Source organism: Mesorhizobium sp. WSM4871, assembly GCF_055811295.1.
The window spans coordinates 339,097-392,167 of sequence record NZ_JBVVPU010000006.1; the positions used below are offsets into that span (position 1 = coordinate 339,097).

The 53,071-nt window shown below is 62.4% G+C and carries 54 protein-coding genes and 1 tRNA gene (1 of these 55 cut by a window edge); 29 read left to right on the forward strand and 26 right to left on the reverse strand.

What is annotated here, in order from left to right:
• Both groL and AC0L2H_RS15335 read right to left on the reverse strand, forming a co-directional pair.
• Positions 1 to 18 carry the 5' portion of a chaperonin GroEL gene (groL, locus tag AC0L2H_RS15330; RefSeq protein ID WP_473591002.1) on the reverse strand. The gene continues 1,608 nt to the left of window position 1, outside the view, so the window shows 18 of its 1,626 coding nt (coding positions 1–18); its start codon is at positions 16 to 18; the stop codon falls past the left edge of the window.
• Between the two features lie 95 nt (positions 19 to 113).
• Positions 114 to 428, reverse strand: a complete 315-nt coding sequence (locus tag AC0L2H_RS15335) for a co-chaperone GroES (RefSeq protein ID WP_107649902.1) — start codon at positions 426 to 428, stop codon at positions 114 to 116.
• Positions 429 to 673: 245 nt separating this feature from the next.
• Between AC0L2H_RS15335 and AC0L2H_RS15340 the strand changes: the two genes are divergently transcribed.
• Both AC0L2H_RS15340 and AC0L2H_RS15345 read left to right on the forward strand, forming a co-directional pair.
• Positions 674 to 928, forward strand: coding sequence for a hypothetical protein (locus AC0L2H_RS15340; RefSeq protein WP_107649901.1), 255 nt, complete (start codon positions 674 to 676; stop codon positions 926 to 928).
• Positions 925 to 1,191 carry a DUF1488 family protein gene (locus tag AC0L2H_RS15345; protein ID WP_473591003.1) on the forward strand — a complete coding sequence of 89 codons (267 nt, stop codon included), beginning with the start codon at positions 925 to 927 and terminating at the stop codon, positions 1,189 to 1,191. The genes AC0L2H_RS15340 and AC0L2H_RS15345 overlap by 4 nt, the downstream gene beginning before the upstream one ends.
• 81 nt (positions 1,192 to 1,272) lie before the next feature.
• On the opposite strand, the gene AC0L2H_RS15350 is transcribed toward AC0L2H_RS15345, so the two are convergent.
• A complete protein-coding gene (locus tag AC0L2H_RS15350) occupies positions 1,273 to 1,464 on the reverse strand; it encodes a hypothetical protein (RefSeq protein ID WP_473591004.1) in 192 nt (63 codons plus the stop codon).
• A gap of 47 nt (positions 1,465 to 1,511) precedes the next feature.
• Positions 1,512 to 1,853, reverse strand: coding sequence for a hypothetical protein (locus tag AC0L2H_RS15355; RefSeq protein ID WP_473591005.1), 342 nt, complete (start codon positions 1,851 to 1,853; stop codon positions 1,512 to 1,514).
• 107 nt (positions 1,854 to 1,960) lie between these two features.
• Here AC0L2H_RS15355 and AC0L2H_RS15360 point away from each other — a divergent pair, with 107 nt between their 5' ends.
• The 14 genes from AC0L2H_RS15360 to AC0L2H_RS15425 all read left to right on the forward strand — a co-directional run bounded on the left by AC0L2H_RS15360 (position 1,961) and on the right by AC0L2H_RS15425 (position 17,595).
• The gene (locus tag AC0L2H_RS15360) at positions 1,961 to 2,368 is read left to right on the forward strand and encodes a DUF3168 domain-containing protein (RefSeq protein WP_473591006.1); all 408 of its coding nucleotides are present in this window, start codon (positions 1,961 to 1,963) and stop codon (positions 2,366 to 2,368) included.
• Between the two features lie 173 nt (positions 2,369 to 2,541).
• A complete protein-coding gene (locus tag AC0L2H_RS15365; RefSeq protein ID WP_473591007.1) occupies positions 2,542 to 2,841 on the forward strand; it encodes a hypothetical protein in 300 nt (99 codons plus the stop codon).
• A 101-nt stretch (positions 2,842 to 2,942) separates the two neighbouring features.
• Entirely contained in the window at positions 2,943 to 3,608 is a 666-nt protein-coding gene (locus AC0L2H_RS15370) for a response regulator transcription factor (protein WP_097574085.1), read from the forward strand.
• Positions 3,592 to 5,046, forward strand: a complete 1,455-nt coding sequence (locus tag AC0L2H_RS15375; RefSeq protein WP_473591008.1) for an ATP-binding protein — start codon at positions 3,592 to 3,594, stop codon at positions 5,044 to 5,046. The genes AC0L2H_RS15370 and AC0L2H_RS15375 overlap by 17 nt, the downstream gene beginning before the upstream one ends.
• A 156-nt stretch (positions 5,047 to 5,202) precedes the next feature.
• Entirely contained in the window at positions 5,203 to 5,643 is a 441-nt protein-coding gene (locus AC0L2H_RS15380; RefSeq protein WP_473591009.1) for a hypothetical protein, read from the forward strand.
• A 123-nt stretch (positions 5,644 to 5,766) separates the two neighbouring features.
• Positions 5,767 to 6,900 carry a c-type cytochrome biogenesis protein CcmI gene (gene ccmI, locus AC0L2H_RS15385; protein WP_473591010.1) on the forward strand — a complete coding sequence of 378 codons (1,134 nt, stop codon included), beginning with the start codon at positions 5,767 to 5,769 and terminating at the stop codon, positions 6,898 to 6,900.
• Positions 6,901 to 6,903: 3 nt separating this feature from the next.
• Positions 6,904 to 7,347 (forward strand): cytochrome c maturation protein CcmE, encoded by a 444-nt coding sequence (gene ccmE / locus AC0L2H_RS15390; RefSeq protein ID WP_473591011.1) that lies wholly within the window; start codon positions 6,904 to 6,906, stop codon positions 7,345 to 7,347.
• Positions 7,348 to 7,415: 68 nt separating this feature from the next.
• Positions 7,416 to 9,407, forward strand: coding sequence for a heme lyase CcmF/NrfE family subunit (locus tag AC0L2H_RS15395; protein ID WP_473591012.1), 1,992 nt, complete (start codon positions 7,416 to 7,418; stop codon positions 9,405 to 9,407).
• Entirely contained in the window at positions 9,404 to 9,868 is a 465-nt protein-coding gene (locus tag AC0L2H_RS15400) for a cytochrome c-type biogenesis protein (RefSeq protein ID WP_107649892.1), read from the forward strand. The genes AC0L2H_RS15395 and AC0L2H_RS15400 overlap by 4 nt, the downstream gene beginning before the upstream one ends.
• 135 nt (positions 9,869 to 10,003) lie before the next feature.
• The gene (locus AC0L2H_RS15405; protein ID WP_473591013.1) at positions 10,004 to 11,548 is read left to right on the forward strand and encodes a Do family serine endopeptidase; all 1,545 of its coding nucleotides are present in this window, start codon (positions 10,004 to 10,006) and stop codon (positions 11,546 to 11,548) included.
• A 318-nt stretch (positions 11,549 to 11,866) separates the two neighbouring features.
• On the forward strand, positions 11,867 to 12,541 hold the full coding sequence (locus AC0L2H_RS15410; RefSeq protein WP_165779684.1) for a response regulator transcription factor: 675 nt from the start codon (positions 11,867 to 11,869) through the stop codon (positions 12,539 to 12,541).
• 6 nt (positions 12,542 to 12,547) lie between these two features.
• Positions 12,548 to 14,014: a sensor histidine kinase gene (locus AC0L2H_RS15415; protein WP_473591014.1), complete on the forward strand. Its 1,467-nt coding sequence runs from the start codon at positions 12,548 to 12,550 to the stop codon at positions 14,012 to 14,014.
• On the forward strand, positions 14,014 to 16,980 hold the full coding sequence (locus AC0L2H_RS15420) for a bifunctional [glutamine synthetase] adenylyltransferase/[glutamine synthetase]-adenylyl-L-tyrosine phosphorylase (protein ID WP_473591015.1): 2,967 nt from the start codon (positions 14,014 to 14,016) through the stop codon (positions 16,978 to 16,980). The genes AC0L2H_RS15415 and AC0L2H_RS15420 overlap by 1 nt, the downstream gene beginning before the upstream one ends.
• 153 nt (positions 16,981 to 17,133) lie before the next feature.
• Positions 17,134 to 17,595, forward strand: coding sequence for an EF-hand domain-containing protein (locus tag AC0L2H_RS15425; protein ID WP_473591016.1), 462 nt, complete (start codon positions 17,134 to 17,136; stop codon positions 17,593 to 17,595).
• A gap of 53 nt (positions 17,596 to 17,648) precedes the next feature.
• Here AC0L2H_RS15425 and AC0L2H_RS15430 read toward each other — a convergent pair whose 3' ends face one another.
• Entirely contained in the window at positions 17,649 to 19,970 is a 2,322-nt protein-coding gene (locus tag AC0L2H_RS15430; protein ID WP_473591017.1) for a PAS domain-containing sensor histidine kinase, read from the reverse strand.
• 379 nt (positions 19,971 to 20,349) lie between these two features.
• Complete coding sequence (pepN, locus tag AC0L2H_RS15435; protein WP_473591018.1) at positions 20,350 to 22,995, reverse strand: aminopeptidase N; 2,646 nt, start codon at positions 22,993 to 22,995, stop codon at positions 20,350 to 20,352.
• Positions 22,996 to 23,239: 244 nt separating this feature from the next.
• Between pepN and AC0L2H_RS15440 the strand changes: the two genes are divergently transcribed.
• Complete coding sequence (locus AC0L2H_RS15440) at positions 23,240 to 24,217, forward strand: DMT family transporter (protein WP_473591019.1); 978 nt, start codon at positions 23,240 to 23,242, stop codon at positions 24,215 to 24,217.
• Here AC0L2H_RS15440 and AC0L2H_RS15445 read toward each other — a convergent pair whose 3' ends face one another.
• From AC0L2H_RS15445 to AC0L2H_RS15455, 3 genes are all read right to left on the reverse strand, one after another.
• Entirely contained in the window at positions 24,218 to 25,030 is an 813-nt protein-coding gene (locus tag AC0L2H_RS15445) for a helix-turn-helix domain-containing protein (protein WP_473591020.1), read from the reverse strand.
• 89 nt (positions 25,031 to 25,119) lie between these two features.
• Positions 25,120 to 25,995 carry a uracil-DNA glycosylase gene (locus AC0L2H_RS15450; protein WP_473591021.1) on the reverse strand — a complete coding sequence of 292 codons (876 nt, stop codon included), beginning with the start codon at positions 25,993 to 25,995 and terminating at the stop codon, positions 25,120 to 25,122.
• Positions 25,996 to 26,067: 72 nt separating this feature from the next.
• Positions 26,068 to 26,709, reverse strand: a complete 642-nt coding sequence (locus AC0L2H_RS15455) for a hypothetical protein (protein WP_473591022.1) — start codon at positions 26,707 to 26,709, stop codon at positions 26,068 to 26,070.
• Here AC0L2H_RS15455 and AC0L2H_RS15460 point away from each other — a divergent pair.
• The 3 genes from AC0L2H_RS15460 (at position 26,708) to AC0L2H_RS15470 (ending at position 29,257) form a co-directional block, all read left to right on the forward strand.
• The gene (locus tag AC0L2H_RS15460; RefSeq protein ID WP_165779912.1) at positions 26,708 to 26,863 is read left to right on the forward strand and encodes a hypothetical protein; all 156 of its coding nucleotides are present in this window, start codon (positions 26,708 to 26,710) and stop codon (positions 26,861 to 26,863) included. The two genes, AC0L2H_RS15455 and AC0L2H_RS15460, sit on opposite strands and share 2 nt — an antisense overlap.
• A 42-nt stretch (positions 26,864 to 26,905) precedes the next feature.
• The gene (locus AC0L2H_RS15465; RefSeq protein WP_473591023.1) at positions 26,906 to 28,585 is read left to right on the forward strand and encodes an electron transfer flavoprotein-ubiquinone oxidoreductase; all 1,680 of its coding nucleotides are present in this window, start codon (positions 26,906 to 26,908) and stop codon (positions 28,583 to 28,585) included.
• A 69-nt stretch (positions 28,586 to 28,654) separates the two neighbouring features.
• A complete protein-coding gene (locus AC0L2H_RS15470) occupies positions 28,655 to 29,257 on the forward strand; it encodes a DUF922 domain-containing protein (RefSeq protein ID WP_473591024.1) in 603 nt (200 codons plus the stop codon).
• On the opposite strand, the gene AC0L2H_RS15475 is transcribed toward AC0L2H_RS15470, so the two are convergent.
• The 5 genes from AC0L2H_RS15475 to AC0L2H_RS15495 all read right to left on the reverse strand — a co-directional run bounded on the left by AC0L2H_RS15475 (position 29,254) and on the right by AC0L2H_RS15495 (position 33,024).
• Positions 29,254 to 30,264, reverse strand: coding sequence for an endonuclease/exonuclease/phosphatase family protein (locus tag AC0L2H_RS15475; RefSeq protein WP_473591025.1), 1,011 nt, complete (start codon positions 30,262 to 30,264; stop codon positions 29,254 to 29,256). The two genes, AC0L2H_RS15470 and AC0L2H_RS15475, sit on opposite strands and share 4 nt — an antisense overlap.
• Before the next feature lie 100 nt (positions 30,265 to 30,364).
• Complete coding sequence (locus AC0L2H_RS15480; RefSeq protein ID WP_473591026.1) at positions 30,365 to 31,825, reverse strand: AMP nucleosidase; 1,461 nt, start codon at positions 31,823 to 31,825, stop codon at positions 30,365 to 30,367.
• Positions 31,826 to 32,092: 267 nt separating this feature from the next.
• Positions 32,093 to 32,287, reverse strand: coding sequence for a hypothetical protein (locus tag AC0L2H_RS15485; protein ID WP_008874855.1), 195 nt, complete (start codon positions 32,285 to 32,287; stop codon positions 32,093 to 32,095).
• Between the two features lie 35 nt (positions 32,288 to 32,322).
• Positions 32,323 to 32,502 (reverse strand): hypothetical protein, encoded by a 180-nt coding sequence (locus tag AC0L2H_RS15490; RefSeq protein ID WP_473591065.1) that lies wholly within the window; start codon positions 32,500 to 32,502, stop codon positions 32,323 to 32,325.
• A 177-nt stretch (positions 32,503 to 32,679) separates the two neighbouring features.
• A complete protein-coding gene (locus tag AC0L2H_RS15495; RefSeq protein WP_473591027.1) occupies positions 32,680 to 33,024 on the reverse strand; it encodes a DUF2147 domain-containing protein in 345 nt (114 codons plus the stop codon).
• A gap of 475 nt (positions 33,025 to 33,499) precedes the next feature.
• Between AC0L2H_RS15495 and AC0L2H_RS15500 the strand changes: the two genes are divergently transcribed.
• The 3 genes from AC0L2H_RS15500 to AC0L2H_RS15510 all read left to right on the forward strand — a co-directional run bounded on the left by AC0L2H_RS15500 (position 33,500) and on the right by AC0L2H_RS15510 (position 35,313).
• Positions 33,500 to 33,766: an SEL1-like repeat protein gene (locus tag AC0L2H_RS15500; protein ID WP_006331108.1), complete on the forward strand. Its 267-nt coding sequence runs from the start codon at positions 33,500 to 33,502 to the stop codon at positions 33,764 to 33,766.
• Positions 33,748 to 34,116: a hypothetical protein gene (locus tag AC0L2H_RS15505; RefSeq protein ID WP_473591028.1), complete on the forward strand. Its 369-nt coding sequence runs from the start codon at positions 33,748 to 33,750 to the stop codon at positions 34,114 to 34,116. The genes AC0L2H_RS15500 and AC0L2H_RS15505 overlap by 19 nt, the downstream gene beginning before the upstream one ends.
• A 75-nt stretch (positions 34,117 to 34,191) precedes the next feature.
• Positions 34,192 to 35,313 (forward strand): ABC transporter substrate-binding protein, encoded by a 1,122-nt coding sequence (locus tag AC0L2H_RS15510; protein WP_473591029.1) that lies wholly within the window; start codon positions 34,192 to 34,194, stop codon positions 35,311 to 35,313.
• Between the two features lie 80 nt (positions 35,314 to 35,393).
• Here the strand turns inward: AC0L2H_RS15510 and AC0L2H_RS15515 are convergent, their stop codons facing one another.
• The 9 genes from AC0L2H_RS15515 to AC0L2H_RS15555 form a co-directional block, all read right to left on the reverse strand.
• The gene (locus tag AC0L2H_RS15515; protein WP_473591030.1) at positions 35,394 to 37,400 is read right to left on the reverse strand and encodes an acetyl/propionyl/methylcrotonyl-CoA carboxylase subunit alpha; all 2,007 of its coding nucleotides are present in this window, start codon (positions 37,398 to 37,400) and stop codon (positions 35,394 to 35,396) included.
• 49 nt (positions 37,401 to 37,449) lie between these two features.
• Positions 37,450 to 37,827 carry a hypothetical protein gene (locus tag AC0L2H_RS15520; RefSeq protein WP_473591031.1) on the reverse strand — a complete coding sequence of 126 codons (378 nt, stop codon included), beginning with the start codon at positions 37,825 to 37,827 and terminating at the stop codon, positions 37,450 to 37,452.
• 45 nt (positions 37,828 to 37,872) lie between these two features.
• Positions 37,873 to 38,259, reverse strand: a complete 387-nt coding sequence (locus AC0L2H_RS15525; RefSeq protein WP_473591032.1) for a hypothetical protein — start codon at positions 38,257 to 38,259, stop codon at positions 37,873 to 37,875.
• 120 nt (positions 38,260 to 38,379) lie between these two features.
• The gene (locus tag AC0L2H_RS15530; RefSeq protein WP_473591033.1) at positions 38,380 to 38,910 is read right to left on the reverse strand and encodes an O-acetyl-ADP-ribose deacetylase; all 531 of its coding nucleotides are present in this window, start codon (positions 38,908 to 38,910) and stop codon (positions 38,380 to 38,382) included.
• Between the two features lie 2 nt (positions 38,911 to 38,912).
• On the reverse strand, positions 38,913 to 40,520 hold the full coding sequence (locus AC0L2H_RS15535; RefSeq protein WP_473591034.1) for a carboxyl transferase domain-containing protein: 1,608 nt from the start codon (positions 40,518 to 40,520) through the stop codon (positions 38,913 to 38,915).
• 8 nt (positions 40,521 to 40,528) lie between these two features.
• On the reverse strand, positions 40,529 to 41,392 hold the full coding sequence (locus tag AC0L2H_RS15540) for a DUF1444 family protein (RefSeq protein WP_473591035.1): 864 nt from the start codon (positions 41,390 to 41,392) through the stop codon (positions 40,529 to 40,531).
• Positions 41,392 to 42,555 carry an isovaleryl-CoA dehydrogenase gene (locus tag AC0L2H_RS15545; RefSeq protein WP_473591036.1) on the reverse strand — a complete coding sequence of 388 codons (1,164 nt, stop codon included), beginning with the start codon at positions 42,553 to 42,555 and terminating at the stop codon, positions 41,392 to 41,394. Before AC0L2H_RS15545 ends, AC0L2H_RS15540 begins: the two co-directional genes overlap by 1 nt.
• Positions 42,524 to 43,168 (reverse strand): TetR/AcrR family transcriptional regulator, encoded by a 645-nt coding sequence (locus AC0L2H_RS15550; protein ID WP_473591037.1) that lies wholly within the window; start codon positions 43,166 to 43,168, stop codon positions 42,524 to 42,526. The genes AC0L2H_RS15545 and AC0L2H_RS15550 overlap by 32 nt, the downstream gene beginning before the upstream one ends.
• 211 nt (positions 43,169 to 43,379) lie before the next feature.
• The gene (locus AC0L2H_RS15555; protein ID WP_473591038.1) at positions 43,380 to 43,508 is read right to left on the reverse strand and encodes a hypothetical protein; all 129 of its coding nucleotides are present in this window, start codon (positions 43,506 to 43,508) and stop codon (positions 43,380 to 43,382) included.
• Between the two features lie 52 nt (positions 43,509 to 43,560).
• Here AC0L2H_RS15555 and AC0L2H_RS15560 point away from each other — a divergent pair, with 52 nt between their 5' ends.
• Positions 43,561 to 43,827: a MarR family winged helix-turn-helix transcriptional regulator gene (locus AC0L2H_RS15560; RefSeq protein ID WP_473591039.1), complete on the forward strand. Its 267-nt coding sequence runs from the start codon at positions 43,561 to 43,563 to the stop codon at positions 43,825 to 43,827.
• 116 nt (positions 43,828 to 43,943) lie between these two features.
• Here AC0L2H_RS15560 and AC0L2H_RS15565 read toward each other — a convergent pair whose 3' ends face one another.
• The gene (locus AC0L2H_RS15565) at positions 43,944 to 45,056 is read right to left on the reverse strand and encodes a pyridoxal phosphate-dependent aminotransferase (RefSeq protein WP_473591040.1); all 1,113 of its coding nucleotides are present in this window, start codon (positions 45,054 to 45,056) and stop codon (positions 43,944 to 43,946) included.
• 135 nt (positions 45,057 to 45,191) lie between these two features.
• Between AC0L2H_RS15565 and AC0L2H_RS15570 the strand changes: the two genes are divergently transcribed.
• Positions 45,192 to 46,865, forward strand: coding sequence for a tetratricopeptide repeat-containing sulfotransferase family protein (locus AC0L2H_RS15570; protein ID WP_473591041.1), 1,674 nt, complete (start codon positions 45,192 to 45,194; stop codon positions 46,863 to 46,865).
• A 330-nt stretch (positions 46,866 to 47,195) separates the two neighbouring features.
• Here the strand turns inward: AC0L2H_RS15570 and AC0L2H_RS15575 are convergent, their stop codons facing one another.
• A complete protein-coding gene (locus tag AC0L2H_RS15575; protein ID WP_473591042.1) occupies positions 47,196 to 48,353 on the reverse strand; it encodes a porin in 1,158 nt (385 codons plus the stop codon).
• 454 nt (positions 48,354 to 48,807) lie between these two features.
• On the opposite strand from AC0L2H_RS15575, the gene AC0L2H_RS15580 reads away from it, so the two are divergent.
• The 4 genes from AC0L2H_RS15580 to AC0L2H_RS15595 all read left to right on the forward strand — a co-directional run bounded on the left by AC0L2H_RS15580 (position 48,808) and on the right by AC0L2H_RS15595 (position 51,792).
• Positions 48,808 to 48,898: transfer RNA gene (locus AC0L2H_RS15580), tRNA-Ser, on the forward strand.
• Positions 48,899 to 48,993: 95 nt separating this feature from the next.
• Positions 48,994 to 49,236: a GIY-YIG nuclease family protein gene (locus tag AC0L2H_RS15585; protein ID WP_473591043.1), complete on the forward strand. Its 243-nt coding sequence runs from the start codon at positions 48,994 to 48,996 to the stop codon at positions 49,234 to 49,236.
• Positions 49,237 to 49,331: 95 nt separating this feature from the next.
• Positions 49,332 to 50,477: a porin gene (locus tag AC0L2H_RS15590; protein ID WP_473591044.1), complete on the forward strand. Its 1,146-nt coding sequence runs from the start codon at positions 49,332 to 49,334 to the stop codon at positions 50,475 to 50,477.
• 241 nt (positions 50,478 to 50,718) lie between these two features.
• Positions 50,719 to 51,792: a tyrosine-type recombinase/integrase gene (locus AC0L2H_RS15595; RefSeq protein WP_473591045.1), complete on the forward strand. Its 1,074-nt coding sequence runs from the start codon at positions 50,719 to 50,721 to the stop codon at positions 51,790 to 51,792.
• 62 nt (positions 51,793 to 51,854) lie between these two features.
• Here AC0L2H_RS15595 and AC0L2H_RS15600 read toward each other — a convergent pair whose 3' ends face one another.
• Entirely contained in the window at positions 51,855 to 52,742 is an 888-nt protein-coding gene (locus AC0L2H_RS15600) for an alpha/beta fold hydrolase (protein WP_473591046.1), read from the reverse strand.
• Positions 52,743 to 53,071: the final 329 nt, after the last annotated feature.

Consider the following 53,071-nt stretch of genomic DNA (forward strand, 5'->3'; position numbering starts at 1 on the left):
GATTTCCTTGGCAGACATGATTTTTCATCCCGTTCGTTGGTGGAATCGGCCGCTTCGTTTGGGCAATCGGCTGGTCGCTTAAGGCATCGAAAGCTGTTGGCGGTTCCGCCCGATCAGGCGGCCTTCTTGGTAGCGATGGTCTTGTCGATGATGCCCATGATGTCGGCCTCCTTCATGATCAGAAGGTCCTCGCCGTCTATTTTGACCTCGGTTCCCGACCATTTGCCGAATAGGATGAGGTCGCCGGCCTTGACGTCGAGCGCGATCAGCGCGCCGCTTTCGTCACGAGCGCCCGGACCGACGGCGATCACTTCGCCTTCCTGCGGCTTTTCCTTGGCATTGTCGGGAATGATGATGCCGCCCTTGGATTTGGTGTCGCTTTCGGCGCGCCGAATGACGACGCGATCGTGGAGTGGTCGGAATTTCATGGGAACTCTTTCTGGGACCGGCTTAGGCGGCCGCCCCCTTCTATAGGCCCGTTGGCACTCGATTGATAGGAGTGCCAAAAAATATTCCCGGGACTTTGGGAAATATTAAGAAGTATTATTCTGCTTTTTCATCTTAACGTCGGCGATAAATCAAAAATAACCCCGAAATTGAATTTTTCATTGCCCGTCCCTATCTTAGATGAGAAACTCACGTTCATGATCTCGACCAAAAGGAGATTTTATCGATGGCGGAATCTGGCCAGAATATCATGGAGAAAGCCGAAGCGCGCTTCATGGAGAAGCAGAAGAAAACTGCGGAGCGAAACCAGGCGACGGCCGAATATGTTTCCGAGGCAAAGGCCAGGGTCATCAAGACGGCAAGGCTGCGGGCGCTGCGGCTGGCCAAGGAAGAGGCCGACCGTGCCGCGGAGGCCCTGAACCCGACGCCGAAGAAAAAGCGGGCAGCAAAGAAGGCTTCCACGCCGGAGGTAAAATCATGAGCCTGACGTTCCCCAATCGCAGCCGCAGTTATGATGAGGCGGGCAAGCGTATCCGCTTCGTCGGCCATGACGGCATGTTCCAGATATCCTTCTCTGTCGCCGCCGAGGCCATGTCGAAGATGCAGCCGGGAACGGCCGCCGACGAAGCCGGCTATCTCGCTGCCTTCGACACGGCGTCCAGTTCGATCCATGATGTAGCTAGGAACGCCTATGCGCGCACCCGTAAGAGCATCTATGTGCTGACCGCAGCCGATTTTCGCTAAATCCCGAATGTCCTCGCGTTCGGGGCCGACGCGCCAGATCCATCCCAAGCGAACATGTACCGGCCGAGATCGGCGACCGCATCAGGGCTTGCGGTCCGCCTTTGCCCGCCGCCTGACGTCCCGGCTGTTCAGCCGATCGACCATCGCGTCCGCATCGCGCGTGTTCATGCCGACCATGACCTGATGTTTGAACTCGACCGGCTGGCCAGTGAAGACGTCAAAGATGGTCCAGCTGTCGGGCTGCTCCATACGTAATGCATAACGGTTTGCCATTCTGACGCCCTTTGACTGCCGCACCCTGCCGACAGATGTCGATGCCGTCAGGTCTGCATGACGAAGAACACTGCCGCCAGAACGGCGACTGTCCAGATTACCACGGACAGTTTCAAGGCCATGCCTCCGTGCAGGGATAGAAACGCCCGCATGCCTGCCAGCATGCCGTTCATGCTCTTCGCCACGGTCGGTCTCGCTGAAATCGGAACCGATGGCTTGATCCCAAGCTTTCCAAAAACAGGCAGCAGCGATGGTTCGCGCACGAAAACGACCTCGAATGTCTGGAGAAACCAGGGACTTCCATAGCACGCTTCTTCAAACTCCTTGCATGCCAAATAAAAACTGGAGGGCCACTGCAAAAGCGTCCCTGGCGGGCTGAAGGCGGCCATATGATGGTCGGACGATCTGGCGCGGGAAGCTCAACGCGGTTAGGTTGGAAGCAGGAAGCGTCGCGGGCGCAAAGCCTGTCAAAGCGCGACGGGCGAGGGGATGACAGATGACGGCGCCCGGCGATTTGCAGCAGGCCCTGTTCCAGAGATTGAAAAGCGACGCATCGCTATCGGCGCTGCTGGGCGGCGCCGGCCTTGTCGAGCAGGCGACCGACAACGTCGCCTTTCCCTACGTGACTTGCGGCCATACCAGCGCTTTTGACTGGGACACTGGCGCCGACAACGACGCCGATCAGCTTGTCACGCTGCACGTCTGGTCGAAAGCCCATGGCGAAGCCGAAACCCGCAACATCATGGACAGGATCGAGGCGCGCCTTGCGAACGCTGCGCTGGCCATTGGCCCGCACGGCCAAACACGGCTGTCACTGGAATTCGCGGAAGCCCGCTTTGACGAGGATCTGGCGGTCCATCATGGACTGCTGCGCTTTCGCGCCATCACCCAGGAAAACGCCTGAGGCACTTTCAATATCGGTGAAACGGAGTCTAGACTGCCCTTTCGCTGACTTCACCGGGTTGGGCGGTGAAATCTCAGATTTGATTGTCTCGCGTTTCAGGGGGTTGCGAGCATGGTTTTTTGGGCGTTCACTGTTCATTTCACGTTCAGCACCGATGCGTTACAACGCCGACCATGAAAACGCTTCGCTCCAATCTCAAAACCGCGATACTGGCGCTTGCTGCGGCCGGTCTGTTCGCGTCGCAGGCGACGGCGCTGCCGGTCGCCGTGCCCGAGCAGGCTTCCCCGATCATCCTCGCCGCCTCCGACTGCTACGCGATCGGCCAGCAGGTTGCGCAGCAGAACGGCGGCACGCTGGCCAAGGCCTCGCAGTCGACGCGCGGTGGCCAGGCGGTCTGCGTCATCGTCGTGCTGGTCCCGGGCAAGGACGGGCAGCGTCCGCGCCGCTCCGAAATCGTGGTTCCGCTGAACTGACCCAATCTTCCATTCTAAGGCCTCCGTTTCCCAGGCCGCTGGAATCGGCCTATATCTGACACCCGCAACAGGCCAACGCTTCAACAGGTAACGATCCCCGCATGCGCGTACTCGTCGTCGAAGATGACAAGGATCTCAACCGGCAGATTTCGGACGCGTTGGCTGATGCCGGCTATGTCGTCGACAAGGCTTTCGACGGCGAGGAGGGGCATTTTCTCGGCGACACCGAGCCTTATGACGCGGTCGTTCTCGACATCGGCCTGCCCCAGATGGACGGCATCAGCGTGGTCGAGCGCTGGCGCCGCGGCGGCCGCAAGATGCCGGTCCTTATCCTGACGGCGCGCGACCGCTGGAGCGACAAGGTGTCCGGCATCGACGCCGGCGCCGACGATTATGTCACCAAGCCATTCCACATCGAGGAGGTGCTGGCCAGGGTCCGTGCCTTGATCCGTCGCGCGGCCGGCCATGCGTCGTCGGAATTGACCTGCGGGCCGCTGCGTCTCGACACCAAGGCGTCCAAGGCCGACGTCAACGGCGTGCCGCTGAAGCTGACGTCGCACGAATTCCGCCTGCTTGCCTATCTGATGCATCATATGGGCGAGGTCGTGTCCCGCACCGAGCTGGTCGAACATCTCTATGATCAGGATTTCGACCGCGATTCCAACACAATCGAGGTCTTTGTCGGGCGGCTTCGCAAGAAGATGGGCATCGACATGATCGAAACCGTTCGCGGCATGGGCTACCGCATGCGTGAGCCGGAGGCGTAAGGCGGAACCGCTGCCTACCCAGCAAACCATAAGGTCGCCGCTTTCGCTGCGGTTCTGGCCGCGATCGCTGGCGTTCCGGGTGATCGCCTTTTCCACGATCTGGGCGATCCTCACCCTGATCGTCATCTTCACCCTCATCACCACGCTCTACCGCCAGGCGAGCGAGCGTGGCTTCGACAGCCTGCTTTCGGCGCATCTGTTCAACCTGATCGGTTCCGTCGGCGTGTCCGAAGGCGGTTCGCTGACCGGCGCCCCGGACCTTGGCGATCTGCGATTCTCGGAGCCGAATTCGGGCTGGTACTGGTCGGTGGAGCCTGCATCGGAAGGCGTGCACGGTGATCTTCATTCATCCTCGATGACCAAGACGATCCCGTCGCCGAGCGTCGCCGAGGTCCCTTTCAATTCCAGCTTCCAGCGCAGCTATGCCACGGAAGGCATCGATGGCGAGGAGCTGGAAGTGTTCGAGAGCGAGTTCGTCCTCGACGCAAAAAACCGCGCCGCGCGCTTCCGCGTCATGGGCAACCAGACTGAGCTCGATCAGGAGATTGCCAGCTTCCAGCGCCGCCTGCTGACCTATCTTTCCCTGTTCGGCGTCGGCATGATCGCCATCAACGCGATCGCCATCCTGCTCGGCCTGCAGCCCTTGCGCCGGGTCCGCAACGCGCTTGCCATGGTGCGCGAGGGCACGGCGCAAAGGCTCGACGGCCACTTCCCGGCCGAGATCGAACCGCTTGCCAACGAGACCAACGCGCTCATCGAAAACAACAAGCGCATCGTCGAGCGTTCGCGCACGCAGGTCGGCAACCTCGCCCATTCGCTGAAGACGCCGCTGGCGGTGCTCATCAACGAGGGGCGGGCGCTTGGCGGCGCCAAGGGTCAGCTCATCGCCGAGCAGGCCGCTTCCATGCAGAAGCAGGTCGACCACTATTTGCAGCGTGCCCGCGTTGCCGCGCAACGCGACAGCGTCGTCTATCGCACGCCGGTGGCGCCGCTGGTCCAGCGCATGGTGCGTGTGCTGCAAAAACTCAACCCTGAGACCGATCTCTCGCTTTCATTGCCGGCAACCGATATTATCTTTGCCGGCGAACGTGAGGATCTGGAGGAATTGCTCGGCAATCTTCTCGACAATGCGATGAAATGGGCAAAAGGCGCCGTCGCCGTGTCGGTTTCGCCAATCTCGGGCAAGGGTGGCGCCGGCAAGGAAGGTCTTGCCAATCTATTCGAGATCAGCATCGAGGATGACGGCCCGGGCATTCCCGAGGACAAGGCGCGCGAGGTGCTGAAGCGCGGGCGGCGTCTCGACGAGACAAAGCCGGGGACAGGGCTCGGGCTTGCCATTGTCGCCGACCTGGTCAACGAATATGGAGGTGCTCTGGCGCTGGAACGGTCTGGCATGGGCGGGTTGAAGGCGGTGGTTCGATTGCGGAGCCTTCAATAATGGTCGACGTCGATGGGCGATGCATGCCATGGCGGCGTGTCGATTGATCCCGAGATCGCGAACGATGGCCAAATTTCCGACAAACATCAACACTATGGCCACGCCGACCTCCCGAAGGCGCGACCCAGCTCTAACTCGAGAAAACCGGTTGTTGGCATGAAGATTCGCGTCGCGCTCGTTTCCGCACTGCTCGCCGTTTCCGGCTGCACCACATTGGGCAAGGGCCCGGGCGTCACGGTTGCGCCGCAGCCGGCCTCACTGCCGCCAGGCGGCGGCAAGGTGACGACGACGATCATTTCCGCCATGGGGGGCGGCCTCGTCGGCGGATCGATCGGCTCGGGGCTCGGCGATGCGGACAAGCGCAAGGCGCTGGAAGCCGAATACAAGGCGCTCGAATATACCGCGAGCGGCCAGAAGGTGACATGGAAAGGCGACAGTTCGGGCCGCTCGGGCGAGGTGGTCGCTGCTCAGCCCTATCGCGTCGGTTCGCAGGATTGCCGGCAATACACCCATACGGTGTTTACCGGCACCGTCGGGGCCACCGCGCGGGGCACCGCCTGCCGCAACGCCGATGGCAGTTGGACACCGCTGACCTGAGCTCAATTGTTCCGATCGGCCGCTTCGGTTGATATCGATCAAGGACATGCGGCGCTCCGGTCGTCAAAGCGTCGCAGTGCGCCTGTGTTGGCAGCACAAGGCTCTGCCGCTATTGGAAGAACCATGCTTTTCTGGGTCATAGCCGCCATTCTCACGCTGGGCGCAAGCCTGGCGGTGCTGCTGCCGCTGGCCGGCGGCTCGAAGGGCGCGTCCGCCGCCGGCGACCATGACCTTGAAGTCTATCGCGACCAACTGTCCGAACTCGACCGCGACGCGGCGCGCGGCCTGATCCAGCCGGCCGAGGCCGAGGAGGCGCGCGCCGAAATCGCCCGCCGCATCCTTCGCCTGGGCAATGCCGATCCGGCCGCCAAGGCAGTCGGACCGTCAACGACGACGCGGCTGGTCGCTACGGTGGCGGTTCTGGCGGTTCCGCTGATCAGTTGGGGGTTCTACAGCGAGCTCGGCTCGCCCGACCTGCCGTCGCAGCCGCTCAGCGCACGGCTGGCCAAGAATCCCGCCGACAGTTCGGTGGACGAACTGGTGGCGCGCGCCGAGGCCCATCTTGCCGCCAATCCGTCCGATGGCAGGGGCTGGGATGTGCTGGCGCCGATCTATCTGCGCATGCAGAGGTTCCCCGACGCGGTCGGCGCCTATCGCAACGCCATTCGTCTCGATGGCGACAGTGCGGCCCGCCAGGCCGGTCTCGGCGAGGCGATCGCCAATGCGGCCGGCGGCATCGTTTCGGCCGAGGCGCAGGATGCGTTCGAGGCAGCCTTGAAGCTCGATCCGGCCAATCCAAAGGCGAACTTCTATCTTGCCATGGGCCTGGCGCAGGAGGGCCGCGTCCCGGAAGCGGTGGCCGCCTGGCAGAAAATGCTCGGCAAATTGCCGCAAGATTCGCTATGGCGTGGCGCCGTAGAGCAGGCGCTGGCCGAATCCGCGAACAAGCCCGTCGCCGCAGGCGAGCCCGCGAAGGGCCCGGATGCCGGGGAGGTCGACGCCGCATCGTCCATGTCGCCGCAGGACAGGCAAGCGATGATCGAGACCATGGTTGCAGGCCTCGACGAGAAACTGCGGCAAGATCCGCGCAACGCGGAAGGGTGGATGCAGCTCGTTCGTTCCTATGTTGTGCTGGGCAAGGCCGACCAGGCGCGCGATGCGCTTAATCGCGGTATCGCCGTCTTTGGCCCCGACAGTGAGGAAGCCAGGAAATTCACCGCCTTTGCCACCTCGCTTGGCCTGACGGCGACGGAGTAGACGATGACGCGCAAGCAGAAGAGACTTTCGGTGATCGTCGCTGGCCTGGCCTTTCTCGGCGCGGCCACCGGGCTGACCTTCTATGCGCTCGGCCAGAAGGCCTCCTATTTCTACATGCCCGCCGACCTGACCGCCGCCAGCATGCAGCCGGGCCAGCGCATAAGGCTGGGTGGGCTGGTGGAAAAAGGCACCGTCCAGCGCGGGCAGGGCGCCACGGTCGCTTTTTCGGTGACCGATACGCAGAAGTCGGTCAAAGTCACGTATACCGGTATCCTGCCTGACCTTTTCCGCGAGGAGCAGGGCGTCATCACCGAAGGCAGTTTCGGCCCGGACGGCGTCTTTGTCGCCGACAGCGTGCTGGCCAAGCACGACGAGAGCTATATGCCCAAGGAAGTGGCCGACGGCCTCAAGGCCAAGGGCGTGTGGCAGGAGAGCAAGAGTGAGTAAGCAGGTTCCGAAAAAGCGTCCTGCGGTTTTCCGGCGAGAACCTGCGACAAAACCAGAAAGGCGCCGCGATGGTTGAAACCGGACATTTCGCCCTGGTTCTGGCCTTTGCGCTGGCCCTGGTGCAGACGCTGGTGCCGCTGTTTGGCGCGCGTACCGGCAACCCCAGGATGATGGCCGTCGGCGGTCCTGTCGCCGTGACTGGCTTTGCCTTGACCGCATTCTCCTTCGCCGCGCTTGCGACAGCCTATGCAAACTCCGATTTTTCGGTGGCAAGCGTCTGGGAGAACTCGCATTCGCTGCAGCCGCTGATCTACAAGATCACCGGAACCTGGGGCAATCATGAAGGCTCGATGCTGCTCTGGGTGCTCATCCTGACCTTCTTCGGGGCGCTCGTCGCCCTCTTCGGCGGCAATCTTCCGGCGACGCTGCGGGCCAATGTGCTGGCCGTGCAGGGCGCGATCGGCGCCACCTTCTTCCTCTTCATCCTGACCACGTCCAATCCGTTCGCCCGGCTCAATCCGGCGCCGATAGAAGGCCGCGATCTCAACCCGATCCTGCAGGATCTCGGCCTCGCCATCCATCCGCCGTTGCTCTATCTCGGCTATGTCGGTTTCTCCATCTGCTTTTCCTTCTCGGTCGCTGCCCTCATCGAGGGCCGCATCGACGCCTCCTGGGCACGCTGGGTGCGGCCATGGACGCTGGTCGCCTGGATGTTCCTCACCGGCGGCATCGCCATGGGTTCCTACTGGGCTTATTACGAGCTCGGCTGGGGTGGCTTCTGGTTCTGGGATCCGGTCGAGAACGCCTCCTTCATGCCGTGGCTGGCGGGCACGGCGCTCTTGCATTCGGCGATCGTCATGGAGAAGCGCTCGGCGCTGAAGATCTGGACGCTGCTGCTGGCGATCCTGACCTTCTCGCTGTCGCTGCTCGGCACCTTCCTGGTGCGATCCGGCGTGCTGACCTCGGTGCACGCCTTCGCCACCGACCCGACGCGCGGAGTCTTCATCCTCTGCATCCTGACGCTGTTCATCGGCGGCTCGCTGGCGCTGTTTGCCTTGCGTGCCTCGCGGCTGACGGCCGGCGGCCTTTTCCACCCAATCTCGCGCGAAGGCGCGCTGGTCCTCAACAATCTGTTCCTGACCACCGCCACCGCCACCGTGCTGGTCGGCACGCTTTACCCGCTGGCGCTCGAAGCCGTTACGGGCGACAAGATCTCGGTCGGTGCGCCGTTCTTCGACCTGACTTTCGGTCCGCTGATGCTGCCGCTGTTGGCGATCGTGCCGTTCGGGCCGCTGCTGGCCTGGAAGCGCGGCGACGTTTTTGCCGCGGCACAGCGCCTGATGGCGGCCTTTGCCCTGGCGCTCGCCGCTGTGCTGGTGACGGCTCTGTTCGTCGATGGCGCCTCGGTGTTCGCAGCACTTGGTGTCGGCCTCGCCGTCTGGCTGGTTTGCGGCGCGCTCACTGATCTTGCGGTCAAATCCGGCGCGGGCAGCGTAGCGCCCGCCATCATGCTGCGACGTTTCGCCGGCCTGCCGCGCTCCGTCTTCGGCACCGCGCTCGCCCATCTCGGCCTCGGCCTGACGCTGCTCGGCATTGTCGGCACGCTCAGCTTCGGCGCCGAGAAGATCCTGTCGATGCGTGCCGGCGAGACCGTCGAACTGTCCGGCCATACGCTGCGTTTCGAAGGGCTCTATCCGGCTCAAGGGCCTAATTACAGCGAGGACCGCGGCCGCTTCGCCCTGCTTGGCGCCGACGGCAGCAGCATCAGCGAAATCACTTCGGCCAAGCGCTTCTATCCGGTGCGCCAGATGACGACGACCGAGTCCGGCATCAAGACGATCGGGTTCAGCCAGCTTTACCTCTCGCTTGGCGACGAGGCGACCGACGGCTCCGTCGTGGTGCGTCTGTGGTGGAAGCCGCTGGTGACGCTGATCTGGGGTGGCGGCCTGGTGATGATGGCGGGCGCGGCGATGTCGCTCATGGACCGCCGCCTGCGCGTCGGCGCGCCGTCGCGGCGTCGCAAGCCGACAGGCGCCGTGCCTTCCGCGGGCCTGCCATGACCAGGTTCTCGCTCGCCTCGCTGGTGCTGCTCTTATCGCTGTTGTTTGCCGGCGGCGCCTTCGCGGTGAAGCCCGACGAGGTACTGCCAGATCCGGCGCTCGAGGCGAGGGCGCGGGCCCTTTCCGAGGGGCTGCGCTGCATGGTCTGCCAGAACCAGTCGATCGACGAATCCGATGCCGACCTTGCCCGAGACCTGCGTGTCCTGGTGCGCCAGCGCCTGGTCGCCGGCGACACCGACCAGCAGGTGATGGACTATATCGTTTCGCGCTACGGCGAGTTCGTGCTTTTGAAGCCGCGCTTCAACCTGCGCAATGGCTTGCTCTGGGGTACGCCGATCCTTCTGCTCCTGGCCGGCGGGTTCTTCATCGTGCTGACCGCCCGATCGCGCCGTTCGACAGCAACCGCTGCATTGACTCCCGAGGAACAGGCGGCGCTGGATAAGATCTTGCGGCGGGACTGAAAGCGGAACCGGCTTCTCCGCAAACATTACGAAAGTTTCATGCACTGGAAATGGCGCCGTAATGTGCGCCCCTCTATTTCTCCTTGCCTGAGGATGCTCACCTGAGCGCATCCCTTCAAAGAGGATACGAGAACCATGAATATTGCCCCCAATTCATATCCCCGCACCCGCAAGCGTCTGTTGGCTGCCGCCGCTTCTGTCGCCATTGCCGGCGCGATCGGCTTCGCTGCCGTCGCCACCGGGACGGCACCGGTTTTGGCTGACGCCGTGCGTGTCGAGGCACCGCAGGTGCCCGGCTTCGCCGATATTGTCGAGCGCGTTTCTCCCGCCGTCGTCAGCGTCAAGGTCAAGGCCAGGATCGAGCCGGCCGCCGATGACGGCTCCGACGATCAGGGCGGCTTCGACAATCTCCCCGACAATCCGCAACTGCGCCGCTTCTTCAAGGAGTTCCGTGGCTTTGGCGACCAGAATGGCCAGGACCAGGGTCATCGCCGTTTCGGGCGTCGCGACCACAACAACGACCAGCCGCGCCCGGTTGCGCAAGGCTCCGGCTTCTTCATCTCCGATGACGGCTATCTCGTCACCAACAACCATGTCGTCGAAGAAGGCTCGGCCTTTACCGTGGTAATGAATGACGGCAAGGAACTTGACGCCAAGCTGATCGGCACCGACCCACGTACCGATCTCGCCGTGCTCAAGGTCGATGGCGTCGGCAAGTTCACCTATGTCGACTTCGCCGATGATTCCAAGGTTCGCGTCGGTGACTGGGTCGTGGCGGTCGGCAATCCCTTCGGCCTCGGCGGCACCGTCACCGCCGGCATTGTCTCGGCCCGTGGCCGCGATATCGGCGCCGGTCCCTATGATGATTTCCTCCAGATCGACGCCTCGGTCAACCGCGGCAATTCCGGCGGCCCGACCTTCAACCTCAATGGCCAGGTCGTCGGCATCAACACCGCGATCTTCTCGCCGTCGGGCGGCAGCGTCGGCATCGCCTTCGACATTCCTGCCTCGACCGCCAAAACGGTCGTAGAGGATCTGATGAAGAACGGTTCCGTCCAGCGCGGCTGGCTCGGCGTCGAGATCCAGCCGGTCACGACGGACATCGCCGAATCGCTCGGGCTGAAGTCCGAGAAGGGGGCGCTTGTTTCCAGCGCCCAGGACGATGGTCCAGGCAAGAAGGCCGGCATCACGTCAGGCGATGTCATCACCCAGGTCGACGGCAAGGATGTTGCCTCGCCGAAGGAACTGGCTCGTCTCATCGGGGCTTATTCGCCCGGCAAGTCCGTCGACGTCACGGTCTGGCGTGATGGCAAGAGCGAGACGCTCAAGGTCGACCTCGGCAAACTGCCCTCGAGCGACAAGCAGGCCTCGGCCGACCAGCAGCAGCCCGCAGCTCCGGCAAAGCCCGACACGCTGGCCGATCTCGGCCTCACCGTCACCAAGTCGGACAACGGCAAGGGCCTTGTCGTGACCGATGTCGATCCGGACAGCGATGCCGCCGACCGCGGCATCCAGCCCGGCGACGTCATCACCTCGGTCAATTCGACTGAGGTGAGCGGCACCGACGACGTCGCCAAGGCGATGGCCGATGCGGTGAAGTCCGGCCGCAAGGCGGTGCTGATGCAGATCACCCGCGACGACACCAATCGCTTCGTCGCGCTGCCTGTCGCCAAGGGCTGATGTATCGGACTTTTCCAATGCGGTGGTTTTTCATACACCCCCGAGCCATCGCATGGGAAAGCACGGAGCCTGAACACGTTAGTCAGTCATCGTGTTTTTGCTCCAGCGGCAGCGGGCCCCCATCGCCCGCTGCCGCCTAATCCAAACATGTCGCCCAAACGAGCTTGACCCGGGCTGGGTAGCGGTCGGGCAACGACGTTCTAAAACAAAGATTTATCGCGTATCCTTGAATCACTTTGTTTGCGATACGCCAAGGTGAAGGCCACAATGCATATGCCGGCCACTCAATCTTCCAGCGAAATCGCGTATAACGGCTCTATGAAGATTCTTGTCATAGAAGATGATCGTGAGGCCGCGGATTACCTCCAGAAGGCCTTTGCCGAGGCCGGGCACACCGCGCATGTCGCCGGCGACGGCGAAACCGGCTTCGCTCTCGCCGATGCCGGCGACTATGACGTGATGGTCATCGATCGCATGATGCCGCGCCGCGATGGCCTTTCGGTCATCGCTGGATTGCGTTCCAGGGGCAACACGACGCCGGTGCTGATCCTGTCGGCGCTCGGCGAGGTCGACGACCGCGTCACCGGCCTGCGCGCCGGCGGCGACGACTATCTGACCAAGCCCTACGCCTTCTCCGAACTGCTCGCCCGCGTCGAAGTGTTGAACCGTCGCGCCAGTTCCAGGGAAGCCGAAACCGTCTATCGGGTCGGCGATCTCGAACTCGACAGGCTTTCCCATTCGGTTCGGCGCGCGTCGCGTGAGATCACGCTGCAGCCGCGCGAGTTCCGCCTGCTCGAATATCTGATGCGCCATGCCGGTCAGGTGGTGACGCGCACCATGCTGCTCGAAAATGTCTGGGACTACCATTTCGATCCGCAGACCAACGTCATCGACGTTCATGTCTCGCGGTTGCGCGGCAAGATCGAGAAGGGCTTCGACAAGCCGATCCTGCATACGGTTCGCGGCGCCGGCTACATGCTGAAGAGCGGGTAGGGCCTTATGGCACTGTCCCTGCCGGCCATCATGAAGACGACGGCGGCGCGGCTTTCGGCGCTTTATCTCCTGCTTTTCGCGCTTTGCGCCGTGCTGCTCGTCTTCTACATGACCTCGCTGTCGGCGCGCATGCTGACCGCGCAGACGCAAGACACCATCAACGACGAGGTGCTCGGCCTTGCCAGGGCCTATCAGCGCGGTGGTCTGCCGGTGCTGGTGCGCGTGGTCGAGGCCCGCTCGCGCCAGCCCGGCGCCAACCTCTATCTGATCGCCGACACCAATGGCCAGATCCTGACCGGCAACGTGCAGAGCCTGGAGCCGGGCGTGATCGAGACCGAAGGCTGGACGAAGGAACCGTTCTCCTATCGGCGCTTCGGGGAGGGCGAGCTCGAACGGCAGCGCAACCCGGTCTCCGACCAGCAGTCAGGCGAGAATGAGTTGCAGGCGCAGGGCGAAAAGGGTCACAACGCCATTGCGCTGGTGCTGCGCCTGCCCAACCAGATGATCATGCTTGTCGGCCGCGACCTCGGCGAGCCGGAGCGGTTCCGGGCGGTCATTCGCCGCGCCCTGATGCTGGCGCTGGGCATGATGGGGCTTGGCGGACTGCTGATCTGGTTCTTTGTCGGCCGCGCGGCGCTGAAGCGCATCGACAGTGTGTCGGAGGCGAGCCGCCGCATCATGGGCGGCGATCTTTCCGGCCGGCTGCCGGTTACCGGGGCCGGCGACGAGTTCGACCGGCTCTCCGAAAACCTCAATTCCATGCTGGCCAGGATCGCCACGCTCAATGAGGGTCTGAAGCAGGTCTCCGACAACATCGCCCACGATCTGAAGACGCCGCTGACCCGGCTGCGCAACCGTGCCGAGGCGACGCTTTCCGGCAAGCACAGGACCACCGATTACCGGCAGGCGCTGGAAGGGACCATTATCGAGTCCGACCAGCTGATAAAGACCTTCAACGCTATCCTGATGATCTCCAGGCTGGAGGCAGGCTATTCCTCGGAAAGCACCAGCCGGGTCGACCTGGCGGCCGCCGTGCGCGACGTCGTCGAGCTCTACGAACCGGTGGCGGAAGAGGCCGGCGTGACGCTGGAGAGTTCGGTCGATGGCAGTTTTGCCGTCGACGGCAATCGCGAGCTGATCGGCCAGGCGTTATCGAACATCGTCGACAACGCGATCAAATATTCGACCGATTCGACCGGCAAGCCCGGCGTGCGCGTGACGCTGGCACGGGTTGCCAGCGAAATCAGGCTTACTGTCTCCGACAATGGCCAGGGCATTCCCGACGACGCCGATCGCGCACGGGTGACCGAGCGTTTCGTGCGGTTGGAAAAAAGCCGCTCGCAGCCCGGGTCTGGTCTTGGCCTCAGCCTCGCCAAGGCGATCATGACGTTCCACAACGGACGGCTTGATCTTCTGCCGGCAAATCCCGGATTGTCGGTTGTCATGAGTTTTCCCGGACGGGAGGAGCACTGATGGCGGCGAGGGCGGTTGCGAAACGGGGCGGGGCCAACTGGCTTTTGCAGCCGGCGGCCAGGCTTGTTCCGCTGGATCCAGGCCGCGCCAGGCGGGAGTTGTCGGAGATCGCTTCAGCCGCCCAGGAGGAGGGGTTTGCCCGGCTGGCGAAATTCCTTGCCGGAACGGGCGCTGTCCAGGATTTCCTTGCTGCGGTGTTCGACCTGTCGCCGTTCCTGCGCGATGCGGTGCGCCGCCGTCCTGAGGTTCTCGATACGCTTTTCGAGGATACGGTCGAGGCCCGGCTCGCATCGATCGGCGCCGCGATCGACAAGGCCGCGCGTGCGCAAGCTGTCTCCGAAAGCAGCCTGATGATGCAGCTGCGGCAATGGAAGACGGAAGCGCATGTCCTGATCGCGCTCGCCGATCTTGCAGGCGAAGCCGAGACCGCTGTCACAGTGCGGCGTCTCAGCGACCTCGCCGACGCCTGCACCCGTGCCGCCGTCGACTTCCTGCTTCGCGATGCGCATGGGCAAGGCAAGCTCAAGCTGGCCGATCCGGAAGATCCTTCGCGGCAATCGGGCTGGATCCTGCTCGGCATGGGCAAGCTCGGCGCGCATGAATTGAACTTCTCGTCCGACATCGATCTCGTCGTCTTCTTCGATCCGGAAGCGCCTGCAATCATCGATCCGCTCGACGCGACGGAGCTGTTTTCGCGCCTGACCCGCCGGCTGGTCCGCATCCTGCAGGACCGCACCGAGCACGGCTATGTCTTCCGCACCGATCTCAGGCTGCGCCCCGACCCCGGTTCGACACCGCTGGCGATCCCGGTCGAGGCGGCACTGCGCTACTACGAGGCGCGTGGCCAGAACTGGGAGCGCGCCGCCATGATCAAGGCGCGCCCGGTGGCCGGCGATATCGCGGCTGGCGACGCGTTCCTCGGGGAATTGCAGCCCTATGTCTGGCGCAAATACATGGACTATGCGGCGATCGCCGACGTCCATTCGATCAAGCGGCAGATCCATGCCCATAAGGGCCACGGCGAGATCGCGGTCAAAGGCCACAACGTCAAGCTCGGCCGCGGCGGCATTCGCGAGATCGAGTTCTTCGTCCAGACCCAGCAGCTCATCGCCGGCGGCCGCTTTCCCGATCTGCGCGGTCGCGAGACCGTGCCGATGCTCGGCCAGCTTGCGGCGCGCGGCTGGATCACCGCCGACGCCCGCGACACGCTCGCCAGCCAATATTGGTTCCTGCGCCGCGTCGAGCACGCCATCCAGATGGTCGCCGACGAGCAGACCCACACGCTGCCGGAAGACGACGAGGGGCTGGATCGCATTGCCCGCATGCTGGGTTTCGCCGATGCGGCAGGTTTTGCCGTGGCGTTCCGCGCCGCGCTGCACCAGGTCGAACGCCACTACGCCGCGCTTTTCGAAACCGCGCCCGAGCTTTCGGCAGGCGTCGGCAATCTGGTCTTTACCGGCGATGTTGACGATCCCGACACGCTGCAGACCTTGAGCGGCCTCGGCTTCCAGCGGCCGAGCGATATTTGCCGCGTCATTCGCGGCTGGCATTTCGGCCGCTACCGCGTCACCCAGTCGGCCGAGGCGCGCGAGCGGCTGACCGAATTGACGCCGGCGCTGCTCAAGGCATTCGGCCAGACACGCCGGGCCGACGAGGCAGTCATTCGCTTCGACGAGTTTCTCGCCGGCCTGCCTGCCGGCATCCAGCTCTTCTCGCTGCTCCAATCCAATCCCGCCCTGCTGAAATTGATGGCGACGATCATGGGCGCGGCGCCCCGGCTGGCCGCGATCATCACCCGCCGGCCGCATGTCTTCGACGGCCTGCTCGATCCGGCGCTGCTGACCGAATTGCCCGACCGCGCCTATCTGTCGGCGCGTCTCGCTGCCTTCATAGAAGGCGACCGGGCCTATGAGGACGTGCTCGACCGCTTGCGCATCTTTGCCTCGGAACAGAAATTCCTGATCGGGGTGCGGCTGCTGGCCGGTTCGATCGACCCGGCCCGCGCTGGCCGCGCCTTTTCCGATCTCGCCGATCTCACCATCGATGCGGCCTTGCAGGCGGTAATCGCCGAGTTCGCACAGCGCCACGGCCGCATCGCCGGTGGCACCGTTGCGCTGCTCGGCATGGGCAAGCTTGGCAGCCGCGAATTGACGGCCGGCTCCGATGTCGACCTCATCCTGCTCTACGATCACGATGCTGACGCCGAAGAGTCCGACGGCGACAAGCCGCTGGCGCCTTCCCACTACTACTCCAGGATAACGCAGCGGCTGATATCGGCCGTGTCGGCGCCGACAGCCGAGGGCGTTCTTTACGAGCTCGACCTTCGCCTGCGCCCGTCAGGCAACAAGGGGCCGGTGGCCACCCATGTCGATGCCTTCAAGAAGTATCAGCGCCAGGACGCCTGGACCTGGGAGCATATGGCGCTGGCCAGGGCCCGCGCCATCGGCGGCGATCAGGCGCTCTGCGCCGAGGTCGAGACGGACGTGACGGCGGTGCTGGCCCTGCCGCGCGATGCCGCCAAGGTGAGGGCCGAAGCGTCCGAGATGCGCGCGATGATCGAAAAGGAGAAGCCGCCGCGCGATCTCTGGGACATCAAGCTGGTCCCGGGCGGCCTTATCGATCTCGAATTCATCGCCCAGGTGGCCGTGATCACAGGGCAGGTCGAAGCCGGCCGCAGGGCCACCGGGACAGCCGAAATCCTGTCTCGCCTGGCGCCGGATTTCGCCGAGACCCAGGTCAGGCAGGAACTCTGCGATGCCTATGCGCTCTACCTTGCGCTGACCCAGATGATCAGGCTCTGCCTCACCGGCGTGTTCGAACGCGATGACGTGCCGCCGGGGCTTTCGGATCTGCTGCTGGCGGTCACCGACCTGCCGGATTTCGGTGTGCTGGAAGCACACCTCAAAGAGACGTCGCAAAAGGTCAGAAAGGATTTCGACCTTTTGCTTCGTGCCAAACGACCGTGACGGCAAAGGCCTGAAGGTTGTTCGGCCAGGGCATCGGACCCAAAAGTGGTAGCCGGTTTTGGGAAAATCCGATGTCCAAACAAAGAGATAGAGTGGCGGGATTGAAAATCCGCCGCTCTAGCATCGGGGGTGACGATGCAACAGGAGAAGACCATGAGAAAGTCAACCAAACTTGCCCTTGCCTTCGTAGCGTTGGCCGGCGCCGTCGGCACCACGGCCTATGCCGAAAACAATGCCGGTGCCAAAATGCGCGAGGGCATGATGCTGCGCCTCGACAAGGCGATGAAGGCTTCAGACGGCACCATCACCTTCGACCAGTTTTCCGATGCCATGAACGCACGACTGAAGAAGATGGTCGCCGACAACGGCGGCAAGCTGACCGTCGCCCAGCTCGCAGATGCACTTGAGAAGGCGCGTTTCGAGCGGATGGCCAAGCGTATCATCGCCCGCTACGACACCAGGGGTGACGGCACGCTGACGACCGATGACATCACCGGCCGCGAGAAGAAGGTCTTTGCCATGTTCGACCGTAACAATGACGGCAAGATCGAGAAGAGCGAGTTGCCGAAGGGCGGTCATCGCAAATGGGGTGGTGGCAACGACAGCATGCAGTAAAATGTAGTCGCATGGGCTCCGGCGACGCGCGCCGCCGGAGACACGGGTTCATCTCATGCGGCAGCCTTGACCGCCTGCGTCGCCTTCTTGACGGGAATGCGCACCGATACGATCGTGCCGACACCCTCGGTGGAGCGGATTTTCAAGGCGCCGCCCTGAAGCTCGGCCAGCGAGCGCGAGATGGCAAGGCCAAGACCGGAGCCGGTATGGCTCTTGGAAAACTGGTTCTGCACCTGTTCGAACGGCCGCCCGAGTTTGCTCAGGGCCTCTTTCGGGATGCCGCAGCCATTGTCTTCGATCGTCAGCACCAGGGCGCCCGACATATTGCGGGCTCTCACCGCGATGCGGCCGCCCTGGCCGGTGAACTTCACCGCATTCGACAAGAGGTTGATGACGATCTGCTTGATCGCCCGGCGATCGGCGAAGAGCGTTAGCGAATCGGGGATGCGTGTTTCGACGGAAATCGACTTTTCCGCCGCCTGCAGCGAGACGACGCGTACGGTCTCCCGGATCAGCGGGCAGAGGTCGATTTCCTCCCGGTCCATCGAGAACTGGCCAGCCTCGATCTTCGACATGTCGAGTATGTCGTTGATGACGCCCAACAGATACTTGCCGCTGCCGTTGATGTCGGTGGCATATTCCTCGTAGCGCGACGAACCGAGCGGCCCGAACAGGCCCTGCTCCATCAGCTCGGAAAAGCCGATGATGGCGTTGAGCGGCGTGCGCAATTCGTGTGACATGTTGGCCAGGAATTCGGATTTGGCCCGGTTCGCCGCCTCGGCGCGCTCGGTTTCCTTCATGTATTTGCGATTGAGCTCGACCAGTTCGCGCGACCGTTCTTCCTCGGCCCGGCGGGCGAGGCTGAGATCGTGGATGGTCGCCATCAGCCGGCGCTCGCTGTCGACCAGCTTCTCCTGATGCAGCTTGATCTGGGTGATGTCGGAACCGACCGAGACGATACCGCCGTCCCTGGTCCTGAGTTCGTTGACCTGCAGCCAGCGGCCGTCGGCGAGTTGCCGCTCGAAGGTCGCGCCGCCTTGCGCCCCGCTGGTGTTGGCAAGCCGCCGTTCCGAGGCGTAGGCCAGCATGCGGTTTTCCAGCACGGCGCGCGAGGCGCCCGGCATCACGTCGCGATCCGACAGGCCGTTGTCCTGCTGGTATTTGGAATTGCACATGATCAGCCGCTGGGCCGAATCCCAGAGCACGAAGGATTCGTTGATATTCTCGATGGCGGTCCGAAGGCGCAGGTCGGCGGCCTCCGAGCGCAGCGCCAGATGCCGCTGCTCGGTGACGTCGACGGCGATGCCGATCAGCTGGATCTCCGGCGCCTCCGGATCGATGACCTGCGCCCTTGCGCGCATCCACACCCACTGTCCGTCTGCATGGCGCATACGGAACACCTGGTCGATATGATCGATCTCGCGCCCGACGATGCGGTTGGCGAGCTCGAACAGGTCGCCATCCTCGGGGTGGATAATCTCGTCGACCTCGCCGAACGACAGCATTGTGTCGCAGGGCTCGTAGCCCAGCATGTCGTACATCGAGCGCGACCAGTACATCTTGCCGCGCACCATGTCCCAGTCCCACAGGCCGCAGCGGCCGCGCACCAGCGCCATGTCGATGCGCTGATGCGCTTCGAGATAGATGCGGTCGGCGGCTTGCGCCCGCGCCGCCTGGCCGAAATAGGCATAGAGGATGATGATCAGCACGCCGGCGGTGAGCACGAACAGCGTCACGTTGAGCGAGACGGTCTTGCGCCATGTGTCGAAGACCGCCTCCTGTGGCACCAGCACGGCCGCGGCATTCTTCCTGTTGGCTGCCAGGCTCACCGCCGCGAACCAGTCCTGTCCGCCGATGCCGACCTCCATCACGCCTGCGCGGTCGCCGAACATGAACAGCGGCTGGCCGCCCAGCACCAGGCTGTCGAGCGAGCGCCCCTGCCAGCCCGTCGTGAGCGGCGACACGGCGATGATCTTGAAGGCGCCGTCGGTGATCGCAAGCACGTGGCTCCGGCCCATGGCGCCCTGCCGGCTGGTGTTCTCCAGCAGATCCTGGGCGGCTCCTGATGCGGCATTGGGGTCGGCCGAGATTGCGCTGGCCATCTGGCCAGCCGCGAGCGCCAGCACCGCCCTGGCGTCGCGCTCGACTTCGTCGCGTTCGTTCATCAGCGACAGGAAGCGCAGCGCCGCGATGACGATCAGGAAAATGATGATGAGGGCCGGTATCGATCGGCGCAGAAACGGCTCGGCCGCCAGCAGCCGACGGTAGGCGGGTTCGGCGATGAGCCGCGCATTGCCGGCGAGACCGTTGCGTCTCGCCTCACGCCGCTCAAAAGCCGTCCCTCCGGGCGCGCCCCACGCGTCCGCCTTCGCCATAAATGGCACTCCCCGATTTTGCCTATGCCGCTTGACGATCCGGCTACGCCGCACTTCCGAATCGTCAGTAAAGAATCAAAGGTGATTCGCCTTGTCCAGAGGCGCGGCGAAAAAAGATTAAAAATCGACTAAAATAATGGACTTTCCCGCCCAACGCTGGCGGCAACCTTCCAAGGTGTGTTGAGATTCAGGTCAGGCCGCGCCGAGAATGGTGGCTTTCGAAAACCGGCCTATGCCGGCCGTAGCCTTCATAGGACGGAGGCGCCTATGAGGGCTTCGGCCGGCGAAGGCCGGAGCGGAGCGTACTTAAAGTACGTGAGCACCGGAAGCGCAGGAAGCCGCCGTTCGCAGGCCGGCATCACCTGAATCTCAACACACCTTACGCCAGCGTCCGCTCGACGATGTCTCGCAGATCGGCCGACAGGTTCTCGGCATTGGCGATCGAAAGCAGCGCCTCCCTTGCCTTGGTCTGGCGGCCAGGTTCGAGCGAGCGCCATGATCTGAGTGCCGTCGCCAGTCTGGCAGCCACTTGCGGGTTGCGCTTTTCGACCTGCAGGACCGTCTCGGCGAAAAACCGGTAGCCTTCGCCGTCGGCTCTATGGAAGCCGGTCTGGTTGGCGCTGGAAAACGTGCCGATGAGCGAACGCACCCGGTTCGGATTGGCTATCGAGAAAGCCGGATGGCTGGTCAGCGCGCGCACCGCCTCGACGGTTCGCGGACCCGGCACGCTGGCCTGGATCTGGAACCATTTGTCCATCACCAACGCATCGCTCGCGTATTTCGCTTCGAAATCGGCCAGCGCCTTGACCGCCTCGGGCGAACCGCTGTGGCGCAGCGCAAGCACGGTCAGCGCGGCGGCGCGGTCCGTCATGTTGGTCGCCGACTGGAAATGCCGGGCCGCAAGCGCAGCACCCCCCGGCAGCAGCGAGAGATAGTCGAGCAGGATGTTGCACAGTGCTCGCCGTCCGGCGCTCGCCGCATCCGGACTGAACGCATCCTTGTCGGCCAGGCGGTCGTAGAGGCCGGCAAACATTTCCCGGTTGGCCGTGGCGATCGCGATAGCCAGTGCCTGGCGGCCCTCGAAGATGGCGTCGGGGTCGATGTTCTTGCCAAGGTCGCGAGCAATGTCGGCCTCGCCGGGCAGCGCCAGCGCCAGCGCACGGTAGGCTGGCTCCAGCGTCTCGTCGCCGGCGATCTTGCCCGCAAGCCCGGTCAGCCGCGCGGTGAAAGCCGGCTGCTCGCCGCCAAGGATTTGCCGGAAGGCTGCAATCAGTGCGTCGGTCAAAAGCGTGTTGAACGCCTGCCAGCGCGAAAAAGCGTCGCTGTCGTGGCCGGCCAGGAAGAACTGGTCGTCGGCCTTCTGTTCGACCGAAAGCGTCACTGGCGCCGAGAAGCCGCGGTTGAGCGACAGCGCCGGGCGTTCGGCAACGCCGGAAAAGCGCACCATATGCCGGCGCTTGCGGATATGGATGACGCCGTCCTCGACACTGGCGCCTTCGACATCGCGCCAGGCAACCGGCTTGCCGTCGGCGCCAACGAGTCCGAAGGCGAGCGGAATATGCATCAGCCGCTTGCGGCTCTCCGACGGTGTCGGCGGCACCGACTGCTCGATCTCGAGCGTGAATTCGCCCGATGCCGGATTGTGCGCCGAACTGATGGTCAGGTTGGGCGTGCCCGCCTGATGGTACCAGAGCGAAAACTGCGACAGGTCGCGGCCGGAGACGTCCTCGAACACCTTGATGAAGTCCTCGATCGTCGCCGCCTGGCCGTCATGGCGCTCGAAATAGAGGTCCATGCCAGCTCGGAACGTCTCGGCGCCGACGATGGTGCGGATCATGCGTACCACTTCCGAACCCTTTTCGTAGACGGTCGCCGTATAGAAATTATTGATCTCGCGGTAGCGGCGCGGCCGCACCGGATGCGCGAGTGGTCCCTGGTCTTCGGGAAACTGATGCGCGCGCAGCGTGCGCACCTCGGCGATGCGCTTCACCGCCCGCGAGCGCTGGTCGGCGGAGAATTCATGGTCGCGGAAAACCGTCAGCCCTTCCTTCAGACAGAGCTGGAACCAGTCACGGCAAGTGATTCTGTTGCCTGTCCAATTGTGGAAATACTCATGCGCGATGATCGCCTCGATATTGGCGAAATCGGCGTCCGTCGCGGTTTCCTGGTCGGCCAGCACATATTTGTCGTTGAAGATGTTGAGGCCCTTGTTTTCCATCGCGCCCATGTTGAAGTCGGACACGGCGACGATGTTGAAGACGTCGAGGTCGTATTCGCGGCCGAATGCCTCCTCGTCCCATCGCATCGACCTCTTCAGGGCATCCATGGCGTAACCGGCAAGCTGCTCCTTGCCTGGCTCGACATAAATGCCGAGCTCGACCTTGCGGCCGGACATGGTGGTGAAACTGTCGGCGAGTTTGCCGAGAGCGCCCGCCACCAGCGCAAAGAGGTAGGACGGCTTGGGGAAGGGGTCGTGCCAGACCGCATAGTGCCAGCCCTCGGCAAGATTGCCGCTGCCCGCCGGATTGCCGTTGGACAGAAGCAGCGGCGCTTCATTGTGCCGCGCCTCGATGCGCACCGTGTAGATGGACAGGATATCGGGTCGGTCGAGGAAATAGGTGATGCGGCGGAAACCCTCGGCCTCGCATTGCGTGCAATAGACGTTGCTGGAGCGATAGAGCCCCATCAGCGCCTCGTTGCGCGCCGGCGCCAGCTCGGTTTCGAGCAACAGTTGGAAGCGCGCCGTCGCCGGCGGCTTGACGATCGTCAAAAGATCCGGCGTCGCTTGGAAATCCGCCGGCGCGAGTTCGCGGCCATCGATGGCGATGCGCAGGAGCGTCAGCCCGTCGCCGTCCAGCACCAATGGCGCTGACACCGCTGCACCGTCGCGGCGTTCGATCGTCAGCACGGCGGTGACGCGCGTGGCTTCAGGCGAAAGGCGGAAAGTCAGGCTGGTTTCCGGGATGAGATAGTCGTTGGGGCGATAGTCTTCGAGCTTGAAGACCTGGCCGGTATCGGTGCGCATTCCCTGGTGTTTCCTGTTCATTCCCGCAGCGGCGGATGGGTCCGCTGGTCCAAGAAATTTGAAGTCGGCGCTCTTTACACGAAATGGCCCCTCGACAAAACTGCGGCAGTGTCTATTTCGGGCACTCATTTCCCAATCATCTATATCGCGAGGCATTCATGACTGTCGTCACACCGAAGTTCGGCATGGGCGCCACTTTGCTGCGTCGCCGGGGTGCCGTTTTGATCCGGGAAGCAGAAGCGAAGTGACACCCAGGCCGGGTGTAGAAGTCACACGCTCCGATGATCATCCCGGCGGGCACTCCACGCTCACCGGCATCATGCTCAAGATCGTGTCGGTGGCTGTCTTCGTCGGCATGTCGTCCTGCATCAAGGCAGCGGGGGAGCTGCCGGTCGGGCAGATCGCCTTCTTCCGCTCCTTCTTCGCCATCTTTCCGATCATCGCCTTCCTCGCCTTCAAAGGCAAACTCGGCACCGCCTTTTCGACAAAGCGTCCGCTCAACCATATTGCGCGCGGCGTCGTCGGCGTCTGTGCCATGGGGCTCGGCTTTTTCGCGCTGACGCGGCTGCCGCTGTCGGAGGCAATCACGCTGAACTACGCACAGCCGCTGCTGGTCGTGGTGTTCAGTTCGATCTTCCTCGGCGAAACCATCCGCGTTTACCGCTGGAGCGCGGTCGCCGTCGGCCTGGTTGGGGTGCTGATCATCTCATGGCCGGAACTGACGCTGCTGCGTTCCGGGGCCGCACTCGGCGATCAGGAAGTGCTTGGCGTCATCGCCGCCCTTGTTGCCGCGGCGATTTCGGCCAATGCCATCCTGCTGGTGCGCAACCTCGTACAGTCGGAAAGGACCGCGACCATCGTGCTGTGGTTCTCGACGACGGCAAGCGTCATGGCGCTGATGACGCTGCCCTTCGGCTGGCAGGCGCTGACGCCGATGCAGGCTGGCCTGTTAATTGCATCGGGCTTTTGTGGCGGGCTCGCCCAGATCCTGATGACGGCGGCCTACCGCCATGCCGAGGCCTCGGTCGTGGCGCCCTTCGAATACACGTCGATGATCCTGGGTGTCATCGTCGGCTATCTGGTCTTCGGTGACGTTCCGACCATTCATATGCTCGTCGGCGGCGTGATCGTCGTCGCCGCCGGTATCTTCATCATCTGGCGTGAGCGTCAGCTCGGGCTGGAGCGCACCCGAATGCGGAAAGCGGCTCCACCTCCGGGCTGATCAGGACGACTGCGCCCGCTCTTTCGCCAACCGCACCAGCACCGAACGTGTCTGCTCGTCGGCGGGGAAAAAGGATTCGATCGCCAGTTCCGACAGCGTCACGTCGAGCGGCGTGCCGAAGACGGTGATTGTGCTGATGAACGACAGCACGGCCTCGCCATGGGCAAGCCGCAGCGGGTGCACGATCGCGTTGGGCTCGACCGGCGCCGGCCGGCCGCTTTTCAGGCCGGAGGGGTAGGTCCGCAGCTCGCGCTCCAGCTCGACCAGCACCGGGTCGCCGCTGGCGTCGTTCTGGTGTTTCAGCCGGTCGAGCAGGTGCGCGCGCCATTCCGCCAGATTGACGATGCGCGGCGCCACCCCGCCCGGATGCAGGCTGAGCCGAAGCACATTGACCGGCGGCGTCAGCAGCGAAGCCTCGGTTACATCGGCAAGGAATGGGCCGATGGCGGCATTCGCCGAGACCAGGTTCCAGTGCCGGTCGACGGCAAGCGCCGGGAAAGGCTCGTGCCCCTTGAGCACGATCTCGACGGCTGCCATCGCCGGCGCCAGCGTGGCGTCGGTCAGCGGCCGCTCGCTGAAGCTTGGGGCAAAGCCCGCGGCCAGCAGCAGCTGGTTGCGCTGCCTGAGCGGGATCGACAGCTGTTCGGCCAGATGCAGCACCATGTCGCGCGACGGCGCCGCGCGGCCGCTTTCGACAAAACTCAGATGCCGCTGCGAGATCTCGGCCTCCATGGCGAGGTCAAGCTGGCTCATGCGCCGGCGCGTGCGCCATTCGCGGATGAGGCTGCCGACGGAAATCTGGGCGATTGTCATGAGCGCATGACTAGGGCGGTGGGAGAGGGATTTCAATTACCTAGGAGGTCATGAGCATTCGGGATCGTCGGAGATTGGCTAATCGCGCCTCATCCCAGCGCCCGCAATTTCGCCTTCACCTCGAGAAAATCCCGCCACGCCAGTTTCTTGTGCGCCGGGGTTCTCAGGAGATAGGCCGGGTGCAGGGTCGGCATGGCGGGAATAGCCGTCCCCGAAGCCGTCATGTGGACGCGCCAATTGCCGCGCAGCCGCAATATGCCTTCGGTCGTGTTGAGCAAGGTTTTCGCCGAAGGGCCGCCGAGATTGACCAGAACTTTCGGGTTGACCAGCTCGATCTGCCTCTCGATGAACGGCCGGCAGATCTCGGTCTCATGCGGCGTCGGCGTTCGGTTGCCCGGCGGTCGCCAGGGGATGACGTTGGCGATATAGGCCGAGGTCCGGTCGAGGCCGATCGCCGCCAGCATCCGGTCGAGCAGCCGGCCGGAGCGGCCGACGAACGGCAGCCCTTCTATGTCCTCGTCGCGACCGGGCGCTTCGCCCACCAGCATCACCGCGGCATTGGGATTGCCGTCGGCGAACACCATGTTCTTGGCGGTGAATTTGAGGTTGCAGCCGTCGAACGCCGCCATGTGCTGGCGAAGCTCGTCGAGGCTCGCCGCCGTCGCCGCCAGTTGCCGTGCAAGTGCGGCTTGCGCCTCGTCGGGCACCGTCGCAGTGGCCGACGGTGCGCGCGCTGGCGGCGCGTCCGGCAATCGGCTCATGTCGGGGCGCGACGGTTCTGGCGGCGGCGGCGCGCTTTCGCGGGCGGGCGCGGCTGCCACGGGCGCGCGCTCCGATGGCTTCTGGTCCGCCTCGGTGAACCGATTCACCGGCTCGTCCTCGAGCGCGTCGTCGACACCGGCGCTAACGTAGAAAGCCAGGAGGTCGGCGATATCGATTGGGTTGTTGGGGGAGGCGGCAGTCATGGCGCCACCATCGTCCGCGCGGCGCCAATTTGCAACATTGGCGATTGCCGCGGCTCCTGATGACGAAGTTCTTTAGCCCGTCGGTATACGCGGATCCTGCACCAGATAGAACGTCCAGCGCGGCGTGTAGTCGGTGATCAGGAATTCGAAGCGGCCTGTCTTCAGCGGGTCGATCTTGCCGTTCTTGAACAGCAATCTGTCATAAGGTTCGAAATCACGATCGAAATCGGCGAAGCTGCTCGACACAATATTGTCGGGCGTCTTGTTGCGCTGGTCGAATGAGAGGCCGTCGCCGAACACGCTCGGCTGGTCGAGGATCTCCTGCAGCTCGAACTGGAATTCGACCCAGGCCTGGCCGCTGTTGTTGAGCACGTCTATGCGCATATAGATCAGGCCATTGGCGAATTCGCCGGCGGTGCCGAACGGTTGGATGGGCTTCGTCGTGCGGATGGTCAGTGTCACCGGCGTCGCCGAATTCATCTCCTCCGTGATGACAATCGGGTCGTCCTTGGTTCCGACGCCGGAAGTCGCGGTGATGCGGAAGCCGCCAAGCTCATCGGAAAAGGAATAGGCGCCGGCCGCCCACACCTTTTGCTCGTCCGCATGTGCATTGGCCAGGGCTAGTGGGAGAGCCAAAAGGAGCGCCCGGCAAATCCGGCCGGGCGGGGAATGAAAGCGCGTCGATGAGAAGCCGAATGGCTCAGGATTGCGCATGGCGGCAAGTATTGCCGATAAGCAAGCCGTCGAACAATTGAAAAAAGTTGAGAAAGAAGGTTCTTCTCCGCCAGCCGCGACTTTTTGTCGAAATCGGCTTTGTCACGCCAGCGCCGGTTTCCCGTCGCTAATTGATGCGCTATGCAGCGACTAAGCCAGCAGAATGCGGGAAGCGCGGCAAGCCAGTGAGGGGTTGATGAGCGATATCGAACGCGAAAGCATGGAATTCGACGTGGTCATCGTTGGCGCCGGTCCGGCCGGTCTCGCCGCCGCGATCCGGCTCAAGCAGGTCAATCCGGAGCTTTCCGTCGTCGTCCTGGAAAAGGGCGGCGAAGTCGGCGCCCACATCCTGTCGGGCGCCGTCGTCGATCCCATCGGCATCGATCGCCTGTTGCCGGGCTGGCGCGAGGAAGAGGGCCATCCCTTCAAGACGCCGGTGACGGCGGATCATTTCCTGCTCCTCGGGCCTGCCGGTTCATTCCGCCTGCCCAACATCCTGATGCCGCCGCTGATGAACAACCACGGCAACTACATCGTCTCGCTCGGCAATGTCTGCCGCTGGCTGGCGACCAAGGCCGAGGCGCTGGGTGTCGAGATCTATCCGGGCTTTGCCGCCGCCGGCCTGCTCTACAATGACGAGGGCGCGGTCACCGGCGTCGTCACCGGCGACATGGGCGTCGAGAAGGATGGTACGCACGGTCCAGGCTTCGCCCCGGGTATGGCGCTGATGGGAAAATATGTGCTGATCGGCGAGGGTGCGCGCGGCTCGCTGGCCAAGCAATTGATCGCCAGATACAACCTTGCCGAGGGCCGCGAGCCTGGCAAATACGGCATCGGCCTCAAGGAACTGTGGCAGGTCAAGCCGGAGAACCACCGGCCGGGCCTGGTGCAGCATTCCTTCGGCTGGCCGCTCGACATGAAGACCGGCGGCGGCTCTTTCCTCTATCATCTGGAGGACAATCAGGTGGCGGTCGGTTTTGTCCTCCACCTCAATTACAAGAACCCCTATCTGTCGCCCTTCGAGGAATTCCAGCGCTTCAAGACCCATCCGGCGATCGCTAGCACCTTCGCGGGCGCCAAGCGGCTGGGCTACGGCGCCCGCGCCATCACCGAGGGTGGCTGGCAGTCGGTGCCGAAACTGTCCTTCCCTGGCGGTGCGCTGATGGGCTGTGCTGCCGGCTTCGTCAACGTGCCGCGCATCAAGGGCTCGCACAATGCCGTGCTGTCCGGAATGCTGGCGGCCGAGCATGTCAGTGACGCGATTGCCGCCGGCCGCGCCAATGACGAACTGGCATCTTACGAGGCCGCATGGCGGGCGACCGACATCGGCAAGGATCTGAAGAAGGTGCGCAACGTCAAGCCGCTGTGGTCGCGCTTCGGCACCATCGTCGGCGTCGGTATCGGTGGCCTCGACATGTGGCTGAACACGCTGTTCGGCTTCTCGCCCTTCGGCACGCTGAAGCACGGCAAGGCCGATTATGCAACGCTTGAGCCGGCCGCCAAGCATAAGAAGATCGCCTATCCCAAGCCCGACGGCGTGCTGACCTTCGACCGCCTGTCCTCGGTGTTCCTGTCCAACACCAATCACGAGGAAAACGAGCCGGTCCACCTGCTGGTCGCCGACATGGAACTGCAAAAGCGCTCCGAGCATGACGTCTTTGCCGGGCCTTCGACACGCTACTGCCCGGCCGGCGTCTACGAATGGGTCGACAAGGACGGCAACGCTGCCGCCGACCCCGCGGCCAAGGATGTACGCTTCGTCATCAACGCGCAGAACTGCGTCCACTGCAAGACCTGCGACATCAAGGATCCGAACCAGAACATCAACTGGGTGCCGCCACAGGGTGGGGAGGGCCCTGTCTATCAAGGCATGTAGTCGGCGCCGGAGCCGTTGAAACAGCGGCGTGCCTGTGTTTCCCTGACCTCTCGATGCGGAGAGATGACCATGCGCCTGGCGGTTCTGACGTGCCTTGCGGCGATCGGCGCCTTGTGCGGCTTCGCGCCGGCGGCCTCGGCCGGCACCAAACTGCTGGTCGAGACACGGACTTACGACATATCGGGAACCACGGGTGCGAGCCTGGTCGTGGCCATGGACCGCAAGGGGCCGAAGCATGGCTTGACAACGCACGCCATCGCGCTGACCGCCTACACCGTCGACTGGGATCTCGACGTCAGCAGGGAAGGCGGTGTCTGCCGTGTGCGGCAGGCCGATGGAACGCTCGATCTGACCTACACCTTCCCCCGGATGGTCTCGGCCGCCACGCCGGTGCTGCAGAAACGCTGGAAACGGTTTTTCGCCGGCGTGCTTGCCCATGAGCATACGCATGGCCGCATCGCGAGAAAGATGATGCAGGCCACCGAGAAGTCGATCACGGGCCTGGAACTCGCCGACAACTGGTTTTGCACCAGGACACGCCATGAGGCGAGACGCCGGATCAAGGCCATCTATGCCGAATACGAGGCGAAGCAGAACGCCTTCGACGCGCGCGAACATCGCGATGGCGGCCATGTCGAGCACCTGGTCGATGCTCTTATGCGCAGGCGTTAGCTGCGCGGCCTGACTGGCTGGCCGATCGCGGCGAGTGCCGTTTCATCCTCGTCACCCGGCTTCTTCTCTTGCGATCGCAGCGAGAATTCCACCATGACGGGAAGATGGTCCGAGCCGTTGTCCTCCAGCCTCGATGCCGAAAGGATCATCACCCCGCCCTTGCTGAACACCTGGTCGATCGGCAGCCCGGCGTAGCGCCGCAGGAAATCCGGCAGTTTCCGATAGATCCAGCTAGGTCCGGCCGACGGCATCACGGTCAGCTTGCCCAGCGAAGCGACGCGCCTGACGGCCGCGCTCCATGGTGCGGCGTTGCAGTCGCCCGCCATGATCGCGGTTTCGCCAAGCGAAGCCAGCGGCTCGGCCAATTCGCCGATCTGCCATGGTTGCTCACGCGGCCACGGCCAGCTGAGATGAATGGCGGCGACATCGACGCCGATGCCGCCGAAATCGACGGTGGCGATGGCCATGGCGCCGCGCCGCTCGCAAAAGGGTTTGGTGCCGGCGGCAAACGGCCGTCGGGAGAGCAGCGCCACACCGAACACGCCATTGGGGTAGGGGCACAGGATCCGGTAGGGATAGGCGCTGGTGATATAGCCAAGCTCGGTCGTCCACATCTCCGACACTTCGTCGAGAGTGATCACATCGGGATTGGTCCGGCCGATCAGCGACAGCACTTTCTTCGGCGTCGGATTGTCGAAGCGCAAATTCATCTGCAGCAGGCGGTAGACGGCCTGATCACCGGGATAGACCGCCTGGTCGCCAGGCTTGGCTTCGTAAGCTGCCTGGACCGGCCACAGGCGCGGCAAGGGCAACGACGTGGTGGCGTAGGCAGCCACGGCAAAGACCAGCGCTGCGGCCGCCTGCAGGCGAAACGAGGTGGCGAGCAGCGGCAACGCGCACAGCGCCATCAGCACGGCAAGATGGACGCGAAAATGCGCGAAGGAATCGAAAGCCGGATGCAGCGTTCCAAAAAATCCGGCCACCAACGCGGCCGAGAGGGCGAGCATTGCCAGGAATATCGTCGAAATTATCATGGTCCGACCGCGTGCCATCCGCTTGCTTATCGGTAGAAATGCGACCCAATCAAGATGACGAAATGTCCACTGCCTATTGGAACGCCGTCTCCGAAAAGCTTCTGAGCTTGCGTGAATGCAGCCGTTCCATCGGCATCTCCGCCAGCTTTTCCATCGCCCTGATGCCGATGGTCAGGTGCTGCGCCACTTGCCGCTTGTAGAATTCGGTCGCCATGCCGGGCAGCTTCAGTTCGCCATGCAGGGGCTTGTCGGAAACGCAAAGCAGCGTGCCGTAGGGCACCCGGAAGCGGAAGCCGTTGGCCGCGATCGTCGCCGATTCCATGTCAAGCGCGATTGCCCGCGACTGCGACAGCCGCTGCACCGGCCCGCGCTGGTCGCGCAGTTCCCAGTTGCGGTTGTCGATGGTGGCGACGGTGCCTGTGCGCATGATGCGCTTGAGATCGTAGCCGGAAAGCCCGGTGACCTCGGCGACCGCCTCCTGCAGCGCCACCTGGATTTCGGCCAGCGGCGGGATCGGCACCCACACCGGCAGATCGTCGTCGAGGACATGGTCTTCCCTGACATAGGCATGCGCCAGCACATAGTCACCCAGCGCCTGGGTGTTGCGCAGGCCGGCGCAATGGCCGAGCATCAGCCAGGCATGCGGCCTGAGCACGGCGACATGGTCGGTGATGGTCTTGGCGTTGGAGGGACCGACGCCGATATTGACCATGGTGATGCCGCCATGGTTCGGCTTCTTCAAATGATAGGCCGGCATCTGCGGCAGGCGCGGCGCCGCCACACCTTCGCTGGGCGCGCCTTGTCCGGCCTTGGTGACGACATTGCCCGGCTCGACGAATTCGACATATCCGTCGCCGCCCTTCGCCATCAGGTCGCGGGCGCGGGCGACGAATTCATCGATATAGAACTGGTAGTTGGTGAACAGCACGAAGTTCTGGAAGTGCTGCGGCGTGGTCGCGGTGTAGTGGGACAGCCGGTGCAGCGAATAGTCGATGCGTTGCGCTGTGAACGGCGCCAGCGGTCGTGTTTCACCGAACGCCACTTCGAACGTGCCGTTGGCGATCTGGTCGTCGGTGCCGTCGAGATCCGGCACGTCGAACAGGTCGCGGATCGGCCGTCTGATGCGCTCGGCCGCCGCCCCGTCGACATGAGTGCCTTCCAGGAAGGCGAAATGCAGCGGAATGGGCGTCGTCGATTCCGAAACGGTGACCGGAACGCCGTGATTGCGCATGATCAGGCGAAGCTGTTCGGTGAGATAGTTTTCGAAAAGCGCTGGCTGGGTGATGGTCGTCGAGAAATGCCCCGGCGTCGGCATGTGGCCGTAGGCCTGGCGCGAATCTATCTGGGTGAACGAACTGGTGGTGACGCCGATCTCTGGATAGAAGGCCCGGTAGCGCTTGTTGCTGTCGCCGCCCGCGGCGAGCGCCGTGAATGAATCGCGCAGGAATTTGGTGTTGCGGTCGTAAAGCACCTGCAAGGCGGCGACGGCCTTTTTGGCATCGTTGAAGCTCTGCCGGCCAAAAGGCTCCGGCATGACGACCGATTCGATGGCTTGGGGGTAGATTCGCTTTTCCATGACCCAATATAGAGGCTTGGCCATGCGGTTGGGAGGGGGGATGGGCGCGAAGGCGACCAAAGCGTCAATTTATTCCCCCAAGTTCAAGGTGTGTTGAGATTCAGGTCAGGCCGAGTCGAAAAGGGGGATTCCGAGAACCGGAGCGGAGCGTACTTAAGTACGTGAGCACCGGAAGCGCAGGAAGCCGCCATTTGCAGGCCGGCCTCACCTGAATATCAGCACGCCTTACCCGCGCCGCAGGCTGACCAGCAGCACAAAGCCGACGCCGTTCTTCTTCATTGCCGGCGCTTCGATCGTCGAGCCGGCATCGGCACGCATCGTCGGCACCGCCAGAACCGGCGCCGAAAGCACCGTCAGGATAAGCGCCGCCCGCGGCAGGAGCCGAAGGGTTTTCAGGGCGTTGGCGACGATGCGGTTCATGGCTTTTGCTTTTCTCTCTCGAAGTCTTTGTCGGTTCAGCGGCGAAAATGGTTCACGCAACCGAATTGGCAGGAATTGGCCTGGTCCCAGGAGCGGGCCGAACGGCCTGCCTCCGCGACGAGGATGGCGAACAACATGCCGAACAGGCTGAGCAGCAGGCAGACGATGGTGAAGCGGCGGGCGAGCATTTGCGTGGTGTCTCCTTCAACACGCACGAAAATGCCCTGATGTGACTGAACCGGCTCTGATGCCGGCGTTCATCCGCGGTTCAAATTGATTGACGCGGGACGCGCATCGGTTCGAGTTCCGATGCGTCGGGCGATGCAGATCGCCGATGAAGCGAAAACGGGGCCTGCAAAGGCCCCGTCGTCATGTCCTTCGATTGCGAACGATCAGAGTTTGTGCCAGGTCTGGCTCTTGCAAATCAGTCCGCCGAGCACGCAGCCGCTCATCTTGAGCGAGGTGCCGGAAAGCGAGCCCTTGCCAGCGTAGGTCTTGTCGGTTTCCGGGTCGGTTATGTTGCCCGCATATTTGTTGGCGCCGGACGCCTTGAGCGAACCGATGTTCTTGCCGGCAAATTTGCCTGACTTCAGCGTGATGGAGAATGCCCCGCCACCGCCGGAGATGGCTGCGGTCGCGCCGGACTGCGTTTTCCAGTTGCCTTCGATCGGATCAGCCCACGCCGCGCCGACCATGATTAATGTGGCCGCAAGGGCCAGGCTTGCTTTTCGAAACATATCTGTCCTCCCTTTGCGCACCCGGCCGGGTATTCCGCCCCGCCGGTCTGCCTCTTACGCAAACGTAAGCTAATCCACCTCCCGGCAAAACAAAAGCGGTGCCGCAGCGGAAGACTCGAGCTTTTTCTCGATGCACCGAACCGGCCTTGCCAGTGAAGATATGAAACGATCGGCATGTTGCCTTTGTCTCCCGTGGTTAGCGGAGTGTTGATCCGCGCCTCGCAAATTTTCGTCAAATTCGCCCGGAATCCCCGCGCTTGCTGGCTTTGTATCCTTAACGAATTTCCGCGTTTACCTCTTGTTTTAGCTTTGTTTTCCTCAAATTAAGCACGCCATTTAACGACGGATTCAAGGCTGCGCTTCATTCTCGAAAGCATCGAAAGAGCGGCCACCCCAAGGGTTATCGACAGAGATACCGAGGGACGAAAGCAGGCAGCTCTCGGGAGCCTGACAGGGGCCAGAACAGGGGATTGAAATGGCACGTTTTGAAATGCTTGAAGCCGGCTTCGGCGCCATGGGGGCAACTGCCCAGGCCGACATTCTTTTCGAACTGGGCATGATGTATGCGACCGGCCGCGATTGCGAGACCGACGTCGTTGCCGCCCACAAATGGTTCAACATCGCCGCCATCAAGGGCTCGGTCCGCGCCGCGGAACTGCGGTCGGAATTATCGGCGGCAATGTCGAAAGTCGAGATCGCCAGGGCCCTGCGTGAAGCCCGCGAATGGATGACGATGCACTGAGTTTCAGGCACCGAGAACGCGACAGGGATGCTCCAGGTCAAGGCCGCACAAGACGGCCGGACCGACAAGAGAAAGGCCGCACAAGACGGCTGGACAACGAAAGCAAGAACGCAGCGACCGAAAGCGGTCAAGCTGCGTTACAGACAGGGAAGGCGAGCGGGTTTTCGGGTGCTGGAGCGCTCGGCTCGATCGACGAAAGCCGCGACCGGCCGGGACAAGGCCGGCGCGGCTTTCGCGTTTCGGACCATGATGCCAAAAAAGTGGAGACCGGCTTTTGGAAACGATCATGGTCAACAGAAACATTGCAGGCCCAATCGAGTGCCGTCGATGCGCCTAGACAGGCCCAATGAACGATGAAATTCTCCCGCCACTCAGGAAGAGGCGCGGCCGGGACGGCCGCGCGAGAGTGGAGGAGTTGTATTACCATGAAAAAATTGAATATTTTGAGCGCGGCCATAGCCGGCCTGATGATGAGCGCGCCGGCCGCCTTCGCCGACGACATCACCTTTTCGGTGGTCGGACCGATGACCGGTCAGCTGGCCACCATCGGTGACCAGTTCAAGCAGGGCGCGCAAGCCGCCGCCGACGCGATCAACGCTGCCGGCGGCATCGATGGCCGCCAGATCAAGCTCGACATCGAGGATGACCAGTGCGATCCGAAACAGGCGGTTTCGGTCGCCAACCGCATCATCGCCGACGGCGTCAAGTTCATCGACGGCCATGCCTGCTCCGGTTCGAGCATCCCGGCCTCCGCGGTCTATGCCGAGGCCGGCGCGCTGATGATGAGCCCGGCTTCGTCAAACCCTGTGCTGACCGACGCGGCGGCAACGGCCGGCTGGCCGACGATCATGCGCCTCTATACGCGCGACGATGCCCAGGGCGCCTTCATCGGCCCGTGGATTGCCAAGAAATATGCCGGCAAGAACGTCGTCATCCTGCATGACAAAAGCGCCTACGGGCAGGGCGTGGCGGATGCCGTCAAGGCAACGATGAACGCCGGCGGCCTCAAGGAAGTCATGTATGAAGGCATCAACGCCGGCGAGAAGGATTATGCCGCCCTCGTCACCAAGCTGAAGGATCTGAAGGCGGATGTGGTCTATTTCGGCGGCTATCACCCCGAGGCCGGCCTCATCCTGCGCCAATCGGCGGAACAGAACCTGAAGTTCCAGCTGATCATGCCGGACTCGATCGCGTCGCCGGAGTTTTGGCAGGTTGCCGGTCCGGCCGGCGAAGGCACCATGTTTGTCTTCCCCTCGGACCCGCAGGCAAAACCTGAGGCCAAGGAGGCCATCGAGAAGATCAAGGCCGGCGGCTTCGTGCCGGAGGGCTTCACCTTGTTCTCCTACGCCGTGATCCAGGCCTTTGCCGAAGGCATCAAGCGCGCCGGCAGCGACGATCCCGCCAAGGTCGCAGAAGCGCTGAAGAATGGTCAGCCGATCAGCACCGTGGTCGGTTCGGTCACCTTCGACGAGAAGGGCGACTTGAAGAACGCCAGCTACGACATCAACCAGTGGCACGACGGCAAATATGCGCCGATCCAGCCGTAGTCGCTGGGGTTTGCGTGAAAATGGCCGGGCTTGCCCCGGCCATTTTCATCTCGGGCAGGCGAGGGCAGACGGCAGGCAGGTCAGTTCTCGGCAAAGCGCACCAGAATGGTCCCGTCGGTGACCTGCGCGCCCTCTGCAGCGATCTCGGCGATCACGCCGTCTTGGGGCGCCGAAATCATGTGCTCCATCTTCATCGCTTCCAGGATCAGCAGCGGCTGGCCCTTGACCACGGCGTCGCCGGTTGCCGCGCGCACCAGCTTAACCAGGCCGGGCATCGGCGCTCGCAGGCTGCCGGAAGCGGCTGCGGTCTCGTCGGCTCGTGCCAGCGGATCGGGTGCGACAAAACTGTAGCTGACGGCGCCGTCGAACACGGTGACGTGGCCGGGCCAGCGGGCGAGGCGAGGACCCTGTCGCGAAGCTTCTCCCTTCTCCCCGTCACTATACGCGGAGAAGGTGCCGCCAGCCGGATGAGGGGCAGCGCTGCCCGTTGAAAATTGGTCCAGAACAACATCGAACCGCCCGTCCGGCCGCACCGAGACACGCGCGAGAATATCATCGTCGCCATAGCGCAGCCGCGTGCGCCGCGCGATCGCATGGAAGTGCGCATAGCCGGCAATCGTCGACCATGGGTCGTCGGACGGTACCAGAGCCCCTGCGCCGGACGCCGCAAGAGCTGCCGCGGCAATGATCTCGCCGCTCGGCGGCGGAACCGCGGTCAACTTCTGCTGGTGTCGGCCGATCAGGCCGGTATCGACGTCGCCGGCGGCAAAATCCGCGTCAGCCGCAAGAGCCGCCAAAAAGGCGGTGTTGACGGTCGAGCCGGCGATCTCGGTTTGCGAAAGTGCGGCTCCCAGCGCCTCGAGCGCCGCTTGCCGGTCCTTGCCGTGGACGACCAGCTTGGCGATCATCGGATCGTAGAAGGGCGAAATGGCATCGCCAGCCCGCACGCCGGTCTCGATGCGCATGCTGGCGCCCTCGGGGGCGGCGACTGGAAATTTCAGATGATGCAGCGTGCCCGTCGCCGGCAAGAAGCCCTTTGCCGGGTCCTCGGCATAGAGGCGCGCCTCGAAGGCGTGGCCGCAGAGCTGGATATCGCTTTGTGTCTTCGGCAGCTTTTCGCCGGCCGCCACCTTGAGTTGCCACTCGACCAGATCGATGCCGGTGACCATTTCGGTGACGGGGTGCTCGACCTGCAGGCGGGTGTTCATTTCCATGAACCAGAAGCGGTCTGCCTTCAGCCCTTGCGAGGCATCGACGATGAACTCGATGGTGCCGGCGCCGCAATAATGGATCGCCTTGGCGGCCTTGACCGCCGCCTCGGTCATCGCCTTGCGCAACGCTGGTGTCATGCCGGGCGCAGGCGCTTCCTCGATCACTTTCTGGTGGCGGCGCTGCGCCGAGCAGTCGCGCTCGTAGAGATGCACAACATTGCCGAAGGTATCGCCGAAGACCTGCACCTCGATGTGGCGCGGCTTGTCGACATATTTTTCCACCAGAACGCGGTCGTCGCCGAAAGCGGCCTTTGCTTCGCGCCGCGCGCCCGATAGCGCTTCGGAAAAATCGTCGGGATGTTCGACCCGCCGCATGCCCTTGCCGCCGCCGCCGGCGCGCGCCTTGATCAGCACGGGATAGCCGATCTCGCGCGCCTTGGAGGCGAGCAGCACGATCTCCTGCGCTTCGCCATGGTAGCCCGGCACGACCGGCACGCCGGCCTTCTCCATCAGCCGTTTGGCGGCGTCCTTCAGCCCCATGGCGCGGATCGAGGCGGCAGACGGCCCGATGAAGATGAGCCCTGCCGCCGTCACCTGGTCGACGAAGTCAGGGTTCTCCGACAGGAAGCCGTAGCCGGGGTGGATGGCTTCGGCGCCCGTTGCTTTCGCTGCCGCGATGATCCTATCACCGCGCAGGTAGCTTTCGCCGACCGGCGAAGCGCCGATATGCACCGCCTCGTCGGCCATCTCGACATGCAGCGATTTCGCGTCGGCATCCGAATAGACGGCGACCGTGCGCACTCCCAGCTTGCGCGCTGTGCGGATGACGCGGCAAGCGATTTCGCCGCGATTGGCGATCAGTATCTTGGCGAACATGCGGCCTCCCGGATTTGCCGCGGGCGGCGCCAGTCAGCCAGGCGGCCGGCTATTTGGAAAGCGCGATTGCGCAGCCGCCGCTCGCGGTCTTGACCTTCCACTTTTTCAAGCCAGCTTGACAGTTCTGCAGCGCCAATTCTTCCGCCGCCTTTTGCGACGGTGCGTTCATCCGCGCGCCACAAATGATGTAGAGGTCGACGACCCGCGAGTAGAAGGTCGTGGCATAGGCTGAATGGCCGCTGGCCGCTACATAGGCGTTGTACGCCTTGGTACACGGATCCTTCGGGCTTCCTGGCAAAGTCGGGTAGAAACGGATATCCCCCTTGTTCCCGGCGAGAGATTCCGCCGCGCCGATACCGGGCGCGGTCAGTACCAGCAGGCCCGCGAACAGCGATACGATTGTCTGTTTGATGCGTGTCGATTTCATTCCGCCCCATCCATTTGGAAAATGCTAAAGTCAGCCGATATTCGATTATTTGGACGCGGCGATGCCGCAGGCTCCAGCTGTGGAAACCTTCCACTGTTTCCGCCCCGATTCGCAGGATTTCAATGCCCTGGCCTCCGCCGCTTGCTGCGACGGTGCGTTGAGCGCGACACCACAGATCGTGTATTCGGTTGCCCAGTTGGATGGCGTCATTGCATAGGCGGAATGGCCGCGCGCTGCGATGTATTCGCGGTAATTCTTGCCGCAACCGCCGGTGGAACCTGGTGCGAGATAGACAGGAAAACGGACATGGCCCTTGCTGCCCGCCAGAGACCAGGCTGCCTCGGCCCCCTGTGTCACTAATGTAATCGTCGCTAATATAAGAAAACTTGCAAGTATCGAAGCAGTCGACTTCCACGAATAGTCCAGTTTCATTTTCACCCCATCCCCATAGCAAAATGCAGGATGAGTAATAGCGGGTATTCTTCGACCCCGCTAGCCCGGTCATCGAAAAATGCTTTTGCAGATGTGGATGAATCGTCTTTCCCATGCAGTCTAGGTTCCGCCAAGGTTAGCAACGGCCTGCCGGTATATTTCCGCCGTCTGCCCGTCGAAGCAGCAGAAAGTGATGCTTTCCGGTATCGCGTTCCGGCTCATGAAGCCAGTAACGGTGCTGACGGCTATCACCGTTGCCTGGTCTTTCGGATAGCGATAGACGCCGGTGGAGATCGCCGGAAACGCCACTGTCCGGCAATTCTTGGTGGCAGCAAGTTCGAGCGAACGGCGATAGCAGGAGGCCAGCAGCTCGGCTTCGCCTTTGCTACCGCCTTGCCAGACGGGTCCGACCGTGTGGATGATGTGGCGTGCCGGCAGCCTGTAGCCCTTGGTGATTTTTGCGTCTCCGACCTTGCAGCCGTTTAGCATCCGGCATTCGAACTCAAGCTCAGGCCCGGCGGCGCGGTGGATGGCGCCGTCGACGCCGCCGCCGCCCAGAAGCGACGTGTTGGCGGCATTGATGATGGCATCGACCGCCAGCTTGGTGATGTCGCCGGTGTGGACGCGAATCCGTTCGCCGAGATCGTTCATCGTCACATCCTGAACACGCCGAACCGTGTCTCCTCAATCACGGCGTTGAGTGCGGCGGAAAGGCTGAGCGCCAGCACCTCGCGTGTCCTGGCCGGGTCGATAATGCCGTCGTCCCAGAGGCGGGCGGAGGAATAGAGCGGGTGGCCCTCATGCTCGTATTTCATCAGGATCGGCTTTTTGAATTTCGCCTCTTCCTCCGCGCTCCATTCGCCGCCCTTGCGCTCGATGCCCTCGCGCTTGACCACGGCAAGCACGGTGGCCGCCTGCTCGCCGCCCATCACCGAAATGCGGGCGTTCGGCCACATCCACAGGAAGCGCGGCGAATAGGCGCGTCCGCACATGCCGTAATTGCCGGCGCCGAACGAGCCGCCAATGATCATGGTCACCTTCGGCACGCGCGCCGTGGCGACCGCCGTCACCAGCTTGGCGCCATCCTTGGCGATACCGCCTGCCTCGTATTTGCGCCCGACCATGAAGCCGGTGATGTTCTGCAGGAAGATCAGCGGGATCTTGCGCTGGCAGCACAATTCTATGTAATGCGCCCCCTTCAGCGCGCTTTCCGAAAACAGCACGCCATTGTTGGCGATGATGCCGACCGGCATGCCATGCAGGTGAGCAAAGCCGGTGACCAGCGTGGTGCCGTAATTCTGCTTGAACTCGTCGAACTCGGAGCCGTCGACGACCCGCGCGATCACCTCGCGCACATCATAGGGCTGGCGCAGGTCCGTCGGCACCACGCCGTAGAGATCGTCCGCAGGATGAAGCGGTGGAATCGATTTCCGAAGCTTCAGGCTTACCGTCTTGTTTCGATTGAGGTCCCTGATGATGCGCCGGCAGATGGCCAGCGCATGCTCGTCGTCCAGCGCATAATGATCGGCGACGCCGGAAAGCCTTGTGTGCACATCGGCGCCACCCAGTTCCTCGGCGCTGACATCCTCGCCGGTGGCCGCCTTCACCAGCGGCGGACCGCCGAGGAAGATGGTCGCCTGGTTGCGCACCATGATCGTCTCGTCAGACATTGCCGGCACATAAGCGCCGCCCGCCGTGCACGAACCCATGACGCAGGCGATCTGCGGAATGCCTGCAGCCGACATGTTGGCCTGGTTGTAGAAGATGCGGCCGAAATGCTCGCGATCGGGAAACACCTCGTCCTGGTTGGGCAGATTGGCGCCGCCGCTATCGACCAGATAGACGCAAGGCAGATTGTTCTGCAGCGCGATCTCCTGCGCCCGCAGATGCTTCTTGACGGTCAGCGGATAGTAGGTGCCGCCTTTCACCGTGGCGTCGTTGACGACGACCATAACCTCGGTGCCTTCGACACGGCCGATGCCGGCGATGAGACCGGCCGAGGAGATCTCCTCGCCATACATCGACCACGCCGCGAACTGGCCGATCTCGAGAAAGGGCGAGCCGGTGTCGAGCAATTGCGCCAGGCGCTCGCGCGGCAACAGCTTGCCGCGCGAAACATGCCGCTCGCGCGCCTCCTCCGAACCGCCGCGCTCGACGCTGGCAGCCTTCTCCGCGATGTCGGCGACCAGCGCCCGCATACGCTCGGCATTGTCGCGGAAGGCGTCGGAGGAGGGGGAGATCTGGGGTTGCAGCGTGGCCATGTCCAGTTCTACACCTGTGCCAAGAGTTTGCCGTTGCGGCGTTCGAAAATCTTATCGGATAGAAGATTGAAACCGTCTTTGAATGTGACGTCTACCATCTGTCTGGCCGCGCTTTGGGCCTGCGGATTGCCGGCATCGAAGACGAACAACTGATCTCGGCGTGGCACTGCAAACAAAACATCACCAGGAAACTGTGGTTTGATCGACAGCCAGAACTCGTCGAGAAGAACGAGGCTTGTGGAGAGCATCGTATTGCCCTCGACATAGTACAGGTAAGCTATGCCGAGCTCACCGTCGGAGACAATTTTTGGTAGCCATTTCTTCACATTGTTTAGCGCGACGCCGCGCAAATCCGAAAGCGCCCGATCCGGGAAGTCCTTCGGGGCAACAGGGGATAGTGAATCGGGAAGGTCGGCCATGTATAGGATTGCAAGCTCACCAACCAAAGGCTCGTACAGCAACTCCGTTCCCGTCGACTTAAGCTGATCGACATACTGATGGGTCCGCACCACGGCGACGATGTTATTTTCGCCGGCTTTGGCGAGATGCGCTTCAGTCAAGGCTCGAACAAACCGGTCGATGGCGGCTTCGGCATCCTCGTCGGGATAGGAGTTCAAGTAGCCGAAGATGTTTGTAACGTCCGACGCTACGTCCCAATCGCCGATTCTCGTATTGATTTTTGCGGGATCGGATGGATCCACAACAGCGCTCTCGACACCCGGCTGCCGTTTCAATGCAGCGATAACGAGTTCTCTGAATTCCGCGATGTCAGGAAAGCGCTGCTTCTGTGGCTTGGCGCGTCGCAGAGAGCCCGCAAATGTTGCAAACAGAGCCATGGCAAATAGTCCTCGCCTTGGGATATTGCCAGCCATCACATCCCCTCCGCCATGATTTCCCGCCCGATCAGCCAGCGGCGGATTTCGCTGGTGCCGGCGCCGATCTCGTAGAGCTTGGCGTCGCGCAACAGGCGGCCAGTCGGATAGTCGTTGATATAGCCGTTGCCGCCGAGCAGCTGTATGGCGTCGAGCGCCATCTGCGTCGCCTTCTCGGCGGCGAACAGCACGCAGCCGGCGGCGTCCTTGCGTGTGGTCTGGCCGCGGTCGCAAGCGGCCGCGACGGCATAGACATAGGCACGCGCCGCACTCATCACCGTATACATGTCGGCCAGTTTGCCTTGCACCAGCTGGAACTCGCCGATCGGCTGGCCGAACTGCTTGCGTTCGTGCACATAAGGGATCGCCACGTCGAGGCATGCCGCCATCAGCCCGATCGGCCCGCCGGCGAGCACCGTGCGCTCATAGTCGAGGCCCGACATCAGCACTTCGACGCCGCGTCCTTCCTCATGCAGCACGTTGTCGAACGGCACTTCGACATTCTGGAACACCAGTTCGCCGGTGTTTGAGCCGCGCATGCCGAGCTTGTCGAGCTTCTGCGCCACCGAAAAGCCGGCAAAAGTCTTCTCGACAATGAAGGCGGTGATGCCGCGCGAATGGCGCTCCGGGTCGGTCTTGGCATAGACCACCAAAGTCTCGGCATCCGGCCCGTTGGTGATCCACATCTTGGTGCCGTTGAGCACATAGCGGTCGTTGCGCTTTTCGGCGCGCAACCGAAGCGACACGACATCCGAGCCGGCGCCGGATTCCGACATCGCCAGTGCCCCGACCTTTTCGCCCGAGCACAGCGCAGGCAGATATTTCTCCTTCTGCGCCGGCTTTGCCCAGCGGTTGATCTGGTTGACGCAAAGGTTGGAGTGGGCGCCGTAGGAGAGGCCGACCGAGGCCGAGGCGCGGGAAATCTCTTCCACCGCCACGACATGGGCGAGATAGCCCATGCCGCTGCCGCCGAAATCCGGATCGGCGGTGATGCCGAGCAGGCCGAGCGACCCCATCTCGGCCCACAGATGCGACGGGAATTCGTTCGAGCGGTCGATATCGGCGGCGATCGGCGCGATCCTGTCCTGTGCGAAGCGCCGCACCAGGTCGCGCAGCGCCTCGATGTCTTCGTCAAGCCCGAAGTTGAGCGTGTGCGTGTACATGACGTTCCTCCGTGCCGTCGATCTTCGCGCCGACGAGCCGCATTGTCATTGAAAGATATGTCGCCGTGACTTCAGCGACCGACAGCCGCTCGCCCGGCCGGAACCAGACGATGACGCCGGTCATCATCTGGATCAGCGCCATGGCGGTCAGCCCGGTATCTTCGATGCTGAAGACGCCTGCGTCCGCGCCGTCGCGCAAGATGGCGCGCAATTCTTTCTCATAGGCCGTGCGCATGCGCAGGATCCGCGTCAGCCGGTCGTGCGACAGGCTGCGCAATTCCATGTTTGAGACGTGGGTGGAATGGCGACGCTCGATATGGAAGGCAATGTGGTTTCGGACATAGGCGGCGAGCCGCGCCTCCGGGTCGGCGGTAGTGGGACGTGCCGTCTCCCACGCTGCGGCCAGTCCTTCCATGTGCTCGCGCATCAGCGTGAACAGCAGGTCTTCCTTGGTCGGAAAATAGCGATAGAGCGCCGCGGCCTGGACGCCGACTTCGGCTGCGAGCCGGCGCATCGACATCGCTTCATAGCCGTAGCGCGCGATCAGGCTGGCTGCCGCCTCGCGGACAGCCGCCTCGGTCTTCTCTCCATCGGAACCGGTCGTGCGCGCCATGGTCGCCTCATCAAGCGTAAATAATAAAACAAACGTTCAATTAATTCAAGGCAGCTTTTCCCACCGTACTGGTGGCTCCGTTTTGTAGATAGTTGACTCAGTCAATAAAAATATTGATGGTGATCAGATGGCGCAAAAATTTCCTGCGAGAGGAAGCCTGGATGCCAGATGAACGGAATGCCATGATCGCGGACATCCGCTTCAACAGGTTTTACACCAGCTGGACCGGACTCCTCGACGAAACCTTGACGCCACCGGGATCGGCGGCAATGATACCGGATCGATTGCCAAGTTCGAACAGCACCCGCGCTTCGGTCAGCGTATAGGCGCTCTGCGCCACCGGCCCGATATCGAGATGGAACGCCCGCGCAAGGAAGCCAGCTTCGTCCGCGATGGCCGCCGAACTTAAGCTTGCCCCCGCCTACCTCTCGCGGATACTCAGAAAATTCGCCGCCGCGGGCCTGACTGAGTTACGCCCTGATCCGGGCGATCGGCATCAGCACATCCTGTCGCTGACCGCACGGGGAAACGCTGCGCTGGCCGGACTTCAGGCGGCGGCCGATCGTGACCTCGGCCGCTTGACCGCCGGTCTCGCCGGTGACGAAGCCGCCGAACTTTCGGATGCGCTGAGAAAGGTCACGCGCCTGCTCGGCGGGTAGTCCCTTCCTTCGTCATCAACTCTGAGGAATCGTTGCCGTCATGCGAAAGGTCGTCGTAACTCTCAATGCTAGGCTCCGAGAGGCTACCATTCCTCAGAGTTGATGACGAAGTCGCGCTAATTTCCCCGCGCTGCCGCCAGCGCGCCGGGTAATTCCTCGGCGAAAATGTCGAGCTCATGGTCGAGGCCGACGCTGATCCTTATGCAGCGGTCGAGACGCGGCGCCATCGGCTTGCGGATGAACACGTCGCGCGACAACAGCGCCTGCAGCACTTTCAGCGCGAAGGCGCCGTCGCTGCGGCAGTCGATGGTGACGAAATTGGTCGCAGAGGGCAGCGGCTTCAGCCCGTTCGCCTCGGCAATCCCGGCGATGCGCTGGCGGCCGGCCGCGACCCGCGCCACCACGCTCTCCAGATAGGCCTGATCGGCCAGCGCTTCGACCCCGGCGATCTGCGCCATGCGGCTGACGCCGTAATGGTTGCGGATCTTCTCGAAATCGCGGATCACCTCAGCCTCGGCCACCGCATAGCCGCAGCGTATGCCGGCCAGTCCGTAAGCCTTGGAGAAGGTCCGCATACGGATGACGTTCGGCCGGGAAATATCGATCGGCGGCAGCGCTGAGGCCGGGCCCAGTTCGCCATAGGCCTCGTCGAGCACCAGCATGGTGGTCTCAGGCAGCGCCTCGATGAAGCGGATGAGTTCGTCCGCCTCCCACCAGCTTCCCATCGGATTGTCGGGGTTTGACAAATAGACCAGCGGCGCCTTGTCCCTGGCGACCGCCGCCAGCAGGCCGTCCAGGCTTTCCCTGTCGTTCTCGTAAGGGACGGTAACCAGCCGGCCGCCGACGCCGGCAATATGGAAGTTGAAGGTCGGATAGGCGCCGAGCGAGGTCACCACCGCGTCGCCTGGCGCCACATACATGCGCGCCACCAGGCTGAGCAGCCCGTCTATGCCTTCGCCGACCACAACATTGTCGGCCGACAGGCCAAGATGCGCGGCGACAGCCACCTTCAGATCGAAATTGTCGGGGTCGCAATACATCCACATGTCGCGGGCGACCGCTTCCATGCGGGCGATGACGCGCGGCGAAGGCCCGAAGCTGCTCTCATTGGCGCCGATGCGGGCGCGAAACACCCGGCCGCGGTCGCGCTCCTGCGCCTCCGGGCCGACAAACGGCACCGTCGAGGGGAGCGCGGCGATAAGCGGCGTGAGGGCAGGGCGCTGGCGCATGGCAATGCTCGTTCGAAAAAGGGGCTCGTTCGAAAAGGGCCTTCTTGCTAGCGCGGCACAGTTGGCCACGCAAGCTCCCGCTTTGCTGCAACCGGCATGCTGGATTCCTGCGGCTGTTTTTGCTAGCGAGACGTCATGAACAATCGACTGCCGCCTGCTTGGTCAAAGCACATCAAGCCCGGACCCGCGCCGAAAGCGAAGGGACCGATACTGAAGCCGATAGTGGCTCAAGGAAACGCTCAATCGCGTGGGCAAGCCGACGACGCGCTGCTGAAACAGGCATACATCCATCAGCAGGCCAAGCGGCTTAACGAGGCTCAGGACCTATGCCTTCGGGTTCTGGCGCGCACGCCAAACCATCCGCTCGCTCTGTACATCCTGGGAACGCTATACCTGCGTCACGATGATGAGATGGCCTTGCGATATTTGGCGAGGGCGGTTGGCGAGGACCCTAAAAACCCCTATTACCACCTCAGCCTGGGCGAGGCCTATGTGAAGGTCAGCGAATATTCGCCGGCAATCAAGCATATGCAGCATGCCTTGGAGCTGCAGCCCGGCCTTGTCGAAGCACTCTGTGCATTGGGGCGCGCCTACACCGAGTTTGACAAACCCGACATGGCTTTGCCGCTTTACGAGAAAGCGCTGAAAATCAATCGCGACCATCCCAAGGTGCGGGTCGGGCTGGCCAGGGCGCTCGCCGGCCTGGGGCGCATGGATGAAGCCGCCGTCTATCTGAAAGAAGCGATCGAACGTCGTATTGGGGTGCCGAGTGCCTACAACGACCTTGTGCAGACGAAAAAGTTCACTGAAGAGCCCGAGGAGCTCCGATCCATTCTTCGTGAGCTCGGCAATCCTAAGCTTGATTCGGAGGGCGCTGAGCATCTCCATCACGCCGCCGGCAAGGTGCTGAACGACCTTAGGCGCTATGAAGAGGCATTCGACCATTTTAACAAGGCGAAACAAGCCTCCGGCCACCAGTTCGATATCGCGCTGTATCGTCGCTGGATCGACTCGCTGATTGAAACCTTCACGCCGGCTTTTTTTGCCGCCAGGGCCGGCTATGGAAATCCTTCCGAAATTCCTGTGTTCGTGGTTGGCATGCCCCGCTCGGGGACCACGCTCACGGAACAGATCTGCGCCAGCCATCCCGATGTCCATGGAGCGGGCGAGCTTAGCAAACTAAGGCGGGTCGCGAATGCGATCGGCCTCAAGACCTCATCGGCTGGAAATTTGAAACAGCCGGTCATGTCGATCACGAAAGACCTGTCCAGAACCCTGGCCGATGAGCATCTGTCCTATCTGAGCGAGCGGGCGCCTGCCGCGCTTCGCGTGGTGGACAAGATGCCGCACAATTTTGAAATGATTGGCCTTATCGGCCTTCTCTTTCCCAACGCGCGCATCATTCATTGCCGCCGTGACGCCATCGACAATTGCGTCTCTTGCTTTGTCCAGAACTTCAGCGAGGGGCACAGCTACAATACGGACCTGAAAACCCTAGGTCTGTACTATCGCGAATATGACCGCCTGATGCGGCATTGGAACGAGGTCTTTCCTGGCCTTATCTTCGAGAATCGCTACGAGACACTGGTTGATGACCAGGAAGCGCAGTCACGCCGCCTCGTAGATTATCTTGGGTTGCCTTGGGACGACGCCTGCTTGCGCTTTTTCGATAGGGACGGTTCAGTCAACACGCCCAGCCGCTGGCAGGTTCGTCAACCGATTTACAAATCATCCGTCAAGCGCTGGAAGAATTATGAAAACGAAATTCAGCCGCTGATACAGTCGCTGGGCGATCTTGCCGACACCTGACCTAATTCCACTGCGTCATAGCCATAATTCTTAATCGCAGCTTTCCCTTACCTGCTGCCGGCATTCTCTCACTCCGTGCAGGGCCGTCGCATACGGTGCCCCCCTCATCCGGCCGCTTCGCGTCCACCTTCTCCCCGCTGGGGAGAGAGGCTTAGCGCCAACGCTGGCGATCCGGGTGAGGGGGATGTCCGGCAGGGCAGAGCCAACGGTGATCGTCCTCGATCGTAGCCTTCCGCCATGAAAATCCGGCATCGGAATCGCCGTAGCAATCCTGGACGTAAAAAACCCGGCGGTTGCCCGCCGGGTTCGATTTCACTCAGGCCAAGCCTGTTAGAACGAGCGCTGGAAGCGGAGGAGACCGCCGACGCTGCTCTTCTTGTTGGCGTTGGTCCAGTCGGAGAAGTCGGCGTCGTCGAATTTGCCTGCATTGAGGTAATCGACTTCGGCTGTGACAGTGAAGCCGGGAACAACGTCATAAGCCACGTTCGCAGCGATGCCGAGGTTCTTGCCGTCGTCATACGAGGCCTGCAGGTTGAACGAGGTCTTCTCGTTGAACTTGTAGGTGCCGCCGCCCCAGACAGCCCAGCTGCCAGCCCACTGCTTGTAGAAGCCGCGGCCGCCAGTGTCGGCAAAGAAGTCCTGGTAGTTGTCGTCGCTGCCGTAACCGCCCATGATGAACAGGGTCAGTTCATTGGTCGCATTCACGTCGAGGCGAACCTTGCCGGCCACTTCCTCATAGTTGCTGTCATAGGCGACGACGCCGGTGATGGCGCCCCAGCCCTGCGTCCACTTCACGCCGCCGACGACATGCGGAACATAGCTGTCGATCGAGTAGTCGCCGTAGCCTTCTTCGAGCGAAACCACGGCAGAGAAGCCGTTGCCGGCATCGAAGTAGTACTGGACGACATTGGTGTCGAAACCACCGTAGGGAACCAGCGTATCCTGGATGACGTTGCCGGCGTAGCCGATGAACGTATCGAAGGCCGATTCGTCCTTACCAACGCGCAGGCCACCGAGCTGGATCCAGGCGAAATTCAGCGTGACATCCTTGTTACGGCCTTGCCAATTGTCAGCGTTGTCAGCCGTCTGATCGGAATAATCGTTGCTGCTGTTGCCGAAGTTGAAGCGGGTCTCGGTGTAGGTCTTCAAGGTGCCGAGCTCGGTTTCCTGGCCGGTCCACGTCTTCAGCGTGAAGCGGGTGTTCTTGTAGTAGGTGTCGTGGTCGCCGTCACCCATGCGGTCCGGAACGTGATTGACGCCATCGAAGGAGCCGGTATCACCCACGCCGATGTCGTAGCGGACATAGCCGCCGATGCGCAGGCAGGTTTCGGTTCCGGGGATGTAGAAGTAGCCAGCGCCGTAGACGTCGCAGATCTTGACGTATTCGGCGGGTTCCGGCTCGGCGACGACGACGGCGTCGGCGGCGCGCGCACCGGAAACTGCGATCAGGGCCGCAGCTGAGCCGAGAAGCAGGCTCTTGATGTTCATTTTCTGACCTCCAGTCAAAAGTTAAAAAACGGGTCTGGGTATTCTTTGCTGAAGGACAGCGTTCCCTGCCCCATCCCCACTAACCGAAAAAGATGCGCACCGCGCCGCTCCTTCGAATCCGACATTACCCATGGGGCGGCGGCGTTCAACCACGATCGTACCGGCAAAAGGGCTACGCAGGCGCTATCCCCAAACGTTGTTGCACAAATGACACGATTTGGCCTCACTCGGAAAGCTCCCATTAACCATCGACCCTTCCGGAGCCCTTGCAATCCCGCCGATTCCGGCGATCGCTCGACGGAATTGCGACCATGCCCCCGACACCATTAGCCGGGGAATTGCCACGGAATCGCCGCATGGCCACAGCGGCATTTCGGCGGAAGCCGGATTTTTCGGCGATAATGGCGCCGGCTTGTTGATTGTGCCGACGCTTTTCTTTATCCAGCGGCGCAACGGAGAGGTGGCCGAGTGGTCGAAGGCGCTCCCCTGCTAAGGGAGTAGAGGTCAAAAGCTTCTCGTGGGTTCGAATCCCATCCTCTCCGCCACCCTACGCCCTGCGGGCTTCGGGTGGCAGGCCACCCGGAACCGCATTTTGGGCGTAGGAGTGTCGCCCGAAGCTACGAAGTAGCGTAGGGGGACCATGTGGTACGTCTATTTCCTGCAACTCCATAACGGCGATGTCTATGTCGGATCGACCAACGATCTCCGACGCCGTTTCGAATCGCATCAATCAGGCTATGTGACTTCGACCAAAGCTCATCTGCCTGCAACTCTGAAGGCTTACGTTGCGGTTGAAACCGAGGCCAACGCACGGCAACTCGAGCGATATTTCAAGACCGGCTCGGGCAAGGCTTTTGCGGGCAAGCGTTTTTGGCCCTACTGACGACCTCGGCATTATCTATTTGAAATAAAAAGGAAAACAGCCAAAAAGCTGCTTTTTGCCGACTTCCGTTCTCGATTCTGACTGGAGGTCAGAAAATGAACATCAAGAGCCTGCTTCTCGGCTCAGCTGCGGCCCTGATCGCAGTTTCCGGTGCGCGCGCCGCCGACGCCGTCGTCGTCGCCGAGCCGGAACCCGCCGAATACGTCAAGATCTGCGACGTCTACGGCGCTGGCTACTTCTACATCCCCGGAACCGAAACCTGCCTGCGCATCGGCGGCTATGTCCGCTACGATATCGGCGTCGGCGACGTCGGCTCCTTCAACGGTGCGGTCACTGGTGACGCTCAGGACGGCAGCGCGAATGACACCTATCGGAAGCGTGCTCGTTTCGCTCTGAAGACCTGGACCGGCCAGGAAACCGAGCTCGGCACCTTGAAGACCTACACCGAAACCCGTTTCGACTTCCGCAATGATAACGCCATTGCTTTCGACAACTATGCCGAAGGCAAGGGCGTTTCGCTGAACTTCGCCTGGATCCAGCTCGGTGGTCTCCGCGTTGGTAAGGACGAATCGGCCTTCGATACGTTCATCGGCTACGCCGGCAACGTCATCCAGGATACGCTGGTTCCCTACGGTGGTTTCGACACCAATGTCGTCCAGTACTACTTCGATGCCGGCAACGGTTTCTCGGCTGTGATCTCGCTCGAAGAAGGTTATGACATCTTCACGATCGACAGCTATGTTCCGCATGTCGTCGGCGGCGTGAAGTGGACACAGGGCTGGGGCGCCATCACCGGCGTCATCGCCTACGACAGCAACTATGAGGAAGTGTCCGGCAAGGTCCGCTTGGACGTGAATGTCTCCGACGCGGTGCAGCTGTGGGTCATGGCCGGTTACGGCACCGACGACAACCTCAACGACCCGGCCAATGCCAAGGACGTCTTTGGTCGTGGCATGTACAAGACCTGGGGCGGCAACTGGGCTGTCTGGGGCGGCGGTACCTACAAGTTCAACGAGAAGACCTCGTTCAACGCTCAGCTGTCGATTGACGATGCCAAGAACTACGGCATTGCTGCCAACGTCGCCTACGACATCGTCCCCGGCCTCACGATCACGGCCGAAGTCGACTACGTTCACTACGATGGCTTCGATGACCCGGCGAGCTACACCAACGTCAACTGGACTGGTGCAGACAAGAAGGACAGCTTCGGCGGTATCCTCCGCTTCCAGCGCTCGTTCTAAGGGCTGGACTTAATACAAGTGAAATTCCAGCCCGGGCGCACCATCGCCCGGGCTGTTTTGTTTCGTGACTGGACCAAGGCAAACAGAAGGAACAGGGGGTAACGGTAGCTGAATAGATCCGTAGGGTGATTTCGTGGGATCCGCTGATGGGCGGATGAAATCACAACTGCGTGATCAAAACTCTTGAAAGGGCGCTTCCAAGCGGATAGGTGTGAATCCCATCCACTCGGGGGTGTGGCGAATGATGACGACCGAAGCGATTCAAGAGGAAGAGCCCTCTGATCATTTTTCGATGTTTTCTTCTCAAATCTCTAAGATAAAATACAGTTACAACAAGATACGGGAAGTAAAGTCGTACAGGGTCGGAGAGCTGTTTTCAGCATACCGGGACATACTGTGGGATGATGGGCGGCATAAATACAATGTCAGCTCCTTCATCGGCGAGATCGATGAGATTCTCCTCGGGGAGCGTTTCAGCGCTTTTGACCAAGGCACCCTGGACAACCTAATCGGCACCTTGCGCCAGCGCGGCAACAGCAACGCAACCATCAACCGAAAGATGGCTGCTCTCAGCAAACTGCTGCGCAAGGCTCATAAGATGGGAGATATCCACAGCCTGCCCGAGTTCCGCCGCCAGAAGGAGCGGGCGGGACGGATTCGGTTCCTGGAAAGGGACGAAGAGGCACGGCTGTTTGCCGCCATCAAGAGCCGCAGCGAGGATGCCTATCGGCTCTCGATCTTCCTCGTCGACACAGGATGCCGCCTCGGCGAGGCGCTCGGCTTGATCTGGAACGATATCCAGGAGCATCGCGTCAGTTTCTGGATCACCAAATCCGGCCGCAGCCGCACCATCCCGATGACTGAACGGGTGAAAGAGGTGATCAAACTGCCGCCCACCGAGGGACGTCGACCCAAGGGTCCGTTCACCAAGCTCAGCCAGGCTCAGTTTCGCGCCATCTGGAACGATGCCAAAGCCGAGGTCGGTCTTGGCGCCGACGATCAGGTGGTGCCGCACATCCTGCGCCACACCTGCGCCTCGCGTCTTGTCCAGGGCGGCATCGACATCCGGCGCGTGCAGATGTGGCTCGGCCACCAGACGCTTTCAATGACCATGCGTTACGCGCATCTTGCCACCAACGATCTCGATGGTTGCGTCACAGTGCTGGAAACGCCTCGCAGCGGGGCGGCGGCTGGGAGTGCCGAAAGCTCTGTGTTTTCGTCGCCATTGATGACGGCGCCTGCCGCATCACCGAGCGCGCACAAGGCGGAGCCTGCAGCCGCAAAGGCACCGAGGAAAAGCTCGAAAGCCAAGTAATCCAGGGCTATCTTCTATACTGCTGTTACCACCCCAAGGCCGATCAGGTCTTGGGGTTTACTTCAACTGAACTTGAGCTCCGCTCGATCGAGAAAAGCCGCGATGGCGCCGGGCAGGGCGCCGGTCTCGAGGAAAGGCGCGTGGCCCTGGCCTTCGACCGTGATCGTCTCGATATCGCGATGCCGCTTTCGCATCTGTTCGAGCGTCTCGACCGAAAGCAGCTTCGAATTGGCGCCGCGGATGGCAAGCAACGGGATCGCCGCCAGCGCCTCGAATTGCGGCCACAGATCGGGCAGCGGCCGCGTCAGATCGAGGCCAGCCAGCGCGTCGATCAGTTTTGGGTCGAAATCCGGCACCAGCCCTTCCTCTGTCCCGCGATAGAGCGCCGACACCATCCGCTCCCAATCCGCCTCGATCAGAACAGGGAAATCGCCGGCATGCGCGCCGCGCTGGGCGCTGATCGCCTCGGCACGGGTTTTCGGCCTCGGCGAGGGGTCGAGATAGGAGCGGATATGAGCCAAGCCGTCAGCCTCGACCACCGGGCCGATGTCGTTGAGGACAATGGCCTTCAGCACGGAAGGCTTCATTGCGCCGAGCACATGGACGATCAGCCCACCGCGTGATGTGCCGATAAAGGCCGCTCCCTCGACCTCCAGCGCTGCCAGCCCGGCGAGGATATCGCCGGCCTCGACGCCGACATTGTAGTGGCCGATATCGGGGTCATAGGCGGACTGTCCGCGGCCGCGATAGTCGAAGGCGACAACTTTTCTCGCCGCCCGCCCCGACAGATGCAGCGCCAGTTCGTGAAAGTCGCGGCAATTGCGGGTCAGGCCGGGCAGGCAGACGACCGGCCAATGGCCGGAGTTTGCTTCGCCGTAGATGCGGGCGTGGAGTTTCAGCCCGTCCGGTGCGGCGTAGAAGAAATCGGAAAAACCCTGGTCGCTAGACATATGCGCGCGATTCCTTGCCGTTGCCGGATCGCCTCAGACTGCTACAGGCGAGGGAAGGTGCGGTCAAATGGAGGCGCGACGCCGAAGTTGCCGATCTCCCCCCTTGCGGGGGAGATGGCCGGGAGGCCAGAGGGGGGTGGGAAGGATCGCTGACCTTTCAATGGCTCTCTTCTATTGAGGAATGGCCAATGATCTGGCTGATAGGCCGAGGGACAGCACCCCCTCTGCCTTGCCAGGCATCTCCCCCGCAAGGGCAGGGCTATCGCATATGAGCGATAGCATGAATGAGGTAGTCGTCATTCCAGGCACATTTCTTGATGCGGTGGCTG

Bases quoted from the DNA above. Each gene is read 5' to 3' on its own strand.
- AC0L2H_RS15350 (WP_473591004.1), bottom strand. From the start codon at position 1,464: ATGGCAAACCGTTATGCATTACGTATGGAGCAGCCCGACAGCTGGACC.
- AC0L2H_RS15565 (WP_473591040.1), bottom strand. From the start codon at position 45,056: ATGCGCCAGCGCCCTGCCCTCACGCCGCTTATCGCCGCGCTCCCCTCG.
- AC0L2H_RS15430 (WP_473591017.1), bottom strand. From the start codon at position 19,970: ATGGCGAAGGCGGACGCGTGGGGCGCGCCCGGAGGGACGGCTTTTGAG.
- AC0L2H_RS15335 (WP_107649902.1), bottom strand. From the start codon at position 428: ATGAAATTCCGACCACTCCACGATCGCGTCGTCATTCGGCGCGCCGAA.
- AC0L2H_RS15530 (WP_473591033.1), bottom strand. From the start codon at position 38,910: ATGAACGATCTCGGCGAACGGATTCGCGTCCACACCGGCGACATCACC.
- AC0L2H_RS15405 (WP_473591013.1), top strand. From the start codon at position 10,004: ATGAATATTGCCCCCAATTCATATCCCCGCACCCGCAAGCGTCTGTTG.
- AC0L2H_RS15380 (WP_473591009.1), top strand. From the start codon at position 5,203: ATGAAGATTCGCGTCGCGCTCGTTTCCGCACTGCTCGCCGTTTCCGGC.
- AC0L2H_RS15450 (WP_473591021.1), bottom strand. From the start codon at position 25,995: ATGACTGCCGCCTCCCCCAACAACCCAATCGATATCGCCGACCTCCTG.
- AC0L2H_RS15460 (WP_165779912.1), top strand. From the start codon at position 26,708: ATGGCGGCAAGTATTGCCGATAAGCAAGCCGTCGAACAATTGAAAAAA.
- AC0L2H_RS15485 (WP_008874855.1), bottom strand. From the start codon at position 32,287: ATGAACCGCATCGTCGCCAACGCCCTGAAAACCCTTCGGCTCCTGCCG.
- AC0L2H_RS15465 (WP_473591023.1), top strand. From the start codon at position 26,906: ATGAGCGATATCGAACGCGAAAGCATGGAATTCGACGTGGTCATCGTT.
- AC0L2H_RS15575 (WP_473591042.1), bottom strand. From the start codon at position 48,353: ATGAACATCAAGAGCCTGCTTCTCGGCTCAGCTGCGGCCCTGATCGCA.
- AC0L2H_RS15585 (WP_473591043.1), top strand. From the start codon at position 48,994: ATGTGGTACGTCTATTTCCTGCAACTCCATAACGGCGATGTCTATGTC.
- AC0L2H_RS15420 (WP_473591015.1), top strand. From the start codon at position 14,014: ATGGCGGCGAGGGCGGTTGCGAAACGGGGCGGGGCCAACTGGCTTTTG.
- AC0L2H_RS15570 (WP_473591041.1), top strand. From the start codon at position 45,192: ATGAACAATCGACTGCCGCCTGCTTGGTCAAAGCACATCAAGCCCGGA.
- AC0L2H_RS15495 (WP_473591027.1), bottom strand. From the start codon at position 33,024: ATGTTTCGAAAAGCAAGCCTGGCCCTTGCGGCCACATTAATCATGGTC.
- pepN (WP_473591018.1), bottom strand. From the start codon at position 22,995: ATGCGCACCGATACCGGCCAGGTCTTCAAGCTCGAAGACTATCGCCCC.
- AC0L2H_RS15595 (WP_473591045.1), top strand. From the start codon at position 50,719: ATGATGACGACCGAAGCGATTCAAGAGGAAGAGCCCTCTGATCATTTT.
- AC0L2H_RS15360 (WP_473591006.1), top strand. From the start codon at position 1,961: ATGACGGCGCCCGGCGATTTGCAGCAGGCCCTGTTCCAGAGATTGAAA.
- AC0L2H_RS15600 (WP_473591046.1), bottom strand. From the start codon at position 52,742: ATGTCTAGCGACCAGGGTTTTTCCGATTTCTTCTACGCCGCACCGGAC.
- AC0L2H_RS15455 (WP_473591022.1), bottom strand. From the start codon at position 26,709: ATGCGCAATCCTGAGCCATTCGGCTTCTCATCGACGCGCTTTCATTCC.
- ccmI (WP_473591010.1), top strand. From the start codon at position 5,767: ATGCTTTTCTGGGTCATAGCCGCCATTCTCACGCTGGGCGCAAGCCTG.
- AC0L2H_RS15545 (WP_473591036.1), bottom strand. From the start codon at position 42,555: ATGTACACGCACACGCTCAACTTCGGGCTTGACGAAGACATCGAGGCG.
- AC0L2H_RS15425 (WP_473591016.1), top strand. From the start codon at position 17,134: ATGAGAAAGTCAACCAAACTTGCCCTTGCCTTCGTAGCGTTGGCCGGC.
- AC0L2H_RS15540 (WP_473591035.1), bottom strand. From the start codon at position 41,392: ATGGCTGGCAATATCCCAAGGCGAGGACTATTTGCCATGGCTCTGTTT.
- AC0L2H_RS15510 (WP_473591029.1), top strand. From the start codon at position 34,192: ATGAAAAAATTGAATATTTTGAGCGCGGCCATAGCCGGCCTGATGATG.
- AC0L2H_RS15505 (WP_473591028.1), top strand. From the start codon at position 33,748: ATGGATGACGATGCACTGAGTTTCAGGCACCGAGAACGCGACAGGGAT.
- AC0L2H_RS15515 (WP_473591030.1), bottom strand. From the start codon at position 37,400: ATGTTCGCCAAGATACTGATCGCCAATCGCGGCGAAATCGCTTGCCGC.
- AC0L2H_RS15370 (WP_097574085.1), top strand. From the start codon at position 2,943: ATGCGCGTACTCGTCGTCGAAGATGACAAGGATCTCAACCGGCAGATT.
- AC0L2H_RS15365 (WP_473591007.1), top strand. From the start codon at position 2,542: ATGAAAACGCTTCGCTCCAATCTCAAAACCGCGATACTGGCGCTTGCT.
- AC0L2H_RS15550 (WP_473591037.1), bottom strand. From the start codon at position 43,168: ATGGCGCGCACGACCGGTTCCGATGGAGAGAAGACCGAGGCGGCTGTC.
- AC0L2H_RS15560 (WP_473591039.1), top strand. From the start codon at position 43,561: ATGGCCGCCGAACTTAAGCTTGCCCCCGCCTACCTCTCGCGGATACTC.
- AC0L2H_RS15520 (WP_473591031.1), bottom strand. From the start codon at position 37,827: ATGAAATCGACACGCATCAAACAGACAATCGTATCGCTGTTCGCGGGC.
- AC0L2H_RS15535 (WP_473591034.1), bottom strand. From the start codon at position 40,520: ATGGCCACGCTGCAACCCCAGATCTCCCCCTCCTCCGACGCCTTCCGC.
- AC0L2H_RS15395 (WP_473591012.1), top strand. From the start codon at position 7,416: ATGGTTGAAACCGGACATTTCGCCCTGGTTCTGGCCTTTGCGCTGGCC.
- AC0L2H_RS15445 (WP_473591020.1), bottom strand. From the start codon at position 25,030: ATGACAATCGCCCAGATTTCCGTCGGCAGCCTCATCCGCGAATGGCGC.
- AC0L2H_RS15500 (WP_006331108.1), top strand. From the start codon at position 33,500: ATGGCACGTTTTGAAATGCTTGAAGCCGGCTTCGGCGCCATGGGGGCA.
- AC0L2H_RS15410 (WP_165779684.1), top strand. From the start codon at position 11,867: ATGAAGATTCTTGTCATAGAAGATGATCGTGAGGCCGCGGATTACCTC.
- AC0L2H_RS15415 (WP_473591014.1), top strand. From the start codon at position 12,548: ATGGCACTGTCCCTGCCGGCCATCATGAAGACGACGGCGGCGCGGCTT.
- AC0L2H_RS15525 (WP_473591032.1), bottom strand. From the start codon at position 38,259: ATGAAACTGGACTATTCGTGGAAGTCGACTGCTTCGATACTTGCAAGT.
- AC0L2H_RS15400 (WP_107649892.1), top strand. From the start codon at position 9,404: ATGACCAGGTTCTCGCTCGCCTCGCTGGTGCTGCTCTTATCGCTGTTG.
- AC0L2H_RS15475 (WP_473591025.1), bottom strand. From the start codon at position 30,264: ATGCTCGCCCTCTCGGCCGCGTTGGTGGCCGGATTTTTTGGAACGCTG.
- AC0L2H_RS15590 (WP_473591044.1), top strand. From the start codon at position 49,332: ATGAACATCAAGAGCCTGCTTCTCGGCTCAGCTGCGGCCCTGATCGCA.
- ccmE (WP_473591011.1), top strand. From the start codon at position 6,904: ATGACGCGCAAGCAGAAGAGACTTTCGGTGATCGTCGCTGGCCTGGCC.
- AC0L2H_RS15340 (WP_107649901.1), top strand. From the start codon at position 674: ATGGCGGAATCTGGCCAGAATATCATGGAGAAAGCCGAAGCGCGCTTC.
- AC0L2H_RS15470 (WP_473591024.1), top strand. From the start codon at position 28,655: ATGCGCCTGGCGGTTCTGACGTGCCTTGCGGCGATCGGCGCCTTGTGC.
- AC0L2H_RS15345 (WP_473591003.1), top strand. From the start codon at position 925: ATGAGCCTGACGTTCCCCAATCGCAGCCGCAGTTATGATGAGGCGGGC.
- AC0L2H_RS15480 (WP_473591026.1), bottom strand. From the start codon at position 31,825: ATGCCGGAGCCTTTTGGCCGGCAGAGCTTCAACGATGCCAAAAAGGCC.
- AC0L2H_RS15355 (WP_473591005.1), bottom strand. From the start codon at position 1,853: ATGGCCGCCTTCAGCCCGCCAGGGACGCTTTTGCAGTGGCCCTCCAGT.